The sequence below is a fragment of the Streptomyces sp. NPDC092370 genome (genome assembly GCF_044755265.1).
Classification (GTDB): Bacteria; Actinomycetota; Actinomycetes; order Streptomycetales; family Streptomycetaceae; genus Streptomyces.
Genome location: NZ_JBIVQO010000006.1, coordinates 335,028 through 392,698, shown reverse-complemented (window position 1 = coordinate 392,698; position 57,671 = coordinate 335,028). Strand labels below are relative to the sequence as shown.

35 protein-coding genes and 2 pseudogenes are annotated in these 57,671 nt (G+C 71.7%); 30 read left to right on the top strand and 7 right to left on the bottom strand.

The window, feature by feature from the left end:
• Positions 1-32 precede the first annotated feature (32 nt).
• From ACIQHQ_RS20940 to ACIQHQ_RS20890, 11 genes are all read left to right on the top strand, one after another.
• Complete coding sequence (locus ACIQHQ_RS20940) at positions 33-332, top strand: acyl carrier protein (protein WP_402613391.1); 300 nt, start codon at positions 33-35, stop codon at positions 330-332.
• An 11-nt stretch (positions 333-343) separates the two neighbouring features.
• Positions 344-6,043: an SDR family NAD(P)-dependent oxidoreductase gene (locus tag ACIQHQ_RS20935; protein ID WP_402613390.1), complete on the top strand. Its 5,700-nt coding sequence runs from the start codon at positions 344-346 to the stop codon at positions 6,041-6,043.
• A gap of 26 nt (positions 6,044-6,069) precedes the next feature.
• Positions 6,070-7,674 carry a fatty acid--CoA ligase gene (locus tag ACIQHQ_RS20930; RefSeq protein ID WP_402613389.1) on the top strand — a complete coding sequence of 535 codons (1,605 nt, stop codon included), beginning with the start codon at positions 6,070-6,072 and terminating at the stop codon, positions 7,672-7,674.
• A 32-nt stretch (positions 7,675-7,706) separates the two neighbouring features.
• On the top strand, positions 7,707-8,789 hold the full coding sequence (locus tag ACIQHQ_RS20925) for an LLM class flavin-dependent oxidoreductase (RefSeq protein WP_402613388.1): 1,083 nt from the start codon (positions 7,707-7,709) through the stop codon (positions 8,787-8,789).
• Positions 8,790-8,818: 29 nt separating this feature from the next.
• Positions 8,819-9,586 (top strand): thioesterase II family protein, encoded by a 768-nt coding sequence (locus ACIQHQ_RS20920; RefSeq protein ID WP_402613490.1) that lies wholly within the window; start codon positions 8,819-8,821, stop codon positions 9,584-9,586.
• Between the two features lie 896 nt (positions 9,587-10,482).
• Positions 10,483-11,691: a cytochrome P450 gene (locus ACIQHQ_RS20915; RefSeq protein ID WP_402613387.1), complete on the top strand. Its 1,209-nt coding sequence runs from the start codon at positions 10,483-10,485 to the stop codon at positions 11,689-11,691.
• 77 nt (positions 11,692-11,768) lie between these two features.
• The gene (locus tag ACIQHQ_RS20910; protein WP_402613386.1) at positions 11,769-13,241 is read left to right on the top strand and encodes an MFS transporter; all 1,473 of its coding nucleotides are present in this window, start codon (positions 11,769-11,771) and stop codon (positions 13,239-13,241) included.
• Between the two features lie 64 nt (positions 13,242-13,305).
• Positions 13,306-14,130 (top strand): alpha/beta fold hydrolase, encoded by an 825-nt coding sequence (locus ACIQHQ_RS20905; protein ID WP_402613385.1) that lies wholly within the window; start codon positions 13,306-13,308, stop codon positions 14,128-14,130.
• Between the two features lie 276 nt (positions 14,131-14,406).
• Positions 14,407-15,357, top strand: coding sequence for a diacylglycerol/lipid kinase family protein (locus tag ACIQHQ_RS20900; protein WP_402613384.1), 951 nt, complete (start codon positions 14,407-14,409; stop codon positions 15,355-15,357).
• A gap of 54 nt (positions 15,358-15,411) precedes the next feature.
• Positions 15,412-15,780 (top strand): nuclear transport factor 2 family protein, encoded by a 369-nt coding sequence (locus ACIQHQ_RS20895; RefSeq protein WP_402613383.1) that lies wholly within the window; start codon positions 15,412-15,414, stop codon positions 15,778-15,780.
• Between the two features lie 125 nt (positions 15,781-15,905).
• Complete coding sequence (locus tag ACIQHQ_RS20890; protein ID WP_402613382.1) at positions 15,906-17,459, top strand: MmgE/PrpD family protein; 1,554 nt, start codon at positions 15,906-15,908, stop codon at positions 17,457-17,459.
• A 13-nt stretch (positions 17,460-17,472) separates the two neighbouring features.
• Here the strand turns inward: ACIQHQ_RS20890 and ACIQHQ_RS20885 are convergent, their stop codons facing one another.
• On the bottom strand, positions 17,473-18,123 hold the full coding sequence (locus ACIQHQ_RS20885; RefSeq protein WP_402613381.1) for a ScbR family autoregulator-binding transcription factor: 651 nt from the start codon (positions 18,121-18,123) through the stop codon (positions 17,473-17,475).
• Positions 18,124-18,370: 247 nt separating this feature from the next.
• Between ACIQHQ_RS20885 and ACIQHQ_RS20880 the strand changes: the two genes are divergently transcribed.
• Positions 18,371-19,363, top strand: coding sequence for a ScbA/BarX family gamma-butyrolactone biosynthesis protein (locus ACIQHQ_RS20880; RefSeq protein WP_402613380.1), 993 nt, complete (start codon positions 18,371-18,373; stop codon positions 19,361-19,363).
• A gap of 81 nt (positions 19,364-19,444) precedes the next feature.
• Here ACIQHQ_RS20880 and ACIQHQ_RS20875 read toward each other — a convergent pair whose 3' ends face one another.
• Positions 19,445-20,056 (bottom strand): TetR family transcriptional regulator, encoded by a 612-nt coding sequence (locus ACIQHQ_RS20875; protein ID WP_402613379.1) that lies wholly within the window; start codon positions 20,054-20,056, stop codon positions 19,445-19,447.
• Positions 20,057-20,147: 91 nt separating this feature from the next.
• Between ACIQHQ_RS20875 and ACIQHQ_RS20870 the strand changes: the two genes are divergently transcribed.
• The 9 genes from ACIQHQ_RS20870 to ACIQHQ_RS20830 all read left to right on the top strand — a co-directional run bounded on the left by ACIQHQ_RS20870 (position 20,148) and on the right by ACIQHQ_RS20830 (position 40,509).
• On the top strand, positions 20,148-21,413 hold the full coding sequence (locus tag ACIQHQ_RS20870; RefSeq protein WP_402613378.1) for an acyl-CoA dehydrogenase family protein: 1,266 nt from the start codon (positions 20,148-20,150) through the stop codon (positions 21,411-21,413).
• Positions 21,403-22,203, top strand: coding sequence for an HAD family hydrolase (locus ACIQHQ_RS20865; protein ID WP_402613377.1), 801 nt, complete (start codon positions 21,403-21,405; stop codon positions 22,201-22,203). Before ACIQHQ_RS20870 ends, ACIQHQ_RS20865 begins: the two co-directional genes overlap by 11 nt.
• Before the next feature lie 1,490 nt (positions 22,204-23,693).
• On the top strand, positions 23,694-24,056 hold the full coding sequence (locus ACIQHQ_RS20860; protein ID WP_402613376.1) for a hypothetical protein: 363 nt from the start codon (positions 23,694-23,696) through the stop codon (positions 24,054-24,056).
• On the top strand, positions 24,053-24,712 hold the full coding sequence (locus ACIQHQ_RS20855; RefSeq protein ID WP_402613375.1) for a nucleotidyl transferase AbiEii/AbiGii toxin family protein: 660 nt from the start codon (positions 24,053-24,055) through the stop codon (positions 24,710-24,712). Before ACIQHQ_RS20860 ends, ACIQHQ_RS20855 begins: the two co-directional genes overlap by 4 nt.
• Before the next feature lie 473 nt (positions 24,713-25,185).
• On the top strand, positions 25,186-30,879 hold the full coding sequence (locus ACIQHQ_RS20850; RefSeq protein ID WP_402613374.1) for a DEAD/DEAH box helicase: 5,694 nt from the start codon (positions 25,186-25,188) through the stop codon (positions 30,877-30,879).
• On the top strand, positions 30,876-33,215 hold the full coding sequence (locus ACIQHQ_RS20845; RefSeq protein WP_402613373.1) for a hypothetical protein: 2,340 nt from the start codon (positions 30,876-30,878) through the stop codon (positions 33,213-33,215). The genes ACIQHQ_RS20850 and ACIQHQ_RS20845 overlap by 4 nt, the downstream gene beginning before the upstream one ends.
• 88 nt (positions 33,216-33,303) lie before the next feature.
• Positions 33,304-39,291 carry a hypothetical protein gene (locus tag ACIQHQ_RS20840; RefSeq protein WP_402613372.1) on the top strand — a complete coding sequence of 1,996 codons (5,988 nt, stop codon included), beginning with the start codon at positions 33,304-33,306 and terminating at the stop codon, positions 39,289-39,291.
• Between the two features lie 413 nt (positions 39,292-39,704).
• Positions 39,705-40,124, top strand: coding sequence for an aspartate 1-decarboxylase (gene panD / locus ACIQHQ_RS20835; protein WP_402613371.1), 420 nt, complete (start codon positions 39,705-39,707; stop codon positions 40,122-40,124).
• A 25-nt stretch (positions 40,125-40,149) separates the two neighbouring features.
• The gene (locus ACIQHQ_RS20830; protein WP_402613370.1) at positions 40,150-40,509 is read left to right on the top strand and encodes a GNAT family N-acetyltransferase; all 360 of its coding nucleotides are present in this window, start codon (positions 40,150-40,152) and stop codon (positions 40,507-40,509) included.
• A 485-nt stretch (positions 40,510-40,994) separates the two neighbouring features.
• On the opposite strand, the gene gndA is transcribed toward ACIQHQ_RS20830, so the two are convergent.
• A complete protein-coding gene (gene gndA, locus ACIQHQ_RS20825; protein WP_402613369.1) occupies positions 40,995-42,434 on the bottom strand; it encodes an NADP-dependent phosphogluconate dehydrogenase in 1,440 nt (479 codons plus the stop codon).
• Between the two features lie 350 nt (positions 42,435-42,784).
• On the opposite strand from gndA, the gene ACIQHQ_RS20820 reads away from it, so the two are divergent.
• Positions 42,785-43,993, top strand: a complete 1,209-nt coding sequence (locus tag ACIQHQ_RS20820; RefSeq protein ID WP_402613368.1) for a transglycosylase family protein — start codon at positions 42,785-42,787, stop codon at positions 43,991-43,993.
• A 753-nt stretch (positions 43,994-44,746) separates the two neighbouring features.
• On the opposite strand, the pseudogene ACIQHQ_RS20815 reads toward ACIQHQ_RS20820, so the two are convergent.
• A pseudogene (locus ACIQHQ_RS20815) lies at positions 44,747-45,572 on the bottom strand (DMT family transporter); the annotation flags it as partial.
• Between the two features lie 210 nt (positions 45,573-45,782).
• Between ACIQHQ_RS20815 and ACIQHQ_RS20810 the strand changes: the two are divergent.
• The 8 genes and pseudogenes from ACIQHQ_RS20810 to ACIQHQ_RS20775 all read left to right on the top strand — a co-directional run bounded on the left by ACIQHQ_RS20810 (position 45,783) and on the right by ACIQHQ_RS20775 (position 54,015).
• Complete coding sequence (locus ACIQHQ_RS20810; RefSeq protein ID WP_402613367.1) at positions 45,783-46,538, top strand: (2Fe-2S)-binding protein; 756 nt, start codon at positions 45,783-45,785, stop codon at positions 46,536-46,538.
• A gap of 39 nt (positions 46,539-46,577) precedes the next feature.
• On the top strand, positions 46,578-47,729 hold the full coding sequence (glgA, locus tag ACIQHQ_RS20805) for a glycogen synthase (protein WP_402613366.1): 1,152 nt from the start codon (positions 46,578-46,580) through the stop codon (positions 47,727-47,729).
• A 51-nt stretch (positions 47,730-47,780) separates the two neighbouring features.
• Positions 47,781-49,001: a glucose-1-phosphate adenylyltransferase gene (gene glgC, locus ACIQHQ_RS20800; RefSeq protein ID WP_402613365.1), complete on the top strand. Its 1,221-nt coding sequence runs from the start codon at positions 47,781-47,783 to the stop codon at positions 48,999-49,001.
• A gap of 15 nt (positions 49,002-49,016) precedes the next feature.
• Positions 49,017-49,532 (top strand): annotated as a pseudogene (locus tag ACIQHQ_RS20795) (glycoside hydrolase family 2); the annotation flags it as partial.
• A 165-nt stretch (positions 49,533-49,697) separates the two neighbouring features.
• Positions 49,698-51,041 carry a wax ester/triacylglycerol synthase family O-acyltransferase gene (locus ACIQHQ_RS20790; protein ID WP_402613364.1) on the top strand — a complete coding sequence of 448 codons (1,344 nt, stop codon included), beginning with the start codon at positions 49,698-49,700 and terminating at the stop codon, positions 51,039-51,041.
• Positions 51,042-51,145: 104 nt separating this feature from the next.
• The gene (locus tag ACIQHQ_RS20785; protein WP_402613363.1) at positions 51,146-52,648 is read left to right on the top strand and encodes an SDR family NAD(P)-dependent oxidoreductase; all 1,503 of its coding nucleotides are present in this window, start codon (positions 51,146-51,148) and stop codon (positions 52,646-52,648) included.
• Between the two features lie 657 nt (positions 52,649-53,305).
• Positions 53,306-53,479, top strand: coding sequence for a hypothetical protein (locus ACIQHQ_RS20780; RefSeq protein ID WP_102913158.1), 174 nt, complete (start codon positions 53,306-53,308; stop codon positions 53,477-53,479).
• Positions 53,480-53,532: 53 nt separating this feature from the next.
• The gene (locus ACIQHQ_RS20775) at positions 53,533-54,015 is read left to right on the top strand and encodes a GNAT family N-acetyltransferase (protein WP_402613362.1); all 483 of its coding nucleotides are present in this window, start codon (positions 53,533-53,535) and stop codon (positions 54,013-54,015) included.
• 372 nt (positions 54,016-54,387) lie between these two features.
• Here ACIQHQ_RS20775 and ACIQHQ_RS20770 read toward each other — a convergent pair whose 3' ends face one another.
• The 3 genes from ACIQHQ_RS20770 to ACIQHQ_RS20760 form a co-directional block, all read right to left on the bottom strand.
• Positions 54,388-54,807 (bottom strand): VOC family protein, encoded by a 420-nt coding sequence (locus ACIQHQ_RS20770; RefSeq protein WP_402613361.1) that lies wholly within the window; start codon positions 54,805-54,807, stop codon positions 54,388-54,390.
• A gap of 206 nt (positions 54,808-55,013) precedes the next feature.
• The gene (locus tag ACIQHQ_RS20765) at positions 55,014-56,357 is read right to left on the bottom strand and encodes an amidase (RefSeq protein WP_402613360.1); all 1,344 of its coding nucleotides are present in this window, start codon (positions 56,355-56,357) and stop codon (positions 55,014-55,016) included.
• A gap of 142 nt (positions 56,358-56,499) precedes the next feature.
• Entirely contained in the window at positions 56,500-57,531 is a 1,032-nt protein-coding gene (locus ACIQHQ_RS20760; protein WP_402613359.1) for an alpha/beta hydrolase family protein, read from the bottom strand.
• Between the last annotated feature and the right edge of the window lie 140 nt (positions 57,532-57,671).

The window sequence follows — 57,671 nt, the reverse complement described above, 5'->3', positions numbered from 1 at the left end:
GGGGCGTCAGCCGGCGCTGCTTGCATGACCGCATGCCATCCGTCGACAGCACGATCCAGCGGTTGCGAGACCTGCCGCGCAGCGAACTCGCCGAGGAAATCGAGACGATCGTTCTGAAGAAATTCAGGACCGTCCTGCTCATGGACGACACCGAGGACCTCCCCCTCGACATCAGTTACTTCGATCTCGGCCTCACCTCACTGCGGCTGACCGAAATACGGCAGAGCCTGGAGCAGCTCCTGGACCTGTCGATCAACGTCAACGTGCTCTTCAACGAGCCGACGATCGCCCATCTCGTGGACCACCTGACCCAGGCCATCCAGGAAAGCTGAGGAGTCGCCCCATGCCGCGTACGGAATCAGAGCAGGCGCCCGAGCCGGTCGCGATCGTCGGAATCGGTCTGCGGTTCCCCGGCGGCAGCGGCTCGCCCGACGAGTTCGACACCTTCCTGCGGGAAGGCCGCAGCGGGATCGGCCCGATCCCCCGGGACCGCTGGGACGTCGAGGCGTTCACGCCCGAGGGACCCGACGACAAGGGCAAGATCCGCGCCTCGGCCGGGGGGTTCCTGGACCGCATCGACCTGTTCGACGCCGCCTTCTTCAACATCTCCCCGAAGGAAGCCCGCTACATGGACCCCCAGCAGCGGCTGCTGCTGGAGACCGCCTGGCAGGCACTGGAGCACGCGGGCATCGACCCCGCCCCGCTGCGCCGCGGCAACGGCGGCGTGTACATCGGCGCCAGCTCCATCGACTACGCCCTGGAGCTGGACTCGCTGCCGTACGAGGAGCTGGACGGCCACCTGGCGTCCGGCATCACGATGTTCCCGCTGTCGGGCCGGCTGTCGTATTTCCTCGGCTGGCGCGGTCCCAGCATGAGCGTCGACACCGCCTGCTCGTCCTCCCTGGTCGCCCTGCACCTGGCCGTGCAGGCGCTGCGTGCCGGCGAGACCGACATCGCGCTGTGCGGCGGCGTCAACGCACTGCACCACCCGCGCATCCCGGTGATGTTCTCCAACGCCCAGATGCTCTCCCCGGACGGACAGTGCAAGACATTCGACGAGGCGGCCGACGGCTACGCGCGCGCCGAGGGGTGCGGTGTCGTCGTCCTCAAGCGGCTCTCCGACGCCGAGCGGGACGGCGACCGGATCCTCGCCCTGGTGCGCGGCACCGCCGTGGGTCAGGACGGCGACAGCGCCGGCCTGACCGTGCCCAACGGGCCCGCCCAGGAGAAGGTCATCCGCAGCGCCCTGACGGCCGCCCGCCTCGCCCCCGAGGACATCCAGTACGTCGAGGCGCACGGCACCGGCACCCCGCTCGGCGACCCCATCGAGTTCGGCGCCATCGGCGACGTGTTCGCCGAATCCCACACCCAGGACCGCCCGGTACTGGTCGCCTCGGTGAAGACCAACTTCGGCCACATGGAGCCCGCCTCCGGCATCGTCGGCGTCATCAAGACGGTGCTCCAGCTGCGCTCCGGCACGATCTACCCGCACCTCAACCTCGACACGCCCTCAGGGCGCATCCCGTGGGACCTGTACCCGCTGCGGGTGCCCACCGCGTGCGAGCCGTGGGAGGCGGACGTCAGGCGGGCCGTGGTCAACAGCTTCGGGTTCGCCGGGACCATCGGCGCGGTCGTGCTGGAGCAGGCGCCCGAGCAGCCTCCCGCGACGGACACCGCCGGAGCCGCACCGCTGTTCACCCTCTCCGCCAAGAGCGCCGCCGCGCTGCGGGAACTCGCCGCCGCGTACCGTCGCTCGCTCGACGAGCGCCCCGAGCTGCCGCTCGGCGCCGTGTGCCACACCGCCAACGTCGCCCGCACCCACCACCCCTACCGCGTCGCCGCCCCCGTCGCCGACCGTGCCGCGCTCGCCCGGCTCCTCGACCAGGCCGCCGAGGCCGAGCACGAGGGCCCCTTGGGCCTGCGCAAGACCGCGTTCATGTTCTCCGGCCAGGGCTCCCAGTACGCCGGCATGGGTGCCGCCCTGTACGAGGCCTTCCCCGTCTTCCGCGCCCAGGTCGACGAGTGCGACCGGCTGTTCACCGGGCACCTCGGCCGTTCCGTGCGTGAACTGCTGCTCGGCACCGCCGCCGACCCCGAGGCGATCGACCGTACCGAGTACACCCAGCCCGCCCTGTTCACCCTGGAGTACGCCCTCGCCCAGCAGTGGATGGCCTGGGGCGTGCGTCCGAACGTGCTCATCGGGCACAGCATCGGCGAAGTCGTCGCCGCTGCCGTCGCCGGCCTGTTCAGCCTGCCCGACGCCGTCCGGCTGGTCGCCGCCCGCGCCCGGCTGATGCAGGCCGTGCGCGCGGAGGGCGGCATGGCCGCCGTCGCCGCACCCGCCGAGGACGTCGCCCCGCTGCTCCAGGGGCGCGACGACCTGGCGCTGGCCGCGGTCAACGCCCCCGACCAGACGGTGGTCTCCGGTGCCACCGCAGCCCTCGACGAAGTCCTCGGCATCCTCACCGAGCGCGGTGTCCGCGTCGACCGGCTCACCGTCTCGCACGCCTTCCACTCCCCGCTCATGACCGAGGTGTACGACGACTTCCGGGCCGCCCTGGACGGCATCACCTTCCACGAGCCGACGATCAGCCTCATCTCCAACGTCACCGGACGCCTCGCCAGGTTCCGGGAGATCGGCGACCCCGAATACTGGGTGCGGCACATCGGCGAACCCGTCCGCTTCCTCGACGGCATCCGCGCCGTCGCCAAACGCGGACGGCACGCCCTGATCGAGATCGGCCCGCAGGCCGCGCTCACGGCTCTCGCCCGGCGTGGCATCTCCGCCGAGGACCACCTGTGGCTGGCCAGTCTGCGCCGCCGTGACACCACCACCGCCACCACCCTCACCGCGCTCGCCGACTACTACGCGGCCGGCCTCACCGTCTCCTGGCAGGGTTACCACTCCGGCCACCCGGTACCCGCGCGGGTGGACCTGCCGACCTACGCCTTCCAGCGCAAGCGCTACTGGCTGCCCTCCGCCGGCCCCCGCCGCTCGGCCGCACACGGAACCGCACGGCACCCGCTGCTCGGCACCGAGGAGCGATTCGCCAGCGGCGTACGGGAGTTCACCGCGGAGTTCACCGCCGAGGACCTCGGTGCGCTGGCCGACCTCGCCGACGGCGGCCGTACGATCCTGCCCGCCGGCGCCTACGTCGACCTGCTGTTCGCCGTGCAGGACGCCGTCCGCGGCCACGCCCGTTCGGCCGTCCGCGACCTGAGGCTGCTGGCCCCGCTCGAACTGCCCGCCGAGACGGTGACCGCGCTGACCACCCGCTGGCGGCCACGCCCCGACGGCAGCGCCGAGGCGGAGGTGTTCACCGTCGTCGGCGGCGAGGAGAACCTGCACGCCACCGCCGTCGTCACGGCGGAACGCGAACCCCTCGTCCCCGTCTCGGAGCTGGCCGAGCTGGACGCGGCACTGCCCCCGGCCGGACAGGAGATCGACGACGAGGACATCTACACCGACCTCGCGTCCGTCGGCCGCCCCCAGGGGCAGCGCATGCGGCTGCTGGTGCGCGCCGCCCGGCACGGCGACGGCGTGATCACCGGCGAGCTGACCGGCCGCGACGCCACCGCCGTCGAGCACGTCCCGGCGGAGCTGCTGGAGGCCGCCGTCCAGGCCCTGGTCGTCCTGGACCCCGAAGGCCCCGTGTTCGTCCCGCGCGAGATCACCTCCGTACGGCACTTCCGCAAGCCGCGCGGTGAGACGCTGCGCGTGCTCGCCCGGGTCCGCGGCGAACAGGACCGGCGCCTGGCCGACGTGTTGCTGCTGGAGAACGGCGAGCCGGTCGCCGAGCTGCTCGGCGTCCGCATGGCCCGCCCCGAGGGCCGCACCGGCCGCCGGCAGTTCCTGCACCGGCCCGAGTGGGTGCGCCGCAGCCTGCCCGCACGGGAGGGGGGCGCCGCCCGGCACGTGGTGCTGCTCGACCCGTCCGCCGCCCGCGTCGCGGAACTCGTCGGCGAGCCCGGTCTGAAGGTCACCTGGCTGACCGACCTCACCGACCTCAAGGCCGTCCTGGAGGACCCGACCGTCACCGACGTCTGCCGCGTCTGGCGGCAGCACCCCGGGGAGATGTCCGCGGACAGGCTGCGCGCCGAGTGCGAGGACAACTACCGCGAAATCCTCGCCCTCGTCGGCGCGCTGGACACCTCCGGCACGCCCCGGCCGCCCCGCCTGTGGCTGGTCACCGAGGGAGCCCAGTGGCTGCCCGGCGATCCGGCCGGCGACGGTGGTCACATCGGCGCCGCCACCCTGTGGGGCTTCGGCCGGGTGTTGCTCACCGAGTACCCCCAGTACCGGACCACCCTCGTCGACCTCGCCCCGGGCAGCGGCCTCGCCCCGCTGGCCGGCGAGTGGCGCGCGGAACCGCCCGGCGAGTACCAGATCGCCCACCGTCCCGGCCGACGCTACGTGCGTCGGCTGCTCGCCGGTGACACCGCCCTCACCTGGTCCGGAGACTTCGAACTGCGTGCCCCCGACTCCGGCGACCTCTCCGATCTCGCCCTCGCCCCGGCCACCGGCCTCGCCCCGCAGGCCGAGGAGGTCCAGGTCCGCGTCCACGCCGTCGGCCTGACGGCGGAGGACGCCCGCACCGCCCTCGACTCCGGCCGTGCGGAACGCAGGGAGGAGAACGAGGCCGAGGAGGAGCCGCCGCCGCTGCTCGGCAGGCTGGCCGGCGGCACGGTCCTCGCCGCCGCCGACGGCACCGGTTTCGCGCCGGGCGACGAGGTCCTCGTACGCCACGACGGCACGTTCCGCTCCACACTCACCATCCCCGCGGCGGCCGTCGTCCACGCCACCGGCTCCCCCGACGACACCGCGCCCCGCTTCCGGCTCGACGAGACCGGAGAGGCGCTGCGCACCGCCCTGTCCGACCCCCTCGGCCGTGCCTGGGTGACGCTGCCGGAGGACCTGGGCGAGGAGCGGGCCGACCATGTCGAGGAGGGCCCGGCCCGCCTGCGCGCCGACCGCACCTACCTGGTCACCGGCGGACTCGGTGGCCTCGGCCTGGTCACCGCGCGCAAGCTGGCCGCCCTCGGCGCCCGGCACCTCACCCTGGTCAGCCGCAGCGGACGGGCCACGGAGGAGGCCGCGCAGGTCCTCGCCGACCTCGCCGCCGACGTCGAGATCGACGTCGTGCGCGCCGACATCTCCCGCCCGCAGGACGTACGGCGCATGGTGCGGCAGCTCACCGCCGGGCCCCGCCCGGTCGGCGGGATCGTGCACGCCGCCGGGTCCTACGACAAGAAGCTGATCTCCGAGCTGACCTGGGAGTCGATCGACGCCCAGCTGGCCGCGAAGGCGTACGGCGGCTGGCTGCTGCACGAGGCCGCCGGGACCTCCTTCCCCGAGCTGGAGTTCTTCGTCGCCTACTCCTCCATCGCCTCCGTCCTCGGCGGCGCCACCCAGGGCCACTACGCCGCCGCCAGCGCCGCCCTCGACGCGCTCGCCGAGTGGCGCGGCCGGCGTGGGATGCCGGGCCTGTCGGTGAACTGGGGCGCCTGGGCCCGGGTCGGCATGTCGGCCCGCCTGGAGGAGCACCTCAGCCAGGAGATCGAACGCAGCGGCGTACGCTTCTTCTCCCCGACCCGGGCCCTGGACACCCTCGCCCGGCTGTGGGACCGGCCGCGTACCCAGCGGATAGTCGGCGAGTTCGACTGGGACCGCTACGTCGCGGGCAGCGTCACCGGCGACCTGTTCTACGACCGGCTCGCCCGGCAGGCCCCCGACGACGACGGCACCGGCCTCGACCTGGCCGCGCTGGCCGCGCTGCCCCCGGCCGAACGGCTCGCCGCCGTCACCGGCGCGGTCCGCGAGAAGGTCGCCGCCGTCCTGCACCTGGAGGAGGGCGACGAACTGGACCCGAACGCCGAATTCGTCTCACTGGGCCTGGACTCCCTGATGGCCCAGCAGGTCAGGTCCGGTCTGGAGCAGGCCTTCCGGCTGCCCCTGCCGGCCTCCCTCACCCACGACCACCCCACGGTCCGCGCGCTGGCCCAGTTCGTCGACGGGCAGCTCGCCCCGATGCCGGCCGCGTGACACACGCAAGGGACGGGAGAACCACGATGTCCGACATACCGAGGGAGCGCTGGACGCTCCACCACTCCGCCCGGGCCCACGCCGGAAGCCGCCCGGATCACCCCGCGATCATCTGCGAGGGACGCGTCACCACCTACGCCAAGCTCCACCGCGACAGCAACCGCGCCGCGCACGCCCTGCGCGCCACCGGCGTCCGGCGCGGTGACCGGGTCGCCTACCTCGGCCGCGAGTCGGAGAACTACTACCTGGTGATGATCGCCTGCGCCAAGGCGGGCGCGGTCCTGGTCCCGGTCAACTGGCGGCTCACCCCGAACGAGGTGGACCACATCCTGCGCGACTCCGGTGCCGCCCTGCTCTTCGTCGACGACGAGTTCTGGGACACCGTCGTCGGCGTCCGCCACCAACTGCGCGGACTGCGGAAGGTGATCCGCGTCGACGGCACCGACGCCGACGGCGAACCCGCCCGCGGCGCCGGCCTCCCCGCCTGGGCCGCCGACCAGCCCGACACCGACCCCGTCCCCGGGACCGGCCCCGACGACGCGGTCGTCCAGATCTACACCAGCGGCACCACGGGCCTGCCCAAGGGCGCGGTCCTCGCCCACCGCAGCTTCTTCACGCTGCCGCATGCCAGCCGCGAGCGCGGCGTGGACTGGATCGACTGGCGGCCCGACGACGTCAGCCTGATCTCCCTGCCCGGCTTCGGCGTCGCCGGCATCGGCTGGTTCCTGCACACCTTCAACGCAGGCGGCACGAATGTGATCATGCCGCAGTTCGACCCGCAGGAGGCCGTGCGGCTCATCCGCGCCCACCGCGTCACCACCACCTTCGCCGCCCCGGCCATGCTCCAGGCGATGGCGGCCGAACGCGGCGCGGGACCCGAGGCGTTCGTCTCCCTGCGCAAGATCGCCTACGGCGCGGCGCCCATGTCGGAGACGCTCCTGAAACAGTGCCTGGAGACCTACGGCTGCGAGTTCGCACAGATCTACGCCAGCACCGAGACCGGCAGCGTGGCGGTCTGCCTGCCACCGGGGGACCACCACCCCGGCAGCACCAGACTGACCTCGGTCGGCAGGCCCTGCCCCGGCAACGAGATCAAGGTGATCGGCCCCGACGGCGAAACCCTCCCGCCCGGCGCCATCGGCCAGATCTGCGTCCGGGCGCCCTCCCGGATGCTCGGCTACTGGAACCTGCCCGAGGCCACCGCCCGCACCCTGGTGGGGGAGTGGCTGCACATGGGCGACGCCGGCTACCTGGACGAGGACGGCTATCTCCACCTGTGCGACCGCATCAACGACACGATCATCGTCGCCGGGCAGAACATCTACCCGGCCGAGGTCGAGAAGGCGCTGGCCGCACACCCGGCGGTGGCCGACGCGGCCGTGGTCGGCCTGCCCGACGACCGCTGGGGCGAGAGCGTGCACGCGGTGGTCGTCCTCCGGCCCGGCACGAGCGCGACGCCCCGTGAACTCCTGCTGTCCCTGCGCGGCCGGATCGCGGACTACAAGATACCGGGCACCTACCACTTCACCGACTCCCTGCCCCGCAACCCCTCCGGCAAGATCCTGCGCCGCGCGGTGCGCGAGCAGCTGGCGGCGCCGGCCAGGGACGTGCTTCAGGCAACGGTCGTCTGACGCCACCGATCGCTTGAGAGGAATCCACACGCATGCCTTCGAACGCCGGGCACGGCACCCCTCCACAAGGCCGGGAAACCGCGCGACCGGCACCGCAGTCCGCGGACGAGCGCACCCCTCCTCTGCGGATCGGCATCCTCCTGCCGACCCGGGAGCAGGCCATCAACGGCACGTACGCGGCGGCCCCGTTGCTGGACTTCGCCCGCCAAGCGGAAGCCCTCGGCTTCGACTCCCTGTGGGCCGGTGACTCCCTCACGGCCCGCCCCCGCCTCGACCCGCTGGTCGTGCTCTCGGCGGCGGCGGCGGCGACGGAGCGCATCACGGTCGGCACCGCCGCCCTCACCCCCGCGCTCCGCCACCCCCTCATCGGCGCCAACATGATCGCGAGCCTCAGCCATGTCGCCGCCGACCGGTTGATCCTCGGGCTCGGCTCGGGCTTCCCGATGCCGGAGACCCAGGAGGAGTTCGCCTCGGTCGGCGCCGCCTTCGAGGGGCGGGTGGGCCGCCTTGACGAGATCACCGCGCTGTGGCGCACGGCCTGGCGCTCCGGCGAGGAGGGCGAACCCGCCGATTTCCAGGGCCGCCACTGGCAGGCCGAGCGGCTGGACCGCCTTCCCTCGCCCGCCGTCGCCGGCGGTCCGCCCCTGTGGCTCGCGGGCAGCGACACCCCTCGTGTCCTCGCCCGCGCGGCGACCCGCTACGACGGCTGGCTGCCCTTCCTCCCGGACACCGACGCCTACGCCCGCGCCCGGCGCCGCATCGGCGAACTCGCCGAGGCGGCGGGCCGCAGCGCCCACGCGGTCACCCCCGGGCTGTACGCGACGGTCACCGTGAACAGCCGTGAGCGCGCGGCCGAGGCCGAACTCGAGCACTACATCAGGCACTACTACGGCCGCTCCCTGGAGCAGATGCAAACGATCCAGGCCTACGCCTGGGGCAGCGCCGAGAAGTGCGCCGAATGGCTCGGGGGTTACGTCCGCGCCGGTGCCCGGCACCTGGTCGTACGGATCGGGTCCCTCGACCCCGAGCCGCAGTTGAAGGAGATCGCCGAGGTGCTGCTGCCCGCGGTACGCGCCCTCGGTCCGACCATCACCGTTGGGAGTACGCACTCGTGACCACCGCCATCGGCACCATAGGCCGGCAGATGTCCAGCGCCGGGCAGTGGTTCCACCCCGTGGAGCCCTCGCCCGACGCGTCCCTCCGGCTGTTCCTGCTGCCCCACGCGGGCAGCGGCGCCATCATCTACCGCGACTGGGAAGGCCTGTTGCCGCCGGACATCGCCCCGCAGGCGGTGACCCTGCCCGGCCGCCACAACCGCCGGGAGGAGCAGACCTACGAGGAGTTCTGGCCGCTGCTGGACGCCCTGCACGAGGCGGTCCTCGACGACCTCGACGAGCGGCCGTTCGCCCTCTTCGGCCACTGCCTCGGCGCCCAGCTGGCGTTCCGGCTGGCGATCCGCATGGAGGAGGACGGCGGCCCGGCGCCGGTGATGATCGGCATGTCCGGCTGGTCGCCCGAGGGCTTCTTCCAGCCGACGGAGGAACAGAGCCGCATGCCGGAGCCCGAGCTCGTCGAGTGGATCAAGAAACTGGGGTCCTTTCCGGCGGAGATCTACGACAACCCGGAGATGCTCGCCCTGGTCGTCCCCGCGCTGCGCGCCGACCTGAGGGTCGCCGCCCAGTACGTCGACGACGGAGCCGGCGTCCGCTGCCCGCTCGCCTCCTACGGCGGCCGCTCCGACCCTCTGCAGGAGGCCCCGGACGCCATGACCCACTGGGCCGAGCGCACCCCCTCCTACCTGGGCCACAACGAGTACGAGGGCGGCCACTTCTACATCGACACCCATGCCAGGGCCGTCACCGCGCACTTCGCGCACCGGCTCCAGAAGCTGGCCGCCGAGTCGGCACGCTGACCGCCGGAGCCGGCCAGGCACCGCGCCGGCAGGGCGCGGGACGGTGACCCGAGGACTGTTCCACGGGTGGCGTCCCGCGCCCTGCCGCGTGGGGCGGGCACCCTCCGGCCCGGGCCCCGCCGCCGACCGCCGGCGGCCGGCCCGTACGGCCGGTACCGGGCGTTCTGCGCGGACAGCCACCGTTCTCGCCATCGGCGGCGCCGCGGTACGCCGCTGCCGCCGCGGCGTGCTCTCAGGCGTCCGGGAGGCCGGCAAGGCCCAGGCACGCACCGCTCGTCCGGACGGGCACGCGCCCGGGGCTTCGCGGCCCCCCCGCCGCGCCTGCCGCCGGCCCCGCCGCCCCGGCGGGCATCCGACTCCCACCCAGGAACCTCCCGTGGAGGTGCGCCTGCACACGGACGAGGTCCGAGCCGTCACCCGCGCCGAGGACCGAATCGTCGGCCACGAGCTCACCCCTGGGCGACTCGTCGGCCGCGCCCCTCGGTGAAGGCCCCGGTGGGCGGCCTGATCATCGCCGAACGGCGCACAGCCGCACGCGGATCGAAGAGGGCTGTGCCCCACCGCGGTCCCGCCCCGCCCCACACCAGCCACCGGCCCCGCGACCGGTGGCTCTTTCGTGTCAGCACCCGGTCAGCCCCGAATCAGCTTCTGTCGGCACAGTCTTGACGGAACGCACGCGTCCCCCCACCGGCTCGCACGGGCCCCTTGTCCGGGCACACCGTGTCAGCCCTGCGTCAGTGCCGTGTCAGCGCGCTGCGCGACCGTGGGGCGTGGAGTTCGTGCGCGTCACCGTGAGGAGAGACCCCCCGGTGGCCGCCCGAGCACGCCCACGTGGTCCGGAGCGGAGAGAGTCGGTGGCGAGCAGCACCCGTAGCCCCCATTTTCGGAGGAGAAGCATGTCTCTCGCGGACCGAACCGACGTCCTGGACTGGCCCTTCGCCCGTACCCAGGACGGCAGTCCGCCCCCCGTCCTCGCCGAGCTGCGCAAGGAGCCCCCCTGCGTGGTGCGCATCCCCGAGGGAGCCGCGGAATCCCGGCTCGCCTGGCTGGTGACCCGGTACGCCGACGTACGACAGGCTCTGGCCGATCCCCGGCTGAGCGCCGACGAGACCTTACCGGGTGCCCCCGTGCGCATCCAGGTGCCGCCCGGTGGGAACCCCAGTTCCTTCCTGCGCCTGGACGACCCCGAACACGCACGGCTGCGCGGCATGATCCAGACCGAGTTCACCGCCCGCCGTGTGAGGCGGCTGCGGGAGCCGGTCCAGCTGCTGGTGGACGAACTCCTCGACGAACTGGCCGCCCAGCCGCAGCCGGCCGACCTTCACGCGGTCTTCTCCCGGGCGCTGCCGACCCTCGTCATCGCACGGCTGCTGGGCGTGCCCGACGAGGATTCCCCGTTCTTCATCGAGAAGACCCGCGTCACCATCTCCCAGGAGGACCCGGCCGTCTCCCAGGCCGCGTTCGCCGACATGTCCGAGTACCTCGCCAAGCTCGCGCTGCGAAAGCTCAGCGACCCCGGCGACGACCTGATCAGCCGGCTGGCCGTCAACCACCACGCGACCGGTGCCCTCACCCTCGACGAACTCGTCGGCATCGCCCGCCTCGTCCTGGTCGCGGGCCACGAGACCACCACCAACCAGATCGCCCTCAACATCCTCACCCTGCTGCGCGACGACGACCTGCGCTCCCAGGTCGCCGCCGACGACGGCGCCCTGATCCCCAACTTCATCGAGGAGTCGATGCGCTACTGGTCCATTTCCCAGGACGCCATGGTCCGCCTCGCCGTGGAGGACCTGGAACTCGGCGGCGTGACCATCGAGAAGGGCGACGCCGTCGTCATCTCGGTGCCCGCAGGCAACCACGACGAAACCGTCTTCGAGTGCCCGCACCGGATCGACCCCCGCCGCGCCACCGGCGGCCACCTGCAGTGGGGCCACGGCCCCCACTACTGCCAGGGCGCCCCCCTGGCCAGGCTGGAAATGGAGCTCTCCCTGCGCTCGCTGCTGCGCCGCTTCCCGGGCCTCCGGCTCGCCGCCGACCCGAACACGCTCTTCCGCCGCGGCACCGTCTTCCACGGGGTCACCAGTCTCCCCGTGACCTGGTGACCGCCGGAGCCCACCGCTCCGGCCGGACGCGCTCCGGCCGGAGGAACCCAGTGAAAGATCAAGGAAACGGAGTCGTCATGACTTCTGAAGCAAGCCCCGAAATCGCCGTCGGGGAGCGTGCGAGGGCGATCCCCGACGGCGCACCGGCCGCCGCCCCCTCGGCCGGTGCCCTCCTGGTGGTCCTCGTCGGCACGTTCATCACGGTGCTGGACTTCTTCATCGCCAACGTGGCCGTCCCGGCCATCAAGGCCGACCTGGGCGCCACCGCCGCGCAGTCCCAGATGATCATCGTCGGCTACGGCGTGGCCTTCACCGCCGGCCTCATCACCGGCGGCCGACTCGGTGACCTCTACGGCCGCAGGCGCATGTTCGCCCTCGGCATGGCGCTGTTCATGCTGGCCTCGGCGGTGTGCAGCTTCGCCCCCTCGGTGACCGTCCTCATCGTGGCCCGCATCGCCCAGGGCGCCTCGGCGGCCCTGCTGGTGCCGCAGGTGCTCGGCATCATCGGCACGGTCTACACGGGAGCGGCCCGTGACCGCGCCTTCACCATCTACGGCCTGGTCATCGGACTCGCCGGCGTCTTCGGCCAGTTCATCGGCGGCGCGCTGATCACCGTCGACGTCGCCGGGCTGAGCTGGCGCACGATCTTCCTGATCAACGTACCGCTGTGCCTGCTCTCCCTCGCCCTCACCCGCCGTACGATTCCCGAGTCGCGCGGCGCGGGGGGCACCCGGCTGGACCTGACCGGGGCCCTGCTGATCACGGCGACCCTCGGCCTGGTGGTGTTCGCCCTGCTGGAGGGACCGGAGCGGGACTGGCCGGTGTGGGTGTGGGAGGCGCTGGCCGGCGCCGCCGTCCTGCTGGCGGTGACCGTGTGGCACCTGCGCCGCCGGGCCGCCGCGGGCCGCGGTCCGCTGATCGAGCCGGGCATGTTCCGCTCCCGGCTGTTCTCGGTGGGCCTGATCGCGACGGTGGTCTACTTCCTCGCCATGGGTTCCTTCTTCTTCGTCCTGGCCCTCTACCTGCAACTGGGCCGGGGACTGAACCCCTTGGAGTCCGGGCTGATGTTCCTGGCGCTGGGTGTGGGCTACTTCGGCGCCTCGATGGTCTCCGCCCGGTCCGCTGCCACGGTGACCGCCCGCCGGGTGGCCGTCGGTCCGTTGACCTTGGCGGTCGGCTACAGCGCGATCGCTCTGACGGCGAACGGCCTGGACCTGTCCGGCTCCGTGCTGTGGCTGCTGCCGGTGCTGCTGGTCGCCGGGCTCGGTATGGGCCTGACCACCGGTCCGCTGACCAATCTGGTGCTGCGCGGTGCGGTCCCCGAACACGCGGCCGCCGCCTCGGGGTTGCTGAACACCGCCCAGGAGGGTGGAGCGGCCGTCGGTGTGGCGATCGCCGGCGCCGTCTTCTTCCCCGCCCTCGCGGACGCGGGCGGCACGGCCGGCGCCTACCCGCAGGCGTTCGCCGTCACCCTCGTCCCGCTCGTCTGCCTGGGCGTACTGGCGTCCCTGCTGGTACTGGCGTCCCCCGGTCGCGCCGCTCGGACGTGAGCGCGCCGGTCTCCCCGGGCCACGGCGAACCCGGGCTCCGACCACAAGCAGAGAGGCAGGAAACATGCCGTACCTCACCACTCGGGACGGGACGCGGCTGCACTACAGCGACTGGGGCGACGGGCGACCCGTCGTCCTGCTCGGCCCCGCCATGGCGGACTCGCGGGTATGGGAGTTCCAGGCGCCGTTCCTCGCGGGGAACGGGCTGCGGTGCGTCACCTACGACCGGCGCGGCAGCGGCCGTTCGGACATCCCGTGGACCGGCTACGACTACGAGACCCTCGCCGCCGACCTCGCCGACCTGCTGGACCACCTCGACCTGAGGGACACCGTGCTGGTCGGCTACGCGGTCGGCGGCGGGGAGTGCGTGCGCTACCTGCACCGGTACGGCTCCGGCCGGGTGGCGAAGCTGGCCCTGGTCGCCTCCACGACACCGTTCCTGCTGCGCACCCCGGACCATCCCGACGGGTTGGAGATGGCACTCTTCGAGGAGATCGAACGGGCCATCCGCACCGACCGGGCCGCCTGGCTGTCCGAGCTGACCGGGCCGTTCTTCGCCGGGCCGGACCCGGACAAGGTGCCGATCTCCGGGCAGCTCGCCGGCTGGCTGACCGGCATGTGCCTGGACACCTCGCCCAGAGCCGGAATCGAGATCTACCGCACCCTGTTCACCACCGACCAGCGTGCGGAGACGGCGGCGGTCCGGGTGCCCACCCTGGTCGTCCACGGCACCGCGGATCTGGCGGCACCGTACGGCCTGTGCGGGACGCGGACCGCCGGGTTGATACCCGGCAGCAGGTTCGTGACCTACGAGGGCGCCGCCCACGGCCTGTTCGCCACCCACGCGGACCGGCTCAACGAGGACCTGCTGGCGTTCGCCAAGGAGTGACATCCGCCGCGTCACGTCCGGCCCCGGGGCACGGCCTTGTCGCCGTGCCCCGGGGCCGGTCGTGAGCGCCGCGCGACGTGCCGGGCGTCGCGTGGCGAGCGGGAACGCGAGGCCAGAGCCACAGGGAGGGCCCACCACGTGCGCGTGCCGTCCCCGACGCCGCGTCAGTGCCGCGTCAGCGGCCCCCGGCACAGTGGGAGGTGCCGCGGCACCGGGGCCCCACACGGCCCCGGACGCACCGGTGCCGTTGCCGTCCGACGAAGGAGTACGCCCGACATGGCAGACACCGCAGCCCTGGCTCCCACCCGGGCTCTCGTCCTGGGCAACCCCGCATCCGGCAGCCATTCGCCCCGGCTGGTCGAGGAGGTGCGGCAGTTGTGCGCCTCCTGCCTGGAGCGCACCGAAGTGCACCTGACCACCGGCCCGGGCGACGCCACCCTCGCCGTGCGCCGGGCCCTGCAGCGGACCGACCGCGCACCGGACCTGATCGTCGTCATCGGTGGCGACGGCACGGTCCGGGAGGCCGTCCAGGGGCTGGTGCCCGCCACCGGCGCCGCCGCGCTCGCGGTGGTGCCCGGGGGCACCGGCAACTCCGGCTACAAGATGCTGTGGGGTGATCGCCCCTGGACCGAATCCCTGAAGGGGATCCTCACCGATTCCGGCATCGGCGGCGGCGTCCGCCTGCGCCACCTCGACCTGGCCCGCCTCGCCGAGACCCGCAACCTCGTCTACCTGGGCGCCTGTTCCGGGGTGATCGCGGACGCGCTGATCACCGCCCGCGAGCTGCCGCTGGCCGGCCGGGAGCGTTACGCACGCGCCTTCGCCGACACGGCCGCCGGGTACGAGCCGTACCCGGGCCGGGTCACCGTCGACGGCAGGGTCGTGCACGAGGGTCCCACGGTCCTCGCGAACGTCGGCGGCGGAAGCTACCGTGGCGGCCGGTTCCGGGTGCTGCCCCACTCGCTGCTCGACGACGGCCTGCTCGACGTCTGTGTCATCGGCGGAGAGGTCGCCGCGGCCGACGTGCCCCGGCTGACCCTGACGGCGGAGCACATGAACCACCCGGCGACCGTGTACGCGCGGGGCCGCCGCATCACGGTCGAACGCACCGACGGCGGCCGGCTCCCCCTCGAGCACGACGGCGAGTACCAGGACTGCATCGGCGGCTCGGCCACCTTCGAGGTCCTGCCCGGCGCCCTCCCGGTGTGGGCGCCGGCCACCCCCTGAAGCCATCACCTGTCAGAAGAAACCACCACAGCACAACACGAGGAGAACATCCGCATGAGCGACCTGACCGCCACCGTCGACCGCTACCTGGCCATCTGGAACGAGGCGGACGCCGACAAGCGCGCCGCGGCCATCGCCGAGCTGTTCACCGCCGACGCCCCGTACATCGACCCGCTCGCCTCCGTCGAGGGCCACGAGGGATTCGCCGCCGTGGTGGCCGGTGCCCGCGACCAGTTCAAGGGCCTGTCCTTCGAACTGCACGGCACGGTCGACGCCCACCACAACCTCGCCCGCTTCCAGTGGGGCCTGGTCACCGAGCCGGGCGCCGAGCCGGTCGCCATCGGCTTCGACGTCCTGGTCACCGACGACGAGGGCCGTGTCAAGGGCGTCTACGGCTTCCTCGACAAGGTGCCGGCCGCCTGACCCCTCCGCGCGGCTGCGGGAGCACCGGCGCCCGGTGCTCCCGCAGCCGTGTCCTGCGATCCGGAGCGTACCCGCCCCTTCCGGGGCACACCGCCCTCGTACGGCAAGGAAGGCACGTCGCGATCATGACCGCTGTACTCGGGGAAAGCGTGGCCCGCGCGCTGTGCGCCGACTGGGGGAGCTCAGCGCCCACCCGTGCCCGCACCCCCTCGGACACCCCGCTGCGTGAACTCTCCCACTGGGCGGCCACCCTGCGCCCCGAGCACATCCCCTGCCGGGTGCTGAAACTCGCGGCCAGTCAGGTGTTGTCCCAGATCGCCTCCATCCGCGCCGGGCTGCAACACCCCCTGGGCCGACGGCTGGTGGCGGCCTTCGGGCATCCCATGCAGCGAGATCCGCGGGCCGCCGCGGGCGTCTTCGCCGCCCTCGGCTCCTGGCTCAACCTCGACGACACCGCGTACGCCGGACACCTGTCGAACTCCACGGTCGCCGTGCCGCTCGCCTTCGCCTACGCCCGCCAGCTCGACGGGCTCTCGCTGCTGACCGCGGTCGTCGCGGCCAACGAGTGCGCCGCCCGAATCACCGCCTCGGCGACCCTCGGCCCGCTGCGCGGGCAGAGCGCCGTGCACACCCACCTGGCCGGCGCGGTGGCCGGCCGGCTGCGCTGTGACCGAGCCCCGGCGGAGGTGTGGGAGAACTCCTTCGGGCTGGCCTTCGGCATGCCCAACTGGCCGCTGATGCGCGCCTTCCTGGCCAGCGACGCCCGCCTGTTCAACACCTTCACGCCGGTGCGCACCGCGATGGACGCCTGCGACGCGGCCTACGCGGGGCTGCGCGGCGCGCCCGACATCATGGAGCACCGGGACGGTTTCCTGGCCCGGTTCGCGACCGTGCCGCTGCCCCAGGCGGTGGCGAAGGGACTGGGCAGCCGCTGGCACACCGACACGCTGTCCTTCAAGATGCACCCCGGGGGCCCGGGCATCGACGCCGCGGTGGACTGTGCCACCGAGATCCACAAGACACTGGGCGCCCTCCGGCCGCAGGACGTGGCCGAGGTGGTGGTGGAGGCGTCCCTGTACACGCTGTTCGCGGGGAAGCGTGCCGCCGGCTACGTCAACGGTCCCGGCTCCCCGCTCGGCGCCCTGGTCCTGGACGTGCCCTACCCGGTCGCCACCGCGCTGCTGACCGGCGAGTTCACGGTCGACGACTTCTCCTCACCACGCCTGGACGACCCGGAGCGCTGGGAGCTGTCCCGGCGCGTCCGGCTGGAACACGACACGGAGATGACCCGCGAGCTCTTCTTGTCCGACGCCCCCTTCGGCGAGGCGGTGCGGGAGGCGGGGGAGGCGGCGGTGCCCTGGCTGCGCGGCTTCGGCGGGGACGAACTGGTCGACCTGCTCGGTCCGCTGGAGGCCGACGGCCGGGACTTCTCCCGGGCGACCAAGGCCACCGGCGCCCGCGTCACCGTCCGGCTGACCGACGGCCGCTCGGTCTCCCGCACCCGGCTGGTCCCGGTGGGTGCGGCGGGCCCGGACACCCGGGCCCGGCACGCGGACATGGTGCGCGAGAAGTTCCTCTCGGTCGGCGGTCCCCATGAGGTCTCCGACTCCCTGGACCGCCTCCACCGCATGCGTCCCCGCGCCCTGCGCCGCTGGATAGAGACCGCGTTCCTGGACTGAGCGGCCGGTCCGGCTACGGCGCCGGCAGCAGCGCGACGGCCTGCACGATGTCCTCGACCCGCTCCACGATGTCGGCCCGTTGGTTCTGCACCCAGGAAATGTGCTGGGCGCCGAAGAACGCGGCCATCAGAACCCTCGCCATCCCCCGGGGGTCGACATGCCCGGGCAGGCGCCCCGCGTCCTGGCACTCCTGGAGGAGCTCGGTGAGCAGGTTGGTGAATCCGACGTACGGAACCGGCATCTCGGCCTTGATGTAGGCACTTTCGATCTGCAGCCGGGCCCCGGCCTGGATGTACGTGTCGTCGTGGAACCCGCGGGCGCCGCGGATCAGGACGTCGGCCACGGTGGCGGGCGAGGAGCGGTCGCCCTCCAGTGCCGGACTGATCAACTGGGACAGCCGGCGGTAGAACTCCTCGGCCACGGCGACCGCGAGAGCCTCCTTGTTGGCGAAGTGGAAGTACACGGCCCCCTTGGTCATTCCGGCGCGGTCGGCGATGTCCTTGATGGTCACGTTCGGGAAGCCGTCGCGCGCGAAGACCTCCGCCGCCGCGTGGAGGATCGTGCGCCGGGTGCGGACCGCACGCTCCTGCTTGAGGTGCGACGAGTCATCGAACGACGTTCCCACCGGAAGGTGCGTGGACTGCGGTGTGCTGCCTTTACTCATGACATCCATTTCGCACATGCGTGAGTGGTCCGTGCCGGGCGGTGCGGCCCGACCTGCGTCAATGGCCGGAGGGCGACTCGAGCGCATCTCGAGCCTTGCAATATTCCTTCCCGAAGGTATATTAATTTTCCGCCGGAAGGCGCCGCACGTCTGATCGATCGCATGGTTCTGGATCTTCCAGTCCGGGGGAGGCGAGTCCCAGATGTCAGTTGCGCTCCATCATCTCAGCAACCCGAACCAGCCAGCAATGGTGATCGCTGGTGACGCGTTGAGCTTTTTACAACCTGTGACGCGCGAGCTGGTGCACCGCAGCTCGATCGGTGAGGTCTTCATCACCGACGGACTTCGCGTCGAGGAGAACACGTTCGTCGTCGCCGCCCAGTGGCCGCGCGACCACGCGCTCTACCATCCCGACGAGAACCGCCTGAGCGATCCGCTGCTGCTCGCCGAGACCCTGCGCCAGGGGATGGGGTACGTGGCGCACCGGTACTGCGGCTTCCGGCTGGGGACCGCCTTCGTCGTGCGGGAACTCGACTTCGAGATCACCGACAAGGGACCGCTGCGTGTCGAGCACGTTCCGCTCTCCGTGGTCCTTGAGGGAGTGTGGGCCTGGGACGGAGCGGGTCCGCGGGGCAGGGCCGGGGCACGCATGGACTTCAGGCTCACGGTGAACGGCCGGCCCTGCGGCCGCGGCAGCGCCAGCATGCTGATGCTCGATGAGCGCCGCTACCGTCTGCTGCGCAGGCTCACCGAGGCGGTCTCGCCCGGCGACGGCGGAACCGGGTGTGGCGGCACCCGGCGCGTGCCGCCGCACCGGGTCGGGCGGCTGCGCTGGCGGGATTGCGTCCTGGAGCAGGGTGACAGTCCCGACGACTGGCTGCTGCACGTCGACCGCGGCCACGCCGTGCTCTTCGACCATCCGACCGACCACATTCCGCTGATGGTGATGCTGGAAGGCTTCCGCCAGCTCGGGCACCTCACGGTGCACGAGGCCCACGACGAGCCTTTCGCCGACCTGTCCTTCGCCCTCTCCGGGGCCACCGTGCAGTGCCATGCCTTCGGTGAGTTCCACCGGCCGACCCGGCTGGTCATCGAGGAACGCGTGCCGGGCGCCACTCCGCAGGAGGCGTTCCGCCTCCGTCTCGCGGCGGTCCAGGACGACACGGTGCTGGCCCGGGCCGAGACGACCTGGGCGTGCGTGGGCACCCGCGCGGCTACGGCGGCCCTGGCGGCCTGGTAACGCCGGCCGGACGGACCGTCCGCCCAGCCGGCGGACGGTCACGGCCGGGCGGCACCCTGGGCGCGCGGTGGCCGCGGCGGTTCACGCCGTGACACCGGTGCCCAGAGTGCGTGCCAGGACGTCCCACAGGGCGGGCAGACTGGGACCCGGCCGGCCCCGGTCCGAGTCGGCACTCGCCCAGAACGCCGTGAAGAGCGCCGCCATGATGAGGTCGGCCAGCGGATCGGTCGGCAGCGTGTCGTCCCACAGTCCCGCCCGCTGTGCTTCCCCCACGAGTTGCAGCGCCACTTCGTGGGTCTCGGTGAGGACGGGGGCCACGCTGCCCGCCGCACGTGCCGCCTCGACCTCCAGCCGCAGGGCGGCCTGTGCCCTGCGGTCCGTCCGGAAGAGTTCGCCGAGCCCGAGCACCAGAGCCTCCAAGCGGCTCAACGCCGGTCCGGACGATGTCCGGGCCATGTCCAGCAAGGCCCGGACGCCGAGGGACAGATGCTCCGTCAGCGCGGCGGCCAGCTCCTCCTTGCTGGAGAAGTGCCCGTACAGGGCGCCCTTCGTCAGGCCGATCCGGTCGGCGATGTGCTGCAGGTTCGTGTCCGCGTAACCGAAGCGTGCGAACTGGTACGCGGCGGCGTCCAGGACGCGGTCGTGCGTCCGTAGAGCCCGCGCCTGCTTCGCCACACCGATCACCTCCTTCATCCGGACACGGCGGTAAGGAGCCGAGCCAAGAAAGATACGTTCACGAAGGAATTCTAGTTGCGGTGCAGGGTCAGTAAAGGAGAAGCGACAGGTGAATGAGCGTCAAACCTCCCCGTACCAGGGGGCGGGCGGGAGCATGACGGAGGCGCGCGGCCGGATCGAGGACGCCGCAGCGTCCTGCGAGGCCCACGCCGCGGCAGCCGACACCACGGGGAGGCTGGCCGCGGAGACGGTAGCGCTCCTCACCCGGGCGGGATTCGCCCGGCACTTCGTTCCCCGGGTCTGGAACGGCACCGAGGGCACGTTCACCGAACTGTTCGCAGCGGTGGCCGCCGTCGGCGAGGGCTGCGCGTCCGCGGCCTGGTGCGCGGCCCTGTGGGCGACACACGCCAAGTACGCCGCCCACCTTCCTCTCGAGGGACAGCGCGAGCTGTGGGGGGAGTCGCCGGATGTGCGGATCGCGGCGGGGCTGCGCCCCTCCGGCGTCGCCACCTCTCTTCCGGGCGGCTGGCTCCTGAGCGGCACCTGGGAGTGTGTGAGCGGAATCACGGACGCCGACTGGCTGCTGCTGGCCGCCCCGGCGGCCGGAGAGCCGCCCTTGCCGGCTCCCGGGATCCGGCTCTTCGCCGTGCCCGCCGCCTCGGTCCGCATACGTCGGTCTTGGTCCAGCACCGGCATGCGCGGCACCGGCAGTCACACAGCGGTCCTGGAGTTCCCCGTCGTCGTACCGGAGCACCGGACCTGCGCCCTGGCGGACGTCTTGGCAGGCTTGCCGGGCCCCGGCCTGCCCCACTGCCACACTGCTCCGGCGTATCTCGGTGCGGGAGTGCTGATGTGCGCCCCTGCCCTCGGGGCGGCACGCGGCGCGCTGCGGGAGTGGACCGCCTGGGCCGCGCGGACCCGGTCCCGCACGCGGCCCGACGGGGACCGGGCCGGACTGCACCTGGTCCTGGCGCAGGTGGCCGACGACATCGAGGCGGCCGAACTGCTGCTGCGGGACGCGGCGTTGCGCGCCGACTCGGGCACCCGCGCCGAGCGGGACGTGGCCCGCAACCGCCGGGTCGCGGCAGCCGCCGCGCACCTCCTCGTCACCGCGGTCGAACGGCTGTTCCGCGAGGCCGGCATGTACGCCTGCGGCAGTCCGGGACCGCTGGAACGTGCATGGCGCGACGTCCACGTCCTGGCCGCGCACCAGGCCCTGCGCCGCGAGACGGCGGCGACCCAGTACGCGGCTTCGGTCTTCGCCGACCTCACCCCGGAGGCAGGTGCGGTCGCGGACCGGGCGCACGTGCTGACACAGGTCATCAGCCAGGCATCCCGTCCCGCCGACGTCAAGGAAGTTGCCGGTGTCCACTGAAACGCCCGCCCGCGCGACGCAGCCACACGCCCGTGGCACGCACGGCCGACACGGCCTGCCCACCGAGCCCGGGCCCGCCGACGACGGCGACACACCCGCAAGCCCCCGTCACCGGAACGCCGCTCACCCGTCCCTGGTGTTCTGCGACGTCGACGAGACCCTGATCCGCTGCAAGAGCGCCGTGGAGTTCCTCCCCCACTACTTCGAACGGCACCATGGCCCCGACGGCGCACGTCGCGCCGCCGAACTGCTCGCCGACCTGACCGGCCGGGTGGCCCGCGGCATGCCGCGGGAGGAGGCGAACCGCCTCTACCACCGAGCGTGGCGGGGCTGTCCGGTGGCTCAGGTGGAGGCCGAGGCCCGCCGGTGGTACCGGCAACGCAGCCGATCCGCCGGCTTCTACATCCCCGCCACGCTCGCCGCACTCCGCAGCCACCAGGCCGAGGGCACACCCGTCGCCCTGGTCTCCGGTTCCTTCCCGCCGCTGCTGTCGGCCGTCGCGGAGGTGCTCGGGGCGCGGTACGCGCTCGGCGCTCGGCTGGAGCGCTGCGGACCCGTCCTGACCGGCGAACTGATCGGCGCCCCGGCCATCGGCGAGGGCAAACGCACCCTGGTCCGCCAACTCCTCGCCCGGCATCCGCACATCGACCCCGCAGACTGCTGGGCCTACGGCGACCACCCGTCCGACCTGCCCATGCTGCACACCGTCGGCCACGCGGTGATGGTCGCGGCCGACGGTTCCCACGCACCGGTACGGCAGCCGGCCCCCACGAGCCCTGTCCACGCGTGAGGAAGGAACGCGGGCGGACGGTCTGAGAGGGCGGGCACGCGCCGTGTGACGCGTGCCCGCTCCCCATAGGGGCGCCCAAGTCCGCCTTGCCACCTCGCACTTCACCTCGAGGACGTGTCACTCTTCCGCCCGCGTCCGCAGCCCTTCGGCCCGGCGGCGGACGTCATCGGGCACCGGACGGCCGGCGCGGCACGCGGCCCCGCGTCCGCCGCCGCGGGCGGCCCGTCCGCCCCCCCGACTCCGCCCGCTCACAGCCGGCTTCGGTCACCGCCTGCGGGGGATACGGCGGACGACGTCACCCACGGCCGTCGGAACGGCACTCTCACCGAGGAGGCGGCGCTCCGGCTGCTCACCGCGCTGTCGGCGACGTGCTCCTGACACGGAACTCGGCCCGGGCGGAAGCGGGGTCGGCCCGCTGCACCGCACCGCTCGGCCGGGGAGGGTACCGGTCAGCCCGGGTCCGGCTGCCCGGCCGGCTGGGGGTGCAGACCAGGTGTGGTCCGCAGTGGCGGAGTGCTCGCTCCGACGGTGGTGCCGGTGGTCGCCGCGGTGTTCACCACGGGGCTGCCCGGATCGTGTGCTCCACAGGCGCCGGTGGGGCATCAGTCGGTCGTAGGTCCACTCCGACCGCCAATTGTTCCGGGATCGTGGAGCCCCGGGCTGCCGGGCGCGTTGAACGACTTCCAGGTCGATGCGGAAAGTGGCTCCGTGCCCGACGAAGCGCGTACCTGGCCCATCGTCAGGCAGGTCAGCAGTTGGTCAGCATCATTCCCGAACATGCTGAAAATGCTGGTCGAACAGGCATCTGGTCGGTGGCGTCACAACACACTGATTGCGCGGGAAGCCCAGGCAGGGAGCCCTGCCCCCAATGACAAGCGATGTTCCTCACAATCTTCGACTCCGATGCGTGCCCGTGTAGAGTGAAGACCGCCCTTGACCTGCACAAAGCAGGCAGGGAGCTGCCTTCCAGGAGTTGAAAATGCTTCGTACCATGTTCAAGTCCAAGATCTAGCGTTTGGGTGTTTTTGCAGGTCAGCGGCTTGATACTTCCGCTCGGGTCAGCAAACGGTCAGCATCGGGCGCGGGAGCGTCCCAGCGGCGTGCCTTATGGATTCCGATTGCCCCCTCTGGCCGCGACCGCCTCGCCCGTCCCGGTGTCCTTCTCGTCCACGGTGCCGGCGCCATGGGCCTCGGCTTCTGCGCCGTCGTCATTTCCGACACCGAGACCGAAGCCGCAGCCGACTCCACTGCGGCGGCCCTCCGCGTGACCCGCTGCGTCATGATCGCCCGCGCCCGCGAGCGGGGCTGGTCCCGGGTCTGCAGGGCAGCCGGTTGCCGCGCCACCTGGGGGCCTGCGCGGGTAGGCGATGATGTGCTAAGCACCCACTGGGCGATAGGTCAGAGGGAAGGGCGGCCGCCCGACCTGTGTACGTACGACTGGCAGCCCCATATCCGCCATGCCGCCGCCTCCCAGCAGCGATACTGGATGCATGGACACGACGATCGCCGCCCCCCGCGCCGAGGTGCTGCGGGACCGCTACCGCAGCCGACTGCCCGAGCGCTTGCAGGAGCTGGCCGGCCCCGTCGAGGGCAGCGTGGATCTGCCGCTCCACATCGTCTGGTCCGGGCGGACGAGCTACAGCCTGGACCGTCCGAAGTCCCGCATGACGCTCTACCGGACCGTCCTCGCCGAAGGACTGAGTGAGGACCTGGTGGCCCTCCTGCACCACCGGCTGCTCATCGAGCAGTGGCCCGTGCTGCGGCGCTTGATCAGCCCCTACATCCGCGAGGTCTGGGAGGACGCCTTCCCCGAGCTGCTCCGCACCGCTCCAGCCGACACGACCGCCGCGTGAAGCTCACTCCGCTCCACGAGCGTCTCCTCGCAGACATCCTTGACCTCGGCTCCCCCTACCCTCTGGTCCTCACCGGCGGATACGCCGTGCAGGCCCACGGCCTGGTCGAACGCTTCAGCCGTGACCTCGACGTCGCCACCGAGAACCCCGCTCCGATGCAGGAGATCGTCGCCTCACTCACAGCAGGTCTCAGCGCGCGCGGATGGCGGACCACGCACGTCCAGACCGATCCGCTCAGCGGCCGGTTCCTCGTCACCGATCCGGACACCGGCGAGGAATGCGAGGTCGACGTCCTCAAGGAGGCGTTCTGGGCTCCGCCCGCCCAGACCCCCTACGGCCCCGTTCTTTCCCTCGACGACGTGATCGGCACCAAGGTCCGTGCCCTCGCCGACCGCGGCACCGTCCGCGACCTCATCGACGTCCAGGCTGCCTCCCACCACCGATCCACCGCCGACCTCGAATCCCTGGGCCGCCGTCGCGCCCACGACGAGTTCAGCCTCGAGGACCTCCGGGACCGGCTCATCGGCGCGGACTGGTACGAGGATGAGGACTACACGGCGTACGGGCTCACCTCCCGGCAGATCGAAGAACTCAAGGCGTGGGCGCTGGAGTGGGCGGAGGATCTCGGTGTGCGGATCCATGACGAGAACGCCTGAGAGACGGTCATCGCGTCCATCCCCTCTGCCGCCGGTTCGTCAGTCGCCCTCGAATGTTTCTGCTGAAGGTCCGTAACCTTCCAAACCAAACTATGATGTAGGGCACGTCCCGGGTCTCCAGGGGAGGGAGAGCCGAGGGAGCGGCGCGGTCGGGCATGGGCCAGGGCCGTGCAAGGGGGGTGTGTATGCCCGAAGGGCAGACGGTTTCTGCGGCGTCGCGGAAGGTTGCAGAGCTGGTCCGCGCCTTTACGTCCGGAATTTCTGAGCGGGAACTGGTCGTCGAGGCCAAGAGACAGTTCGGCACACTGCCGGAGCAGCGGTTAGTCAAACTGGTCGCCGAGGCGGTCCGTGGAGGTTTGCTCATCGCTTCGGGGGACATTCTCCTGCCTGCTGCTCTGCAGGAATCGGCGCCCCCGGCTCAGGTGGTGCCTGAACGACGCAAGCCAGGCGCTGAATCCGCTATCGCTGCCCGGTTGGACGAGCCATCCGTGCTGCGGACCGTCGCTCTCGACGTCGAGAGCGTCGTACGGACGACGGTGACCACTCCCTACTTGGAGCGGCACGTCTACGAGGTGGCAGCGGTCAGGTTCGGCGCCGATCGGCAATGGGTCGCTGCGGCCCCCCGCTGGCGGCGTTACCTCAGGTTCCCTGGGGCCACTGAGGAGTTGCGTGACGGCAGCGTCCGGGACGCCGTACTCGGCCAGGGGCTATCTCCGCAACAGGCGTGGACGGAGCTGAGCGACTTCCTGTCGGATGCCGATGTCGTGGTCGCCTACAACGGCACGACACTGGACTTCCCCGTCGTCAGTCAAGCGGCGAAGGAGGCCGGTACCCGCGATCCGCTCTCCGCCGTGCGCCCTGTCGATGGCCTGTACCTCGCGCACGCCGTTTGGCCGACAGCCCCGTCCCACCGACTTCAGGACCTCGCGCTTCAGCTCGACGTCTCCCGTTCGGACCTCCGTGCCCATACTGCGGACGGCGATGCGGTACTGCTGGTGCGCCTCCTGGAGCGGGCCGCCGCCGAGTTCGCATGCAGGACGGCCGAATTGCGCGATCTCATCGCCGACGTCTGCCCCGACTCCGACGCGTGGCGGCTGCTGCGGGAACTGGCCGGGGGTGAGGCCGCCAACGATCGAGAGCCGCGGGTGTGGGAGCAGGCGCACGTGGCCCGCCTGTTGGGTGCCGAGTTTGGGCAGCACACGCCGCGTCGAACCCCTGGCGGAAGGGCACCGGGCAAGGGCGCCGTGGATGTGCCGGACGTCTTACGGGGCGCCGGCGGACGGGTCGAGCCGACCGCTCTCGCCCGGGTCGTGCACGGCTCCCGCGTTGAACCCCGGTTCGCCCAGCAGGAGATGACGGCGACGCTGCACGACTGGACCGACCGCGGCGTCGGCGGCCTGCTGGAAGCGCCCACCGGCACCGGAAAAAGCTATGCGGTACTTGCCGCCGCGCTGGACTGGCTCGCCGGTGGCGACAGCCGTACCGCTGTCATCGCCACGTACACCAAACAGCTGCAGAGCCAGATGGCAAAGGACATTCAGGACCTGGAGCGGGCCCTGCCGGGCATCCTCGGGGTCGCCGACCTGGTCAAGGGCAAGTCCAACCGGCTCTCCCTCGCAGCCCTGACGAAGACTCTCGCCGAGGCCACGCGTCGGCGCCGCTCCGCGGGCACCGTCCGCGCATGCTTCTCCCAGCGGAGCCGGTTCCGCGAACTCGCCGTCTTTCTCGCGCTGCGCCTGCTCGCGGCCAAGGAGCCCCCGCAGTCCTGGACGGCCAGATCGGTCGACCCGGTGGACCTGCCCGCCTTCTTCACCGACTACATCGGGCGCGGCCTGCCGCTCTGGCTGGAGTCGCTGTCCCAGCGCGACGGTGACTACGGCCCCGCCGCAGGCAACCCGCTCACCGTGCACACCGACACTGTCCGGGAGTCGATCGACAGCCACCGCCTTATCCTCGCCAACCATGCGCTCGTCCTCTCCCACCTGGACGACCTGCGTGCCGTCGGACCCGAGGTGCTCCTCGTGGTTGACGAGGCGCATGAGCTGGAGAACGCCGCTACGTCGGCCCTGACCGTGACCGCCGACTACCAGGACCTGGAAGCTTTGCTGCCGGAGTACCAGGCATGGATCGCGGACGCCCACCCGGGCACCGCCAAGGAACAGGCCGCCGCAGCGATTGCCGACCTCGAACGACTGCTCGACGATGAACGCCTTCCGCGGCTGGCGGCGCAGGCCTTCGACGCCCAGGCCAAGGGCGTGGGCGTACGCATCGGCAGCCGGTCGACCACACTCGCCAGCCCCTACGCCGGCACTTCCGGCACCCGGCACACCCGGCGACTGTCGCTGGTGCTGGAGAGCATCGCCAAGGCGCTCGTGTCCTGTCGCATCACGCTGGAGCGGTACGTGGTCCAGCGCGCTGCCGGAATCGATCCCCTGGTACGCGAGCGCCTGACGGCGCTCGCGGAGCACACCGACTCCCTCACCACGGCCCTCGACCGGATCACGGCCGACATCTGCGCCTTTCTCGACCCCGCCCTCACCCTGGACGAGGCTCCCCCTTCCCGCGTCTTATATCTGGAGGAAGTGGACGAACCCAGGGCGGAGCTGCGGTCCTACCGCTTCCGTGTCGCCACCAGTCCCATCGATCTGCCCGCAGACCCGGAGTGGCGGCGCTACCTGGAGTCCTTCGACCGTGTCCACTACGTCTCCGCGACCCTGCGTGTCGCCGGGGAATGGGATTTCATGCGGACCCGACTCGGGTTGCCCGACGATCTGCCGACGCTGGCCCTGCCTTCCCCGTTCGCCCTGCGCAGCCAGGCCGAGGTCGTGTGCTTCTCCGACTTCCCCTCCTGGGCGGAGCAGGAGGAGGGCGCCTTGCGGACCGTCGCCCACCAGGTCGCCGGATTCGCCACCGAAATGACGCGTGTACGCGCCGACGGCAACGGCTTCGACGGCGGCGGCATGATCCTCACGACCGCCCGCTCGACCGCCGCGGGCATCGGCTTCCACCTTCTGCGGGAGCTACGCTCCCGCGCCCTCGATACGCCGGTCGTCGAGGCGCTCACTCTCGGCAACGGCCGGGCCTATCAGGCTTTCACCGACCGGCGGGACGGCGGAGGGTTTCTCGTCGGCACCAAGGGAATCTGGCAGGGGGTCGACGTCTCCGACGCCGAGCGGCTGCGTCTGGTGTGGATCAACAAACTGCCCTTCGCACCGTTCGCTGCTCCGATCGTGGAGGCCCGGCGCGCAGCGGTCGCCGCACGGGCCGAGCAGGCCGGCCACCCCGATCCGGAAGGTGCCGCCACCGAGCACTACTACCTGCCGCTCGCCGCGCTCCAGCTGCGTCAGGCGGTGGGCCGGCTCATCCGCTCCGACCGCCACCGCGGCGTCGTCGTCATCAGCGACCGGAAACTCGCGGGAGCAAGCAGCCTGCGCCGCTCCTACCGGCGTGCCTTCCTCGGCAGCCTCGATGACGGACTTCAGCGCCCCGACTCGGGATCCGGTGACATCGGCGGCGGCAACGTCGCCACCATGGCCGAAGGATGGCGTCGCATCTGGGAGTTCATGGCGGCCCACAACCTCCTGGATCCCGCCCGGGCCGCGGAGCTGTGTACCGACGAAGCCCTCGAACGACAGACCCTCCTGCCGCACACCAGGCGCATCCGCGAACTGGCGCTGACCACCGAGGAGACTCGGAAGCTGCGGGAACAGGGCCTGCTCGTGGAGGAGATCAAGGACCGCTGCGCCCGCATCGGAGGATTGCTGCGGCTCGTCGACGAACCCGTGGCCCTCAAGCCGGCCCAGCAGGCCGTCATCGCCGCCGTGGCCGAGGGACGCAACGTACTCGGACTGCTTCCCACAGGCTTCGGCAAGAGCTTCACCTTCCAGCTGCCCGCGCTGGTCCTGCCCGGCGTCACCGTGGTCGTCAGCCCGCTCGTCGCTCTCATGCACGACCAAGCCCTTGAACTGAACCGGTCCATCGGTGGCGCGGTCCGCGCGCTCATCTCCCCGCTGCGCGAGTCCAGCAGCAGGGTCGGCAAGACAGAAGTGACGGACCAGTTCCTCGGTCGGGCCGACCACGGTATCCGCCTGGTCTACGTCAGCCCGGAACGCCTGTGCCAGCGGCGCTTCCGGGAGACCGTTCGCGCGGCCGCGGCGGCGGGTCGGGTGACCCGGATCGCCGTGGACGAGGCACATACCCTCCCGCAATGGGAGGACTTCCGGCCCAGCATGCGCAGGGTCAGCAGGTTCCTGGACGAGCTGCGCCGGGACCACGGGGTGGCGGTCACCGCGGTGACCGCCACCGCTAACAGGGCCGTTCACGAGGCGCTGCGCGAAGGACTGTTCGGCCTGCCCGCCGAGGTCCCGGAGCCCGCTTCGGCCGAGGCGACCGCCGAAGCGGAGCATCCCGGAGTCGTCGGCGGGCTCCTGACGGTGCGCGAGAACCCGATCAGGCCCGAACTCGCCGTTTTCCGCCGCTCCCTCGACCGGCTCGGACAGGGAGGTGTGGCGGGGCTGGTCGAGCGCGTCGTCGACGCACTCGACGGTCACGCCATCCTCTACTGCCTCACCGTCAAGGAGGTCAACACCCTCTACACCCACCTGCGCGAGTACGTGGGTGTCGCCGGCGTCCGCGTCCTGCGGTTCCACGGCCGTCTGACGGAGGCCGAGAAGGCGGCCGTCATCACGCAGTTCCGGGAGGCGCCCCGGGAAGGCGACGACGGCTTCGTCCCGGTCGTGGTGGTGGCCACCTCCGCGTTCGGGCTCGGTGTCAACCGGCCCGACGTACGCACCGTGATGTGCGTGTCGCCGCCTACCGACCTGGCCGCGCTCTACCAGCAGTTGGGTCGGGCGGGGCGGGACGGCGCGGGCCGGGGGACGGCTGGCGACGGCCCCGTCAACAGCGGTCTCGCCCTCGCGACGAGCCGGGGTCTGCGCATGGTCCGTTTCATGACGGGCCAGGAACTGCCCCCGTCGCTGCTCCGGCGCATGGGCAGCCTTGTCCTCGCCCAGCGGGACGGCACGCTCGATCCGGTACGGCTGGCCGACCTGCTCATGGCCGAGGACGCCGCGAGCGGTGCGCTGAGCGAGGCTGAGCTGGACGACCGGCACACCCAGGAGCGCTACCAGGGCGGCATCATGCGGGCGTTCAGCGCGCTCGCCGACCTCGGCGCCGTCGAGGACCTCGGCGACCACCCGCCGTTCTGCGCGGTCAAACCCGGCGACCTCCGACCGGCCGGCCACGGCGCAGGACAGACGCCTACCACTGCCGCGGAGCGCGACGAGGAAGCGGCCGGGTCTATGCGGCTGGAGCAAACCGTCATCGACACCGCCCTGTCCTGGGACACCCCACGACAGGTCGACGTCCGAGCTCTCGACCGGGAACTCGCCGCCCGGTGCCCCGACTACCGCTCGGTCGCCGATGGACCGTCGGCGACCTGGGAACTACTCGCCGACCTCCACGATCGTGGGCTCCTGGACGTCTCCGCGGCACCCAGCCGCCGCCTGGTCACCGGTCTGACCACCCGCACGGGCACCCTGCCCGACGGGTTCCTCCCGCTGCTCGGCCGACGCGGCCGCCGAGCCGCCGAGGAACTGGCCAGGCTCCGGAACTTCTTCGAGGCGAGCACGGTCTGCGCCCAACGGGTCTTCGCCGATTACTTCGGCGTCAGCGACCTACCCGAGGGGTGCTGCACCACGGCCCGCTGCCGCTGCTCGGCCTGCTGGGACACCGGCCACTGGCCCGTGGAGGAGCGGCGCCCTGCCGTCGCCCAGGCCTTCGATAGCCCGCGCCCCCGCGAGGGGGGCGGTGCCGACACCTCACTGCGCGACCAGCGCGTCGACCTCCAGGTCCACCGGCTGCTGCAGCTCCAGCCGCAGGGCGCACACCCGCGCCGGCTCTGGCACGCACTGCGCGGCGACGAATCCTCCTACAACCCGAGGAATCGAACGATGATCCCCCTGCCGAAGGCGATTCGAGAAAGCCGCCACTTCGGCGGTCGCGCCGATCTGCCCTATGCGGCAGTAGGCGCGAGCCTCACACGGCTGGCCGCAGCCGGAGCCGCAGTCGAGGGCCCGGACAGCCTCTGGCGAGCCGTCCGCCCGGTCCGACACACGAGATCCAGCCGGGCGGGAAGCGGATCCGAACGGAAGGACGGCTGGGCATGACCACGATGATCAGCACTGGACTGGACATCTGGCGGCCGTTCGACGGCGAGCCTGTGCTCACTCCCGCCATGACCGGCGGACACCGCAGCACACCCGCCGAGGAACTGGAGCGGTTGCGTCGCTACCTGGAGGCGGTCGTGGCCGACCGCGTGTGTCCGGTGCACACCGCGGTCGCCTTCAACGCGGCCTATTTTGGCTACGAACTCGGTGGTGAAGGCCACGGTAACGGCCCCTTCGACTTGGACGCGTTCCCCTCCCTGACGCTGGGCGACGAAGTACCGGCCCTGCCCGTCGGGGCACTCGTGCGCATCGAAACCGGATCCGACCCGCTGTACGCGGAGATCGTCTACAAGGAGGGCCGCCACCCCGGCGTAGAAGAGGGTGCCGACGTACCCGCCTGGGTGTCCGGGGCACCGGCCGGTGTCCGAGGACCGAGCGAGCTGTCGGAGGCACCGCACCCAGTGCGCCGGGAGCTGCTGGTCCCTGATCTCACGGCATTCGGCCCCGCGCTGCAGCTCAGCGAGGCGAAGTTGCAGCGGTTCCGGGCCCGCCAGAAGTGGCTCAACAAGGACGGCCACGTCGTCGTCGACGCCCGCTACGGCTCGGCGCCGCAGGCCGGGCTCGACGACTGTACCGCCTTCGTGCAGCACCTGCTGATCCACCAGCGCCAAGCATTGCTGAGCCCCCTCGTTCCCGTGTCCGCCGCCCACCTGGCCGGGGGTGGCACGGAGGAGCGGCTGAAGAACGCCCTCAGCGGGCTGCTGGACACCGTCGATCACGCCTTGCGCACCAGCGACAGCCTGCGCAGCTGGGGCCACTACGCACTGACCCGTACCCGCATCGGGGCCGCCCTGGGCCACGACGGGCCGCTGGGCGGCGACGACCTGAGAGCCCTCGCCGGCTCCGTGGAACGCAGTGCGGCCCCTGCCACCCGCCGACGGCACGGCCTGAACAGTTCCCGCACCGTGTACACAGCGATTGGGCCGTGGCTGCGCGGCGTCGACGGTGCCGAACCACTGCTGAGCGGAGTGGAATACGCGGTCTCGGTGTGCCGCGCCAACCTGGCGGTCGCGGATTTCGTCCGGGGAGACACGGACAACGGCATACGCGCCGGGAGCGACGTACGGATCACCCTCGACGACGACTTCCAGAACGGTGGCATCTGGCGGTCCCACCACCCGGGCTCGGAGGAGGCGGACGACAGTGATCCGCTGCGACCAGCGGGACGCGGCTGGCATGACACGGTGCATCCACCCGCGCCGCCCCGGCCTGTCGCGGTGCCGCATGCACAGAGCGTCCCCCGAGAGGAACAGCCGGAGGACGAACGGTACGTCGATGCCGAACCCGCGGACACCCCGCTCGTGGACGGTGACCGGATCGGTCCGCCGAACTACCTGAGGATCAACGACAGCGAGGTCTGCTGGCAGACCCCGCTGCGTCTCGCCCACCTCATGGAGGACCGACTGCCGTTGAGCCCCAGGGTCCGGGACGGGTTGGCATATCTCGGCACGGATACCGTCTCCGTGCGCGTACGCCTGGAACTCAGCCATCCCGGCGGCGAGCTCGACGCGTCCGAGGAGGTCCAGGAGGTGCTTCTGGATCTCACCGATGAGACCGGCATGCTCCGGAACGTCCAGTGGCCCATCGATTTCTTCCCCGGGCTGTGCCTGTACATTCAGTGGCCGCGCGGCGGCACCGTCTTCCGGGTCCACACCGTCGAACTGGAACACCCCGTCGACATCGACGGGCAGCTCGTCGCGCACCGCTACGACCCGGGAGTGCTCACCCGGGAAGGAGCGCCGGGTAGTGACCGGGACGGTGACTCGTCCGCCGGCCTCGACACCCGGCGTCTCGTCCTGCGCACCGTACGACGCTTCGGCCGCCTCACGCCCGACGGACATGCCCTCCTCGACCGGGCCGCCCTCCCTCGAGGCGTCTACGACACAGCTCCCGCCCCCCACCAAATCACAGCACTGGAGCAGGCCGTTGACGAGCTCCTCGCCGAACACCACCTGTATGCGGCCATTGGCAGCCGCGGTGCGGACGGCGAGCCCCACCACCCTGCCCGCGACGGTGAGCAGCCCATCGCCCTGATCGGTTACGCGCCGAACCCCGTGGTGGTGCCACGGCCGGGCTCGGGTGCCGGCGCACCGCCGCAGGTCCACGGTGTCTCGCACTTCGTCCACGGCTTTCTGCGGAGGCTGCCTGCGGGCTCGAAGCCGACCGATGCCCAGCGCGCTGCCTACCGCGAGCACTGCCGCCACGTCGGAAAGGCGGACGGCTGGGAACTGCCACCCGGCTACACCTTCGTCACGGAACACTCCCGCCGGCGCTGACGCACCCCGGCCGGACCGGCCGGGCATGCGCGCGCCGCACGCCACACCGCCTGCATCCACATCACAGGAAACAAGAGATCGGGACTGAATGACCGTCAGCTACCCCGTGGTTACCAAACCACCGTCCTCCCCGCACGGCACACCGGTTGGACTGCTCAAGGAACTCGCCGCAACGCTCGACGGGCTCGGTCAGGTCTTGGACGCTGCCCTCGACGCCCTCACGGTCGGCGAGGCGGAACTCGCGCTGAACTCCCTTGGCCCCAAGGACCGTCAGGCCATCATGAGGGGCCTCGGCTTCCGCAAGGTCGAGCCGCGGCGATTCGGGCGCGTGCTCAGTGAGCAGGTGCTCAAGCGGTTGCAGCGGATGGAGCCGACTCACCACAGGCATGCCGCGTCCCATCTCACCGCCCGGATCATGAACGACATCGATCACGTGGTCGCTGAGCGTGGGACCGCCGACATGAGCCCCGGTCTCGTAGACCGCTGGGGTGCCTGCCTGCTCCGCTTGGCGCTCTTCTCCCACCTTCAGGCTTCGGCACACGACGCCCGATTGCTCGTATGGGCCGCGGAACACGACTGGTTCGGCATGGAGGCGGACGAGGCGGCACTGGCCGCCGTACTCAAGGCCGCTCAGCAGGTGATCGACGCGACTCCCGGGTGCGACCACGTCACCGCGCTGGACGAGGACGCGGCGGCTCAGGAACCACAGCCGACCGCTGCTGTCCCGGTTCCCCGGCGGCCCGATCACATCTCGGTTCCGGACCTGGCCGAGTCCTCAGCGCAGCAGGGAGAGCAGCCCCCTGGTGAGGGATGTTCCCTGGACGATCTGGCCTTGGTCGAGGAGAAGCTCAAGCACGTCGTCGAGAAGGCACGAGGCGCCGCCGACCGCGTGCGCGCCGCACTGCTTGACGGGTGCCCGCCCGCCGACACGGATTTGGTGCCGCTCACCACCGTCGCCCCGGCGTTCTCCCGTGCGCGGGGCGTACTCTCCGCACTCGGCGTCACCGGCGTCACCGATCGCCTCACCGATGTCCTGAGGGCGATCGACGAGGTTCGTGCACGCGTCGAACGGAAGGAGAGGAACGCCGAGGCCCGTCACATGGTGGAGACGGTGACGGCCCTAGGCTGCTCTCCGGGCAGTGCGGTGGCCTCGGTGATCGCGGACGCCAGGCTGAGGGCGGAGTCACTGCTCGCGAAGCAGGAGTGGGACGAACAGGACGACGCGTACGCACACGTTCTCACGCTGCTGGTGCGCCTCGCCGGCATGAAGGACCGGTCCGACGCACAGCAGGAGATCATCGAACTCCAACAGCAGTTGTCGGTCGCCCATCCGCCGTACGCTGTGGCCGCCGTCATGTACCACCAGATTTCGCTGACCGAGCACAGGACCACCACCCACGACAAGGCCGCCGCCCCGCAGGGCGAGGACTCCGCCGAGGTTCCCGAGGCGCCGGCACTGGCCACATCCTCGGAGGCGGCCACCGCCGCACAGGCTGACATCGGCGCGCCTGAGACGCAGGACCACAGCACCGCCGATTCCGTCCCGGCCGAGCGACCTCCCCGGTCCGCCGACCCCGCCGAGCAGCAGCCCGCGCCGGAACGGCGGGTCGCGGCCGACCCCGCGGTGACCGTGGCCGTCGACAACACCTCGGGTACCGCCGATGACACGGGAACGAAAGACCTTGAACCCGTCCTCGCCCGGCTCATCGCCGAGAAGCGCTTCGGGCTTGCCGCCCACCTTTCGCAGGCCGCCGACCGCCCGGACACCGAGTCCACGGTTCTGCGCCTGGCCGCCGCGGCGGCACTGCTGCACTCCAGGACCGGACGAGCGGCTCAGGTCATTGAGGAGGCTCTGCACGAGTGGGAAGCCCATAAGGGGAGCGACAGCGACGCGCTGTCCTTGCTCCTGCTGCCCACGCTGGTCCGCGCGGCCCTCGTGACTGGTGCGCCCGTGGTCGGTGCGCAGCTGAGGGCGCTTGCCCCGCAACTGCCCGATGCCCTGCACGAAGTGGCCGCCATGGTGGCAGAACGCGCACTGCAGGGAGCACTACTCGTCGCGCCGCCCCATGCCGTTGTCGCCGATGTCTCCCACACCGAGGGCGAACTGCGTGCGGCCGTGGATGCCTGCCAGGCGCTGCTTACCGTGCCTCGGTTGCGTTTCCAACGGGCCAGCGCCATGGTGCAGCGCTGGCTGGCGCCGACCGGTCTGCTCGGCAGCGTGCTAACCGCCATCGTGGCCGGGGCCCCGGACGCCGAGCACCTGGCTGACGAGCTGCTGGAGAACCTCGCTCGCCGAGTTCAGGTCGAGGCGGCGATCGACGAGATGGACGCTGCGCTGCGCGGGCCGGGCGGTCGTGGCATCCAGGGGTCGGGCCGCAACAACGTCCGCCACTGCCTAGAGCGCGTCCGGGATGCCGTACGGCAGTGGCGTGCGGTCAAGCGCGACCTGGAAGCAGGACGCGCGGAGGAGAACGTGTGGGCGTTCCAGTCCGTCGCATCCCTGCGCCTCTCCCTCCTCGGCCTGCGTGAACGGGTGGCCGACGACCTCACCGCGGCCGAACGCAGCTCCGGCGTCCTGGCCAAAGCCACCGCCTACGTGGCGCGGGACCTGTTCGCCGAAATCTTCGACGGGCTGGACGCGAACAGTCGACTGGTCGAGACGGGATCCGAGCCGGACGTTCAGACGGTTCTGGACGCCGAGCTCCACAAGGCCGAGCCGGCCGTGCAGGGCGAGAAGCCGACCTTGGACGGCTTGCTGAAGGCAGTGGACCGCACCTGGGACGACGCGATCGAGGAGCAGCTCGCCCGTGACGAATTCGGCGTGATTCGCACCATCACAGACCTCGCGGACTTCGACGTCCTTCCTGCGGCCCACACCTTGTCGCTCTCGGAGGAGCGTCGCGCACACCTCAGCGCGTTCGAGAAGGAGCGCCGCGCGGCGCTCGCCGAAACACAGCGGCAACTGGCCGCCCGGCTCCGCCGGTCCCAGGCCGACGAGGCACTCACCGTCGAACAGGACGTCAGCCTCCAGGAGTTGCTCGCGGACGCCCGAGCACACTTGGAGCACGACCGGCCGAGCGAGCTGGCCGCGGTCCGCCGCAACCTCGACCGAGTCGAGGAGCTGCTGCCCCGCTACCGCGAGGAAGCCGCCGACCGGCTGCGCGCCCGGCTGGCCGCGCTGACGGACGTGAGCGCGGAGGACCGCGAACGAGTCCTGCGCAATCTGGACACCGACAGTTTGGCCACCGCGGCCGAACTCGTCTACTTCCTCGAACTGGGCGAACCGGTACCGGAGATCAGGTCCGAGGACTCGCATCTGGAGGCGTTCTTCCCCGCCGTGCCGGACTCGCTGCCGGGCGGCATCGACGCGGAGCTGATTGCGGCCGTCCTCGCCCGTGGCCGGTACGGCGACCACGCCGTGCTGGACTATGCAGGACTCTCGGAGGAGGAGGCCGAACGGGCCGCCGCGGCCCTGGAGTTGTGGAGCACGCTCGCCGCGACGAAGGACCGTATCAACATCAATCCGCGCGAAAGCCTCAATCCAGCTCTGGCCCTCCTCGGATACGAGGCCCGGCGCGCGCGGCCTCTGGACGATCTGCCGCGCGGCAAGGACTACCGGTTCTTCGAACTCGCGCCCGTGCACGTCACCGGCCGTGCCTGGGCACCCGCGTTCGGATCGCAGATCAAGGACCGTGGCGGCAAGCTCCGCGCCCTGCTGATCTGGGGCCGTCCCGCGGCCAAACTGCTCATCACCCGCGCTCTGCAGGACCCCGACGAGAGCAGTCTGCTCGTCGTCCACTTCGGGACGCTGGACAGCAGAACCCGTAATGAGCTGGCCGCCGCCTCCCAGGACACCAAGCCGATCATGGTGGTGGACGACGCCGCGCTGGCCTACCTCATCGCGCACGGCAACCGGCGGGTGGATGCCACGACCGAGACGTTGCTGCCGTTCTCCGCGGTGAACCCGTACATCAAGGAGAAGCGGGGCCAGATCGGCCGGGAGATGTTCTACGGACGGGACCGCGAGCGCAAGAGCATCCACGACCCGGCGGGGACCCAGATCCTCTACGGCGGCCGGGGTCTCGGCAAGTCGGCCCTGCTCGCCGACGCGGGGGATCGCTTCGAGGAACAGCGGCCGGGGTCCTACCGCAAGCTCTACCTCAACCTGGACAAGATCGGCATTGGCCGGGGCACCGCGCTTGGTGCCGAAGCCATCTGGCCCACGCTAGACCAGGAGCTGATCAGGCAGGGAGTCCTGGAGGAGCCTCGACGCAGGGGCCCGCAACAGGAGGCATGGCAGCGGGTCACCGACGGGATCGCCCGGTGGCTCGCTCAGGATCCCGACCGGCGGCTACTCATCCTCCTCGACGAGTGCGACCGCTTCTTCGAGGCAGACGTCCCCGAGTGCACGGAGACCCGCCGGTTGCGTGGTCTGGGCGAGGACTCGCGCGGGCGGGCCAAAGTCGTCTTCGCCGGTCTGCACTCGGTGCAGCGTTTCACCCGGCTCGCCAGGAACGGCCCGTTCAGCCACTTGGCGCAGACCCCGACGGTCGTCGGACCGCTCGCCCCGCAGTTCGCCGCCGACCTGATCGTGCACCCGATGCGTGCGCTCGGCTTCGAGTTCGCCGACGTCGACCTCGTCAACCGGGTGCTCGGCTTCTGCTCGTACCAGCCCTTCCTTCTGCAGATATTCGGCAGCCGGATGGTGCAGGTCATGCAGGGCAAGCGGGCGCGCGCACCACTCGCGCCGCCTCCGTACACGATCGAGGAGTTCGATGTCGACGCGGTGGAACAGGACACCTCGCTGCGCTCGGACATCACCGCGGCCTTCAAGGACACCCTCGCCCTCGACGACCGCTACCACGTCATCGCCAATGTCCTTGCCCAGCACGCCCGGGACAACGGTCTGGAAACCCGGCTCAGTGACAGGGAGTTGCGGGAGGAATGTGCCGGCTGGTGGCCCCGCGGCTTCGAGCACCTGGACAGCGAGGGGTTCCGCGCCTATCTGCAGGAGATGGTCGGCCTTGGTGTCCTGGCGCCGAACAACGACGGGCAGGGCTGGCATCTGCGGGGGCCCAACGCGCTGCGCATGATCGGTACCGCCCAGGAGATCGAGGCGCGGTTGCTGCGGGCGGAGACGGAGTCCCGGCTGGAGGAGACCGTTGTCCTGGAGAGCCGTCCGGACCTCTACGACGGCAGGTCCGCCCCGCTCACCGTCAACCAGATCGACTACCTGCTGGGCGAATACGTCAACCAAGTCCGCGTCGTTCTCGGTACACAGGCGACCGGCGTCGCCGATGTGGAACGGACTCTGCGTGAGGTGACGGGCAGGGTGGCGGGCTGGTCCGTGCCCGCGATCGGAAGCGCCAAGGCGTTCCGCAAGGAGCTTGCCCTCGGCCGCGCCGGCGAGCGGCGACTACTCATCAGCGATCTCTCGCTGGGCAGCGAGAAGTCCTGCCGGGAGTCCTTTGACCTGGCCAGGGCAGTGTTGCCCGAGGCCGCCGAGGTGACCCGCTCGGTGGTCCTCGTGTCGGGTGTGGAACAGCTCGGCTTCTGGTCTGGCCTCCTCACCGGTCTCGACGCAGACCACGACACCGTCGTGGTGCTGCGCCGGCATGACCTGCGCAGCCTGAAGGACTGGACGCAGCGCCACAGCCTGTGCGAGACGGAGGAACGGCTGACGCGCCTGGCGGAGGCGACCGGTGGCTGGCCGTACCTGCTGGACAAGGCGCTGCAGCTGCGTGATCGCCGACCAGACCAGGACCGGGTGCTGGCAGACCTGACGTCGTGGCTGGAGCAGGGCAGCGGCGCCGAACAGTTCGTCGACGCCGTGGGACTGCTGGAGAACGACACCCTCAAGGCTGCCTACGACGGGGTCGTTGAGCAGCTCGGTACCGACTGGCATGACGACGCCTACCTCATCACTGCGGCCGAGATGGCCGGTCTCTCGTCCGGGGAGGCGCGTGGGGCCGTCGTCTGCCTGGAGGCCCTCCAGGTGTTCGACCGGGACGGGACGCGCCTGCGCCTGGAGCCGGTCCTCCATACGGCGCTGGGCGTACTTGAGGCCAAGGTCTGACCAACAGGGTGGGGCCGGGGTTGCGCCTGGCCTCACCGAGACCCGACCAGCACACCCGCGTCCTGTCGGCGGTCACAATCGGAGTATCGACACCCTTTTCCAGCTCGCTGCGAGCTTGCTTTGCCATGGGAGTGGCGCTGATACCTATGACCGGCATGCACCTGATGCAACGTCAGGCAAGTCAGCATCTAGTCAGCATCAGTTCCCGGACATTCTGAAACGGCTGTCCGAACAGGCACCTGGTCGGTGGTGTCACAACAGCCTGGTTGACGCGGAAGCCCAGGCAGGGAGCTCTTTCCCCAATGGCAGGAGATGTTCCTCACAATCATCGACTCCGACGCGTGCCGGTGTACAGTGAATGCCGCCCTTGACCTGCAGAAAGCAGGCAGGGAGCCGACTTTCAGGAGTCCAAAGTGCTGCGTACTCTGTTCAAGTCCAAGATCCACCGGGCCACCGTCACCCAGGCCGACCTGCACTACGTGGGATCGGTGACCATCGACGCCGATCTGCTCGACGCCGCCGATCTGCTGCCCGGCGAGCTCGTGCACATCGTGGACATCACCAACGGCGCCCGGCTGGAGACGTACGTCATCGAGGGCGAGCGCGGATCCGGCGTGATCGGGATCAACGGGGCCGCGGCCCATCTCGTCCACCCCGGCGATCTGGTGATCATCATCAGCTACGCGCAGGTGACGGACGCCGAGGCGCGGGCACTCACCCCCCGGGTCGTGCACGTGGACCGCGACAACCGGATCGTGGCCCTGGGCGCCGACCCGTCCGAGCCGGTGCCCGGCTCGGACCAGCGGCGCAGCCCGCAGGCCGTCGGGGCCTGACCGAAGGAGGACGAGGAGCGTGTCCATGAGCGACCCGGAGACCAGTGGCCCGCAGATCCGCGACGACCGGGTGGCGGGCCGGCTGGAGGCCGTGTCCGGCGGCGAAGTCGTCGGCCGCATCGAGTACTTCGTGCTCGACAGCCCCGAGCGCGCGCTGGTGCCCGTCCACACGATCGTCGAGCCGGCCCACGAGGGCCAGGGCATCGCGGGTTCACTCGCCCGTGAGCTCTACGCCCTGGCCGGCCGTGAGGACAGCGCGGTCGCGTCCCTGTGTCCCTACGTCACCAAGTGGGCGGAACGCCATCCGGACGAGGCGAAGCCGGCCGATCAGAGCCTCCTCGCGGCGGCGAAGGACTGGCTGAGGGCCCACCCCGGCCGTTTCTGACGGCCGTTCCCGCCACCCCGGCCCGCGTTACCCCCACCTGGTCCCGTCCCGTCCCGCGGGGGAGTGACTGCGCAGGGACGGGCCGGGTAGGCGGGGGAGTAGTCCAGAGCCGGAGTCGTCCCACTGGCTGGAGGACCTGATGACGAACCCGATTCCCGACCCCGTGCCGCCGGCCCCGACACCGGGACCGGACCCCCAGCGCCCGGAGCCGCACCCCGACCCCGTCCCGAACCCGCAGCCCCCGCCGGGCCCGGGGCCGACTCCGCCGCCGCCCGCGCCCACCCCGCCGCCGGGCCCGACCCCGCCGGCACCCCCGGGCCCCGACCCCGTGCCGGGACCGGACCCCTCGCCGATCCCTCCGGGACCGGACCCCGTACCGAGCCCGGAGCCCGGCCCGCCCCTGTCCTGACCCCGGTACGCGAACGGGGCGGTGGACGGCACATCCTGCCGTCCACCGCCCCGCGCACCGCCCTCAGCGGCAGCGCTTACGCGGAGGTCTCCGACCGGTCCCCGCCCCACAGCGTGTGGAACGAACCGTCACGGTCCACCCTGCGGTACGTGTGGGCACCAAAGTAGTCCCGCTGTCCCTGCGTCAGCGCGGCCGGAAGCCGCTCCGCGCGCAGGGCGTCGTAGTAGGCGAGCGCCGCGGCGAAGCCGGGCGTCGGCACGCCCTGGCGGGTCGCGGCGACCAGCACCTCGCGCCAGTCGTCCTGGGCGTCCGCGATCTCCTGCGCGAACGTCGCGTCCGACAGCAGGCTCGGCAGGTCGGGCCGGGCGTCGTACGCGGCGCGGATCCGGTCCAGGAACGCCGCACGGATGATGCAGCCGCCCCGCCACAGCGCGGACACCGCGCCCAGGTCGATGTCCCAGCCGTACTCACCACGGGCCGCGTCGATCTCGTGGAAGCCCTGCGTGTACGACACGATCTTCGACGCGTACAGCGCCTGCTCCACCCGGTCGGCGAACGCCCGGGCCTCCGCCTCGCTCAGCGGCTGCGCCTTCGGACCGGCCAGTCCCCGCGAGGCCTCCCGCAGCTCCGCGTGCCCCGACAGCGAGCGCGCGAAGACCGCCTCGGCGATGCCGGACACCGGAACGCCCAGGTCCAGCGCGATCTGCACGGTCCAGCGGCCGGTGCCCTTCTGCTCGGCCTGGTCGACCACCACGTCCACGAACGGCTTGCCCGTCTCCGCGTCCACGTGCGACAGCACCTCGGCCGTGATCTCGATCAGGTACGAGTCGAGACGGCCCTGGTTCCAGGTCCGGAAGATCTCCGCGATCTCGGCGGGGGAGTACCCGGCGACGTCCCGCAGCAGCTGGTACGCCTCGCCGATCAGCTGCATGTCCGCGTACTCGATGCCGTTGTGCACCATCTTCACGAAGTGCCCGGCACCGTCCGGACCGACATGGGAGACGCACGGCGAGCCGTCGGCCGCCTTCGCCGAGATCTTCTCCAGCATCGGGCCCAGCGAGTCGTAGGACTCCTTCGGGCCGCCCGGCATGATGCTCGGCCCGTTCAGCGCGCCCTCCTCACCGCCCGAGACACCCATGCCGACGAAGTGGATGCCCTGCTCGCGCAGGTCGCGCTCCCGGCGCCGGGTGTCCGCGAAGTGCGCGTTGCCACCGTCGATGATCATGTCGCCGGGCTCCAGCAGCGGCGCGAACTCCTGGATCACCGCGTCCGTCGGCTCACCGGCCTTCACCATCACGACCAGCCGGCGGGGCCGCTCCAGCGCCGCCACGAAATCCTTCGCGCTCTCGCACGCGATGAACTCCCCCTCACCGCCGAACTCCTCCACCAGGGCCTGCATGCGCGAGGGCGTCCGGTTGTGCACCGCCACCGTGTAGCCGTTGCGGGCGAAGTTGCGGGCGAGGTTGCGGCCCATGACCGCGAGACCGGTGACGCCGATCTGCGCTGTACTGCTCATTCGGTTCGCTCCTAAAGACCTCGGTATCGGTGCTGCCGGTGGGTGGTGCCCAGGGGCATCCCCGTCGACCATCCTTACGTGCCGCTACTTCGTCCGCACGCGCGGGTCGCACGGCGTGGCGCAGGCTGATACGGAACAGAGCCCCGTCGCACTCAGCCGATGTACGCGTCCCCGCGCACGGCGCACCCGCGCACCGCGTGCCGTACACGGTGCACCGCCGAGGCGCACGTCGCACAACAGGTGCCTCATACCGGCCATTTGGACTCCCGGGCGGCTGATAGCCGTCTTGTTCTGGCCGGTTCGCAGCGCTTACTTTTGCCCCTCCAGACGCATGCCCAGGGGGGCTTTCGATGGCCGTACGGGGCCGGCACCGCCGGTATCAGCCGAACAGGATCAACCGCGCCTCACTCACCGTCACGGCGGGCGGCGCGGGCATGGCGCTGCCGTTCATGGGCACCGGCGCCGCCCAGGCGGCGGACGTGGACACCTGGAACAAGGTCGCCGCCTGCGAGTCCACCAGCAACTGGAACATCAACACCGGCAACGGCTTCTACGGCGGGCTCCAGTTCACCCAGTCCACCTGGGAGGCCTACGGCGGTCGGGCCTACGCGGCCCGCGCGGACCTGGCCAGCAAGGACCAGCAGATCGCCGTCGCGGAGAAGGTGCTCGACGGGCAGGGCCCGGGCGCCTGGCCGGTCTGCTCGGTACGGGCCGGACTGACCCGGGGCGGCGGCGAGCCCGACATCCGGCCGGCCGCCGAGCGCACCAAGCAGAAGGACGCCGAGAAGACCTCGTTGGAGGACGTAAGGCCGCAGTCCACGCCGCAGTCCCGGGCGGGCAACGCCGAGATGTACATCGTGGTGCGCGGCGACACGCTCTCCGGCATCGCGGACGACCAGGACGTACGGGGCGGCTGGCGGGGCCTGTACGCGGCCAACCGGTCGGCCATCGGCTCCGACCCCGACCTGATCGTGCCCGGCCAGCGCCTCGCGCTGCGCGGCGAGGGCGCCACCAAGACGCGTCCCGCGCACGGGCCGGCGCCGTCGGCCAAGCCCTCGCAGAAGAAGCCGGCCCAGGACCGCGCCAAGGAGCGGCCCAAGGAACGGTCGAAGGACGAGAACAGGGAGCGCGCCGACCGGTCCACGGCCACCCGGCAGGGACTCGTCGCCCCCGTCAGCGCCTCACTCGGGACGCCCTACCGCAAGGCGGGTTCCTCCTGGTCGAAGGGTTACCACACCGGCGTCGACTTCCCCGTCCCCACGGGCACGACCGTCAAGTCGGTCGCGGCGGGCAACGTCGTCAGCGCGGGGTGGGGCGGCTCCTACGGCTACCAGGTCGTCATCCGGCACGGCGACGGCCGCTACAGCCAGTACGCCCACCTGTCCGCGATCTCCGTGCGGAACGGGCAGTCGGTGAGCGCCGGCCAGCGCATCGGCCGCTCCGGCTCCACCGGCAACAGCTCGGGCCCGCATCTGCACTTCGAGGTGCGGACCGGGCCCGGGTTCGGCTCGGACGTCGACCCGGTGGCGTACCTCCGGGCGGGCGGCGTCAGGATCTGACACGTACGCGGTGCCGGTCGACCATGGGCAGCGGCACGTACGGGATGCCGTGGAAGGGCACGTAGGAGAGCGGGCGCTCGTCGTCGAAGACCGACATCGACGGCTCCCCGCTCTCGTACGAGCCGTCCGCCCCGGACGCCGCCACCACCGCTGCCCCTGCCCCGGGCACCGCTGCGGCTGCTGTGTCCGGTACCGGTATCAGCGCCTCTGCCGGTGTGTCCGGCCGGGGCACGAGCATCGCGGGCTCCGCGTCCGGCCCGGGGACGAGCATCGCCGCTGCTGTGTCCGGTACCGGTATCAGCGCCTCTGCCGGTGTGTCCGGCCGGGGCACGAGCATCGCCGCTGCTGTGTCCGGTACCGCCACCAGCGTCGCCGTCGGCCCGGCTTCAAGCCCAGTCGCCCCCGGCCCCGGCACGAGCACCGCTGGTGTCCCCGGCCCCGGCACGAGCACGGCCGTGACCGTCCCCCTCTCCGGCCCCGGCGCGAGCACGGCCGTGACCGTCCCCCTCTCCGGCCCCGGCACGAGCACGGCCGTGACCGTCCCCCTCTCCGGCCCCGGCGCGAGCACGTCCTCCACGAGCGATCGCCGGCCGGCGGGCATGGCCTCGGCTCCGGCGGTCACCGGCTCGGGCAGACCGCCCACGTTCTCGGGTGCCTGGCCCACCGCTGCGGGCAGCTCTTCGAAACCACCGCCCACGGCCTCTGACGCACGCCCCGCCGCCGGCAGGGCATCCGCGGTCGACGGCTGCCCGTGCGCAAGCCGCTCCGTCGTCAGCAGGATCAGGCCACCCGCCGCCACCACACCACAACTCAACGCGAGCGCCGTGCCCGTCGTGCCGTAGCGGAAGGTTTCTCCGAACATCGTGATGCCGACCGCGGACGCCACCACCGGGTTCACGACCGTCAGCGTGGCCAGCGGGGCCGCGAGGCCGGCGCCCCGGTAGGAGGCCTGCGAGAGCAGCATGCCGGCCGTGGCCAGGACACCGATCACGGCGAGGGACGGCACGTCCGCCGCCGACACACCGCCGGTCCAGTCGACCGCGACGGTCTTGGTGAACACCGAGGACATGCCGAACGCGATCCCGGAGGCGGTCGCCAGCAGCATGCTGCGCACCGCCGGGTGCCGGTGCGCCGTCCGCGCGGCGATCATCAGCGCCACGACCACGCCCGCGGTGACGAGGGAGACGGCCACCCGCTGCGCCGCGCTCAGCGACCGCGCGTCGGACGCGGCGACCAGGGACAGCAGACCGGCGAGCCCCACCGTCGCCATGATCGCGCCCCGCCACGCCGTGGCACCGGCCTTGCGGCCGACGAACAGCGCCGCCATGGGCAGGGCCACCACGATGGTCAGCGCGCCCAGCGGCTGCACCAGGCTCAGCGGACCGTAGGCCAGCGCCACCACGTGCAGCAGCCCACCGAGGCCGTTCAACCCGACCGCCGCCCACCAGCCCGGCCGGTGCAGCGGCGCGTACTGCTCGCCCGGCGAGGACTCCGCCACCCGCTCCTGCACGATCGCCCCGCCCGCGTAGGCGAACGCGGAGACGAGGGAGAGCAGGACGGACAACGCGAGGGCGCTCATCGGCTGCTCCTCTGCGTCAGGCGGGGGCGCTCGGCCCGGCGCGGCGAAAGGTGGGCTTTCATGACCAACACCCTGCCGTGTCCAGGTCTTCCCGTCGTCGTCCCTGAGCACTCATTGGGTCCTACTGCCGATGGAGTACGAGGGGAGCCCCGTCATCCCCAGGGTGGGCGCCTCCGGTCGGGGGCCACCGGGTCCCATCCCTTAGGGGACTTGGTACTACTGCTCTTCGTGGACCTCGACCCGGACCTCGCCGCGCTCCGCCCGCTCGCCGGCTTCTTCGTGCTGCGCACGGAAGGAGCACCGGCCGGGTCCCTTCCCACTCTCGCACAGGCCTATGCCACAGCGTCACCGGACGTGTCAGTAAATCCCCTGATTTTTCGCGTGCGGAAGGTCGCGACCGCCCTGCGCGTTCCCGAGTCGCGGGTGGCCGCGTCGGTGACGCACCAGGGCCTCGCGGCGCGGCTCTGGTCGGTCGCCCTCGGCTGCGCCGCGCTGTACGGCGGCGTCCCCGACCTCGACGCCCGGCTGCTGCACTGGGACGCCGACGGCAGTGCCCCCGACGACCTGTGGCTCTCCGGCGTGCGGCCCCTGCCCGGCAACGCGTCGACCGTCGCGGACGTCGTCCTGCACGGCCACCTCGTACCGCTGGCGACGGCCCTGCGCGCCCACCACCGTCTCGCGCCGGGTCTGCTGCGGGGCAACGCCGCCTCCGCGCTGGCCGGCGCCGCCCGGGAACTCGATCGCTGGGCCCGGCGGCACGGCCGCACGGACGTCGCCGTCCGGGCCCGCTCCCTGACCGCGGAACTCCTCGCGCACCCCCTGCTGGCCGGCGCCGGAACCCTGACCGGATCCGCCTTCCGCCGCCGCAGCTGCTGCCTGTACTACCGGGTGCCCGGCGGGGGCGTCTGCGGTGACTGTTGCTTCACACGGCCGCCTCGCTCTTCCCCACGCGCCCCTTCTGGGTGACCATGAAAGGGAACGGCCGCTGAGAGCAGGGAGTTGCGGGTGCGCGTCGGACTGCTGACCCGGGAGTACCCGCCGGATGTGTACGGCGGTGCGGGCGTCCATGTGGAGTTCCTCGCCCGTGAGCTCAGACCGCTCGTCGACCTGGACGTGCACTGCTGGGGCGAGGGCCGCGCCGACGGTGTGCGTCGCCACCGGCCCTGGTCCGCGCTCGACGGCGCCAACGACGCGCTGCGCACCTTCTCCGTCGACCTCGCCATGGCCGCGGCCCTCGAGGGCCGCGAGCTGGTCCACTCCCACACCTGGTACGCCAACCTCGGCGGTCACCTCGCCAAGATGCTCTACGGCATCCCGCACGTGATGACCGCGCACTCCCTGGAGCCCCTGCGCCCCTGGAAGGCCGAGCAGCTCGGCGGCGGCTACGAGCTGTCCAGCTGGGCGGAGCGCACCGCGATCGAGGCTGCCGACGCGGTGATCGCCGTGTCCGCCGCCATGCGCGAGGACATCCTGGGCTGCTACCCGGCGCTGGACCCGGAGCGGGTCCACATCGTGCACAACGGCATCGACACCGGCCTGTACCGGCCCGACCACGGCACGGCCGCCCTGGACCGCATCGGCCTGGACCGCTCCCGCCCGTACGTGCTGTTCGTCGGCCGGATCACCCGCCAGAAGGGCGTGCCCCACCTGCTGCGCGCGGTGCGCGACATCGACCCTGCCGCGCAGGTCGTGCTGTGCGCGGGCGCTCCGGACACACCGGAGATCGACCAGGAGTTCCGCGAGCTCTTCGGGCAGCTGAGCGAGGTCCGCGACGGCGTGTTCTGGATCCCGAAGATGCTGCCGCGCCCGGAGGTGATCCAGCTCCTCACCCATGCGGCCCTGTTCGTCTGCCCTTCGGTGTACGAGCCGCTCGGCATCGTGAACCTGGAGGCGATGGCCTGCGGCACGCCCGTGGTGGCCTCGGCGGTCGGGGGTATCCCCGAGGTCGTGGACGACGGCACCACCGGCCTGCTCGTGGCGCCCGGCGACGACTTCGAGGCGGGCCTCGCCCGAGCCATGGACACCGTCCTGGGTGATCCGGAGGCCGCCCGGCGGATGGGCGAGGCCGGGCGGGAGCGCGCGGTCGGCGAGTTCGGCTGGGATGCGGTGGCCCGCCGCACGGTCCGGCTCTACGAGGAGATCGTCAAACAGGCTTAGTGGGTACTGCTCAGGGGCAGGCATCGGGAAATCGGCGTGAGGGGAGCGGCCATGCGAGGTGGTGGTCCTTCGGTCCTGGGGATCGTGCTGGCGGGCGGTGAGGGCAAACGGCTGATGCCCCTGACCGCGGACCGTGCCAAACCGGCGGTGACCTTCGGCGGCACGTACCGCCTGGTCGACTTCGTCCTGTCCAACCTCGTCAACGCCGATGTCCTGCGCATCTGCGTCCTGACGCAGTACAAGTCGCACTCGCTGGACCGGCACATCACGATGACCTGGCGGATGTCCAACCTGCTGGGCAACTACGTCACGCCCGTGCCCGCCCAGCAGCGCCTCGGCCCGCGCTGGTACCTGGGCAGCGCCGACGCGATCCTGCAGTCGCTGAACCTGATCTACGACGAGCGCCCCGAGTACGTCGCCGTCTTCGGCGCCGACCACGTCTACCGCATGGACCCGCGCCAGATGCTCGCCCAGCACATCGAGAGCGGCGCCGGCGTGACGGTCGCGGGGATCCGGGTGCCGCGCACCGAGTCCTCGTCCTTCGGAGTGATCACGCCGGGCTCGGACGGGCAGACGGTGGAGCGCTTCCTGGAGAAACCGTCGGCCCCGCCCGGTCTGGCGGACGATCCCAACTGCGTGTTCGCCTCCATGGGCAACTACATCTTCACCACCAAGGCTCTCATCGAGGCGCTCAAGCGGGACGCGGAGGACGAGTCCTCCGTGCACGACATGGGCGGCTCGATCCTTCCCCAGCTCACCGAACGGGGTGAGGCCGCGCTGTACGACTTCAGCGCCAACCACGTGCCCGGCGAGACCACCCGCGACCAGGGCTACTGGCGGGACGTCGGGACGCTGGACGCCTACTACGAGGCCCATATGGACCTCATCGCCGAGCGGCCCGCCTTCAACCTGTACAACCGCAGCTGGCCGATCTACACGCACTCGTACCAGCTCTCGCCGGCCCGCTTCAACGCGGGCGGCATCGCCAGCGAGTCCATCATCAGCGCCGGCTGCCTGGTGCGCGGGCAGGTCACCCGGTCCGTGCTGTCGCCCGGTGTGGTGGTCGACCCGGGCGCCGTGGTGCAGGGCTCGGTGCTGCATGACAACGTCCACATCGGGCGGGGCGCGGTGGTGCGCGGTGCCGTGCTCGACAAGAACGTCGAGGTGCCGCCGGGCGCGACCATCGGCGTCAACCCGGAGCGGGACACGGAGCTGTACACGGTGTCCAAGGGCGGGGTCATCGCCCTCGGGAAGGGGCAGTTGGTCACCTGACGCGGGGCGGCCCGGATCGACGAGCACATCAGCGGCCCGTCGGTCGTCATGTGGGTGACCTCCGACGAGGCTGGGGCCAGTACGACGTGGGCCCGGTCGCCGGGCAGGCCAAGGCCTGGGACCCTACCCGGCTGGTCAACGGCCGGTCCGGGACCTCGGTGCCGACGGCGGCACCGGCGACCTCATGGACGAGCACGGCTGTCCGAGCCCCGCCCTGCCGCCCCACCCCGACGGCGAGCGCGCCGTGGGCAGCGGCGAGTACGGCGGCTGGGCCTCGCGCCCCGGCCACGCCGGGTCGGTGCGGCAGTCCTGTGCCGACGTCGACCCGGCGACCCGCACCGAGGACGACCTGACGAAGCCGAACGAGGTCCGGGCGCCGGCCTGCGAGGGCGGCAACAAATTGAGGGCGAGCTGAACGGCTTCCTCACGTACGACCGGGCGGTGCTGAAGCCCCACAGGGCCAAGCTGAAGGCCGCACACCGGACGCTGATTTGTGACGCCTCCCGGGTGACTCTCACCGGGTGCCCGGCGGCGCGAGCTGTGCTGAACTGGCCCCACATGCACCATAAGTCCCGCCCCTTTCGCCGGGGCGGGACTTCATCTGCTGTTAACTGTACGTAGCGCGATCATGCTTGACCGTAATCGGCTAGGGGCGGTTGACTGCTGGCCCACCCGTCGTCCATGCGAGGCAAGCCCTTGACTGCTGACCTGCTCGCCCCCCTCGACCTGGCGTTCTGGAACATCGAGTCCGCGGAACACCCGATGCACCTCGGTGCGCTCGGGATCTTCTCGGCTCACTCACCCGCCGCGGGCGCCCATGCGGCGGATCTGCTCGCGGCCCGGGCCGCCGGTGTCCCCGGGCTGCGGATGCGTATCCGCGACGTGTGGCAGCCGCTGCCCTCCGCCCTGCGCAGGCCGCTCGCCTTCGGCGGTGCCGCCCGCGAGGCGGACCGGTACTTCGACCCTCTGAACCATGTGCGGCTGCACGCCCCGACCGCCGACTTCCACGCGGTCGCGGGCCGGCTCATGGAGCGTCCGCTGGAGCGCGGCAGGCCGCCCTGGGAGGCCCATGTGCTGCCGGGCGAGGACGGCGTCTGCTTCGCGGTGCTGTTCAAGTTCCACCACGCCCTGGCCGACGGGCTGCGGGCGCTGACGCTCGCCGCGGGCGTCATGGACCCGATGGACATGCCCGCGCCCCGGCCCCGCCCCGCCGAACCCCCGCGTCCCCTGCTTCCCGACGTGCGCGACCTGCCCGGGATGATGCGCGGTGCCCTGTCCGACCTGGGCCGAGCCCTGGACATCGGCGCGTCCGTCGCCCGCTCCTGCCTCGACGTGCGCTCCACCCCCGCGCTGACCTGCGAGCCGAGCGGTACCCGCCGCACCGCCGGAGTGGTCCTCGACCTCGACGACGTGCACCGGGTCCGCAAGACCGTCGGCGGCACCGTCAACGACGTGCTCATCGCGGTCGTCGCGGGCGCTCTGCGCCGCTGGCTCGACGAGCGCGGCGACGGCAGCGAGCACGTCGCGCCCCGCGCCCTGATCCCCGTCTCCAAGCGCCGCCCCCGCACCGCCTACCCGCAGGGCAACCGGCTCTCCGGGTACCTGATACGGCTTCCGGTCGACGACCCGGACCCGCTGGCACGCCTCGCCTCGGTCCGGGACGCCATGGATCGCAACAAGGATGCCGGCCCCAACCGGGGCGCGGGCGCTGTCGCCCTGCTCGCCGACCACGTCCCCGCCCTGGCCCACCGGCTCGGCGGCCCCCTGGTCGGCCAGGCGGCCCGGCTCTGGTTCGACATCCTGGTGACCAGCGTGCCCCTGCCCAGCCTGGGCCTGAAGCTCGGCGGCCACCCGCTCACGGCCGTCTTCCCCTTCGCCCCGCTGGCCGCCGGCCACTCCCTGGCGGTCGCCGTCTCCACCTACCGGGGGAGTGTCCACTACGGCCTCGTCGCCGACGGTGAGGCGGTCCCTGACCTCGATCTGTTCGCCACGGCCGTCTCGAAGGAGGTGGCCACGCTGATCAAGGTCTGCCGGTCGTGATCAAGGCGAGTTTGGCGGTGCGGCCCGACGCTCCGTAAAATTCGCCGTTCGAAAGCGGGCGCGACCGGCGCGCCGCGACGGCAGAGCAGGGAACGACAGCGGCGATGACGGTGACAGAGGACGGCCCGCAGGCCATGGACGAGACCGGCGGGCTCTCGTACGGACCCGGCATCGATCCGGAGCGGCTGGCCGTCTGCCTCGGCGTGCTCGAGGAACTCGACAAGCTGGAGGTCGACCACCCGGACGCGATCGCGGTGCGCCGGGCCACGGCCGGCATCTACCGCACGGTCAAGCAGCGCCGCCGCCAGGAGCGCCGGGCGGCCAAGACCGCCCACGACAAGGCGGTCACGGAGGCCACCGCGACCGGCTCCGCCCAGCGCATCGACGACGAGACCGAGGGCCTGCTGCCGTCGTCGAACACCGAGGAGGGCAGGATCGCGGGGATACTCCAGCGCCCGCGCTCCTGCTACACCTGCAAGTCCCGGTACGTGGAAGTCGACTACTTCTACCACCAGCTCTGTCCCGACTGCGCCCGCGTGAACCGCGAGAAGCGCGACGTCCGGGCCGACCTCGCCGGCAAGCGCGCCCTGCTCACCGGCGGCCGTGCCAAGATCGGCATGTACATCGCGCTGAGGCTGCTGCGCGACGGCGCGCACACCACGATCACCACGCGTTTCCCGAAGGACGCCATTCGCCGCTTCAAGGCCATGGACGACTCCGCGGACTGGATGCACCGCCTGGAGGTCGTCGGCATCGACCTGCGCGACCCGGCGCAGGCCGTGGCCCTCGCCGACCAGGTCGCCGAGGCGGGTCCGCTGGACATCCTCGTCAACAACGCGACGCAGACCGTGCGCCGCCTGCCCTCCGCCTACGCCGCGCTGGTCGAGGGCGAGAGCGCACCGTTGCCCGCCGGTGAGCTGCCCGCCCACCACGTCATCGGCGCCTTCAACTCCGGAGCCGTCGACGGCATCGCCGCGCTGCCCCTCGGGACCAGCGGCCTGGACGCCCAGCAGGTCGCCGACCTGGCCCTGGTCGCGGGCAACGCCAGTGTCGAGCGGCACCTCGACGGCACGGCGATCGACGCGGGCGGGCTCGTGCCCGACGTGGTCGACTCCAACACCTGGGTGCAGACGATCGAGCAGATCTCGCCCGTGGAGCTGCTGGAGACCCAGCTGTGCAACTACACGGCGCCGTTCATCTTGATCAGCAAGCTGCGGCCGGCCATGGCCGAGGCCGCGAAGAAGGCGGCGAGCGGACGCGCGTACGTGGTGAACGTCTCGGCGATGGAGGGCGTCTTCGGGCGTGGCTACAAGGGGGCGGGCCACCCCAACACGAACGCCGCCAAGGCCGCGATGAACATGGTCACGCGCACCAGCGCCCAGGAGATGTTCCAGACCGACGGCATCCTGATGACATCGGTCGACACGGGCTGGATCACCGACGAGCGGCCGCACTACGACAAGCTGCGTCTCGCCGAGGCGGGGTTCCACGCGCCGCTCGACCTGGTCGACGGCGCGGCCCGGGTCTACGACCCGATCGTGCGGGGCGAGGCGGGGGAGGACCTGTACGGGGTCTTCATGAAGGACTACGCGCCCGGGAAGTGGTAGTCGCGCTCGCCTTGTGACGACCCGTCAGTCGATGCCTCGGAGGCGGGCGTTGAGGGCGCGAGCCATTCCAGGGCCCGGTCCTCGCAAGGCCCGGGGCGCCGGAACCGGCCGTGCGGTCCTCCTGGGATGCCTGGCGCGGGCGAGGAGGGCGTCGTCGGCCGGCGGGTGGGTGTGGTCCCGGGCGCACCCGGGGCCCGGCAGACGCACAGCTGCGAGGCGGCCGTTGCCCGTGTGGCAGCGGAGCAGGGCGACGGGCTCGCGACTCGGCCGACGGCACTCGAACCGTGCGACGGCTGGAAAACGCCGTCGCCGACATACGCCGTTCGAGTGATTCGTAAAACGCCCTTCTGGCTGCAAACCCGTACGGAAACGCCAGTTGAACGACAGGTGACGCGCGATTGTTACCGGCTGTTTCCAGCCCCATCGAGCGGGGCCCCGCTCATCTGGTTAGTCTGATGCGGACGGACAGCACCACGGGGTCCTACCCACACCCATGGTCCGTCGTGGGACCAGCCGGTTCACCACGGCCTGCTCTCCCGTGAGTCGACCGGCGCCACCGCGTCCGAACTGCATTTGGCATACAGGCCCGAGCGGGCGTCAGGCGCAGCAGGACCGGCGCGTACGTCCCGAGGGTGACCGACACATAAGGAGTGCGCGGTGACACCGGAGAAGACGAATCGCGATCAGCGCCCCAAGGAACGCGGCGAGCGCGCCGGCCGACGGGTCGACGAGCTCGGCAGCCTCGACGTGTGGGCCCGTTCGGCCCCGATCCGCCTGGCGGGCTACGAGGAAGACCTCGCGGAGCCCCACATCCTGCCCAGCGTCGACTGACGCGGGCAGACCCCAGCGCGATCACAGCGCATGGGCGTGCCAGACTCACGGCCATGCTGATCAGAGAAGCGACAGCTGACGACTGGCCTCGCATCTGGCCGTTCTGGCACCGCATCGTCGCCGCGGGCGAGACCTACGCCTGGGACCCGGGTACCTCCGAGGAGGAGGCCCGGGTCCTGTGGATGAACCCGGCGAAACGCGTCTACGTCGTCGAGGACGACAGCGGCGTCCTCGTCGCCTCCGCCTACCTCACCCCCAACTACGGCGGCCCCGCGGCCCGTATCGCCAACGCCGGCTTCATGGTCGACCCCGACCAGTGCGGCCGCGGCTACGGCCGGGCCCTCGCCGAACACCTCCTGGCCGAGGCCGGGGCCGCGGGTTACCGGGGCATGGTGTTCAACGCCGTCGTCGAGACCAACCCGGCCGTGAGACTGTGGACCTCCCTCGGCTTCACCATCCTCGGCACCGTGCCCGACGCGTTCGACCACCCCCGGCACGGCAGGGTGGGGCTGCACATCATGCACCGGGCGTTGTAGAGCACCGAAGGAGACCCGCGACCGGTCTTCGCACACGGTCCCTGGACGCGGACTCCTGGCCGGATTTCGCCGCTCTGGTCGAGCGGCACCAGGGCGCGGGTCGGCTGCCGGTGCAGGGCCTTCCACCCGAGGGCTTTGAGCCGCGACAGGTCCCGGAGCAGAACCGCTTCGCGAAGGAGCGGCGCGTCCGCGAGGGTGGCGCCCATGCCGCCCTCGTCCACGACGGGCAGAACCGCGTCGGGTGGTGCGGGTTCGGGCCGCCCTCCCTCCGAACCTGCCCCGCATCACGCACCAGCACCAGGGCTTCGAACGGAGCCGCCGCCTCGGCAAGCACCACCGGGTGATGACCCGGAAGGTCCCGTTGGGAGGCGGTCAGGGCCGGGCGTACGGGCGGGTCATGATCTCCATGTTGTGGCCGTCCGGGTCGTCGAAGTAGGCGCCACGGCCACCGAAGAGGTCGTTGACCCGGCCGGGCCGGGTGTGGTTCGGGTCGGCGTAGTAGGTGACGCCGAGCGCCTCCAGACGGTCGATCATGCCGTCGAACTGTTCCTCGGGCACGAGGAACGCGTAGTGCTGCGGCTGGATCGGCTCGCCGGTCATCTCGTAGTAGTCGAGGGTCACGCCGTTGCCCAGGTCGACGGGGAGGAACGGGCCGAAGGGGGCTCCCACCCGCAGCCCCAGGACGGCCGCGAGGAACTCCGCGGACAGCCGGCGGTCGGAGGCGTAGACGGCGGTGTGGTTCAGGTGGGCGATCGAGGTCGGCAGTTCGGAGGTGTGCTGGGTGCGGGACATGCGTGGATTCGTCTCCGGTCTCGGTGTCCGTGGTGAAGCGCCGCTGAGGGGCGCGGGGATGAAGACACGGAGACGAGAGGCGGGGCGCGTGCCCTCTCCGGCTCTCGGGCGGGCCCGGGCGGGGTCACCCCCGCCGCGCTCACGCCGAGGCCGGGCGCCTCACTCGTGCATGGCCTACGGCCGACCCGGCAGTCACCCGGCCGACCTTAGTTCATCGGCGCCGTACGCTGCCACGGGTTTCGTTCCTGCAACTGCGCGGCCAGATCCAGGAGCCGGGACTCCGTGCCGGGGCGGCCCACCAGTTGCACGGCGCACGGGGCACCGGACGGGAGCGTCCCGCAGGGCACGGACATGGCGGGCCAGCCGGTCAGGTTCCACGGAGGCGTCAAGGGGGAGTGGTTCGTGTTCGCCAGTACATTGCTCAGCCAGCCCCGCTCGTGCCAGGGCCCGGCCTTCGGGGAGCGGCGGGCGAGCGCGGGCGTGAGCAGCACGTCGTGCTCGGCGAAGAACGGCTCCAGCCGTCGGATCAGCCGCTCCCGGCTCGCCCCGGAGCTCACGGTGCGCAGGAAGGGCCGGCCGAGCCGGGCGTGGACGCGGGTGCGTCGCGTCAGGAGCCGGGGGTCGAGGGGCTTGGCGTCCGCGGCGGTGCCCGCCGTCCAGTGGGCCAGGGCGGTCGTGGCGAGGGACATCGGGTAGGGCGGATCGGCGCGCCGGACCTGGTGGCCCGCCCTCATCAGCAGCCCGGCCGCGTCCCGGGCGGCCGCCGCGTAGGGGCGGCTGATGGTGACGCCGGCCAGCGGACTGCGCAGCGACACCGCGACCCTGAGGACACCGGGACCGGGCCCGGGGCCGGGCTCGACGCCGGCGAGGACGGAGAACATCAGGCGGGCGTCCTCGACGGTCGTGGCCAGCGGCCCGTTCTCCGACATGCCGAACCAGGTGCTGTCCCCGTCGCCGGTCGGGACCACTCCCCGCCCCGGCTTGATGGTGACCAGACCGCAGTTGGCGGCCGGTATGCGCAGGGAGCCCATACCGTCGTTGCCGAGGGCGATCGGCACCATCCCGGCGGCGACGGCGGCCGCGCTGCCGCCCGACGAACCGCCCGCCGAGCGCGACGGGTCCCAGGGGTTGCGGGCGATGCCCAGCACACCGTCCGTGGTGCCGAAGACGCACAGTTCGGGCACGTTCGTCAGCCCCACGACCACCGCGCCGGCCGCCCGCAGCCGGGCCACCGTCACATGGTCCCGCGCGGCCGGTGTGTCCGGTGTGGCGGCCGAGCCGACGCGCCGGGACTCGCCGCGCACGGCCAGGTTGTCCTTGACGGCCACGGGCACCCCCGCCAGCGGCAGTTCGTCCACGTCGCCGCGCGCCGCCACCTCGTCGGCCTCGACCAGGGCCGCTTCGGCGCGCACCGCGCGAAAGGCCCCCACCCGGCCGTCGAGCCGCTCGATCCGGGCGAGGTGCTCGGCGACGACCTCGCGTGGCGTCACCCGCTTCTCGCGGACGGCGGCGGCTATCTCGGTGGCGGTGCGGCCGGCCCAGGTGGTCACTAGAGCTCCTCGGGATGCGGAAGGACGGGCTTACTGGCGAGTACGTACGGAGAACTGTGCACCCGGTGAGGACCGTGCGTCGAGATCACCGGCGATGCCGGTACAGGGACGATGCGTGGGGAGGGGCCCTGCTGCGGCCGGCTCAGCGCAGATGCCGCTCGAGGAAGGCCTCGGTGACGTCCATCGAGGCCGCCCACTTCGGCCCGAACGTGTGCCCCTCGCCGGGGACGGCACGGAGCTCGACGTCCTTGCCCGCCTTCTCGAAGGCGGCGGCGGCCTCCCGCGACCAGGCCGGCGGGCAGGTGTCGTCGGCGGTGCCGTGCTGGATCAGCAGGGGCTCGGTCACGCGGTCGGCGTAGCTGAGGGGCGTGACACCCCGCCAGAAGGCCGGGTTCTGCTCGGGCGTGCCGTGACGGTCCTCGATCTCGGCCACGACGGGGTCGCCGTCGGACCGCTGGAAGTGGTCGATGTTCTCCTCCGGTCGTGCGCTGACCGGGGCGTACGCGACGGCCGCATCGAACAGGCCCGGCGCCACGACCAGCGTGTTGTACACCACCCCGCCGCCCATGGACCGGCCGAACAGGCCGATGCGGTCGCCGTCGATCTCGGGACGCCCGGAGTCGCGCAGGGCCAGGGCGGCGCCGATGACGTCCTCGGTGTAGCCGAGGCGCAGATTCACGTCGTTGTCCGGGTCCTTGTCGGAGCGGGCGTGGTTGCGGTAGTCGGTGTGCAGGACGGCATAGCCGCTGCGGGCCAGGCGGTCCTGCTCGCGGGGCATGCCCTGGCCACTGACGTACACGTCGGGGTCGATGTAGCCGTGCGCCAGCACCAGCGCCGGGAAGGGGCCCTCGCCCTCGGGGATGTTCATGATCCCCGAGACGGTCAGGCCGTTGGCCTCGTAGGTGACGGCGTGACGGGTGTAGGCGGAGGTGCGGTCGAGCACCGCGCCGAGGCGCAGTCCGGAGCCGGTGTGCTCGCGCCGCATCAGGGCCGGGAGGGACACGGGGTCGACCGGGGTGGGAGCGGGGGTGGGTGTGGTGCGGGGACTCTCTCCGGTGGCGCGGGCCGGTGCCGGCCAGGCCTGTGGCGCGTCGTCGTCCCCACCGCCGGTGCAGCCCATCGCGACGGCCAGCAGCAGTCCGGCGGCCGCGTGGGCGGTGCCCCGAAGCCGCATACGGTCCAGTGTGACCCCGTCGGCCACCGGAGACCAGGTCCGGTCTACGCCGAGTCCCGCGCCGCTCCCGTGCTCTTCGCGCCCCATCAGCCCCGGCACCCGCACCGTGTGGGCCGGGCCGCCCACCGGCGGGGCGGTCG

Bases quoted from the DNA above. Each gene is read 5' to 3' on its own strand.
- ACIQHQ_RS20940 (WP_402613391.1), top strand. From the start codon at position 33: ATGCCATCCGTCGACAGCACGATCCAGCGGTTGCGAGACCTGCCGCGC.
- ACIQHQ_RS20935 (WP_402613390.1), top strand. From the start codon at position 344: ATGCCGCGTACGGAATCAGAGCAGGCGCCCGAGCCGGTCGCGATCGTC.
- ACIQHQ_RS20930 (WP_402613389.1), top strand. From the start codon at position 6,070: ATGTCCGACATACCGAGGGAGCGCTGGACGCTCCACCACTCCGCCCGG.
- ACIQHQ_RS20925 (WP_402613388.1), top strand. From the start codon at position 7,707: ATGCCTTCGAACGCCGGGCACGGCACCCCTCCACAAGGCCGGGAAACC.
- ACIQHQ_RS20920 (WP_402613490.1), top strand. From the start codon at position 8,819: ATGTCCAGCGCCGGGCAGTGGTTCCACCCCGTGGAGCCCTCGCCCGAC.
- ACIQHQ_RS20915 (WP_402613387.1), top strand. From the start codon at position 10,483: ATGTCTCTCGCGGACCGAACCGACGTCCTGGACTGGCCCTTCGCCCGT.
- ACIQHQ_RS20910 (WP_402613386.1), top strand. From the start codon at position 11,769: ATGACTTCTGAAGCAAGCCCCGAAATCGCCGTCGGGGAGCGTGCGAGG.
- ACIQHQ_RS20905 (WP_402613385.1), top strand. From the start codon at position 13,306: ATGCCGTACCTCACCACTCGGGACGGGACGCGGCTGCACTACAGCGAC.
- ACIQHQ_RS20900 (WP_402613384.1), top strand. From the start codon at position 14,407: ATGGCAGACACCGCAGCCCTGGCTCCCACCCGGGCTCTCGTCCTGGGC.
- ACIQHQ_RS20895 (WP_402613383.1), top strand. From the start codon at position 15,412: ATGAGCGACCTGACCGCCACCGTCGACCGCTACCTGGCCATCTGGAAC.
- ACIQHQ_RS20890 (WP_402613382.1), top strand. From the start codon at position 15,906: ATGACCGCTGTACTCGGGGAAAGCGTGGCCCGCGCGCTGTGCGCCGAC.
- ACIQHQ_RS20885 (WP_402613381.1), bottom strand. From the start codon at position 18,123: ATGAGTAAAGGCAGCACACCGCAGTCCACGCACCTTCCGGTGGGAACG.
- ACIQHQ_RS20880 (WP_402613380.1), top strand. From the start codon at position 18,371: ATGGTGATCGCTGGTGACGCGTTGAGCTTTTTACAACCTGTGACGCGC.
- ACIQHQ_RS20875 (WP_402613379.1), bottom strand. From the start codon at position 20,056: ATGAAGGAGGTGATCGGTGTGGCGAAGCAGGCGCGGGCTCTACGGACG.
- ACIQHQ_RS20860 (WP_402613376.1), top strand. From the start codon at position 23,694: ATGGACACGACGATCGCCGCCCCCCGCGCCGAGGTGCTGCGGGACCGC.
- ACIQHQ_RS20845 (WP_402613373.1), top strand. From the start codon at position 30,876: ATGACCACGATGATCAGCACTGGACTGGACATCTGGCGGCCGTTCGAC.
- ACIQHQ_RS20840 (WP_402613372.1), top strand. From the start codon at position 33,304: ATGACCGTCAGCTACCCCGTGGTTACCAAACCACCGTCCTCCCCGCAC.
- ACIQHQ_RS20830 (WP_402613370.1), top strand. From the start codon at position 40,150: ATGAGCGACCCGGAGACCAGTGGCCCGCAGATCCGCGACGACCGGGTG.
- gndA (WP_402613369.1), bottom strand. From the start codon at position 42,434: ATGAGCAGTACAGCGCAGATCGGCGTCACCGGTCTCGCGGTCATGGGC.
- ACIQHQ_RS20820 (WP_402613368.1), top strand. From the start codon at position 42,785: ATGGCCGTACGGGGCCGGCACCGCCGGTATCAGCCGAACAGGATCAAC.
- glgC (WP_402613365.1), top strand. From the start codon at position 47,781: ATGCGAGGTGGTGGTCCTTCGGTCCTGGGGATCGTGCTGGCGGGCGGT.
- ACIQHQ_RS20785 (WP_402613363.1), top strand. From the start codon at position 51,146: ATGACGGTGACAGAGGACGGCCCGCAGGCCATGGACGAGACCGGCGGG.
- ACIQHQ_RS20775 (WP_402613362.1), top strand. From the start codon at position 53,533: ATGCTGATCAGAGAAGCGACAGCTGACGACTGGCCTCGCATCTGGCCG.
- ACIQHQ_RS20770 (WP_402613361.1), bottom strand. From the start codon at position 54,807: ATGTCCCGCACCCAGCACACCTCCGAACTGCCGACCTCGATCGCCCAC.
- ACIQHQ_RS20760 (WP_402613359.1), bottom strand. From the start codon at position 57,531: ATGCGGCTTCGGGGCACCGCCCACGCGGCCGCCGGACTGCTGCTGGCC.